The organism is Nocardia speluncae NBRC 108251 (assembly GCF_001613245.1).
GTDB lineage: Bacteria > Actinomycetota > Actinomycetes > Mycobacteriales > Mycobacteriaceae > Nocardia > Nocardia speluncae.
Window position 1 is genome coordinate 1 of record NZ_BDBZ01000018.1, and the last position, 57,671, is coordinate 57,671.

The 57,671-nt window shown below is 66.8% G+C and carries 55 protein-coding genes and 2 pseudogenes (1 of these 57 running past the window's edge); 28 read left to right on the forward strand and 29 right to left on the reverse strand.

Features of this window, described 5'->3' with window-relative positions; all coding sequences use genetic code 11:
- Positions 1-196 precede the first annotated feature (196 nt).
- Both NS6_RS17420 and NS6_RS17425 read right to left on the reverse strand, forming a co-directional pair.
- Positions 197-1,717, reverse strand: a complete 1,521-nt coding sequence (locus NS6_RS17420) for an MFS transporter (protein ID WP_068043129.1) — start codon at positions 1,715-1,717, stop codon at positions 197-199.
- Between the two features lie 30 nt (positions 1,718-1,747).
- Positions 1,748-3,172, reverse strand: a complete 1,425-nt coding sequence (locus NS6_RS17425) for an MFS transporter (RefSeq protein ID WP_068043135.1) — start codon at positions 3,170-3,172, stop codon at positions 1,748-1,750.
- 175 nt (positions 3,173-3,347) lie between these two features.
- On the opposite strand from NS6_RS17425, the gene NS6_RS17430 reads away from it, so the two are divergent.
- The 3 genes and pseudogenes from NS6_RS17430 (at position 3,348) to NS6_RS17440 (ending at position 7,306) form a co-directional block, all read left to right on the forward strand.
- Positions 3,348-3,950, forward strand: a complete 603-nt coding sequence (locus NS6_RS17430; RefSeq protein ID WP_068043137.1) for a TetR/AcrR family transcriptional regulator — start codon at positions 3,348-3,350, stop codon at positions 3,948-3,950.
- Positions 3,951-4,385: 435 nt separating this feature from the next.
- Positions 4,386-4,820: pseudogene (gene rnhA / locus NS6_RS35905) on the forward strand (ribonuclease HI); the annotation flags it as partial.
- A 410-nt stretch (positions 4,821-5,230) separates the two neighbouring features.
- Positions 5,231-7,306, forward strand: a pseudogene (locus NS6_RS17440) (thioredoxin domain-containing protein).
- 190 nt (positions 7,307-7,496) lie between these two features.
- Here the strand turns inward: NS6_RS17440 and NS6_RS17445 are convergent.
- Together NS6_RS17445 and trhA are read right to left on the reverse strand one after the other, a co-directional pair.
- Complete coding sequence (locus tag NS6_RS17445; RefSeq protein ID WP_084471148.1) at positions 7,497-9,023, reverse strand: adenylate/guanylate cyclase domain-containing protein; 1,527 nt, start codon at positions 9,021-9,023, stop codon at positions 7,497-7,499.
- Between the two features lie 130 nt (positions 9,024-9,153).
- Positions 9,154-9,801 (reverse strand): PAQR family membrane homeostasis protein TrhA, encoded by a 648-nt coding sequence (gene trhA, locus NS6_RS17450; RefSeq protein ID WP_371859347.1) that lies wholly within the window; start codon positions 9,799-9,801, stop codon positions 9,154-9,156.
- 301 nt (positions 9,802-10,102) lie between these two features.
- Here trhA and NS6_RS17455 point away from each other — a divergent pair, with 301 nt between their 5' ends.
- Positions 10,103-10,882 carry an isoprenyl transferase gene (locus NS6_RS17455; protein WP_068043139.1) on the forward strand — a complete coding sequence of 260 codons (780 nt, stop codon included), beginning with the start codon at positions 10,103-10,105 and terminating at the stop codon, positions 10,880-10,882.
- A gap of 165 nt (positions 10,883-11,047) precedes the next feature.
- Here the strand turns inward: NS6_RS17455 and coaA are convergent, their stop codons facing one another.
- Complete coding sequence (coaA, locus tag NS6_RS17460; RefSeq protein WP_068043141.1) at positions 11,048-11,980, reverse strand: type I pantothenate kinase; 933 nt, start codon at positions 11,978-11,980, stop codon at positions 11,048-11,050.
- A gap of 265 nt (positions 11,981-12,245) precedes the next feature.
- Between coaA and NS6_RS17465 the strand changes: the two genes are divergently transcribed.
- From NS6_RS17465 to NS6_RS17475, 3 genes are all read left to right on the forward strand, one after another.
- On the forward strand, positions 12,246-13,436 hold the full coding sequence (locus tag NS6_RS17465) for a DUF885 domain-containing protein (protein WP_068043387.1): 1,191 nt from the start codon (positions 12,246-12,248) through the stop codon (positions 13,434-13,436).
- A gap of 45 nt (positions 13,437-13,481) precedes the next feature.
- Positions 13,482-14,777 carry a serine hydroxymethyltransferase gene (gene glyA / locus NS6_RS17470; RefSeq protein WP_068043143.1) on the forward strand — a complete coding sequence of 432 codons (1,296 nt, stop codon included), beginning with the start codon at positions 13,482-13,484 and terminating at the stop codon, positions 14,775-14,777.
- 82 nt (positions 14,778-14,859) lie between these two features.
- Positions 14,860-15,273 carry a limonene-1,2-epoxide hydrolase family protein gene (locus tag NS6_RS17475; RefSeq protein ID WP_068043145.1) on the forward strand — a complete coding sequence of 138 codons (414 nt, stop codon included), beginning with the start codon at positions 14,860-14,862 and terminating at the stop codon, positions 15,271-15,273.
- A 189-nt stretch (positions 15,274-15,462) separates the two neighbouring features.
- On the opposite strand, the gene phoH2 is transcribed toward NS6_RS17475, so the two are convergent.
- Complete coding sequence (phoH2, locus tag NS6_RS17480) at positions 15,463-16,812, reverse strand: RNA 5'-3' helicase PhoH2 (RefSeq protein ID WP_068043147.1); 1,350 nt, start codon at positions 16,810-16,812, stop codon at positions 15,463-15,465.
- 570 nt (positions 16,813-17,382) lie between these two features.
- A complete protein-coding gene (locus tag NS6_RS17485; protein ID WP_068043150.1) occupies positions 17,383-17,766 on the reverse strand; it encodes a DUF488 domain-containing protein in 384 nt (127 codons plus the stop codon).
- Between the two features lie 105 nt (positions 17,767-17,871).
- Here NS6_RS17485 and NS6_RS17490 point away from each other — a divergent pair, with 105 nt between their 5' ends.
- Positions 17,872-18,144 carry a hypothetical protein gene (locus NS6_RS17490; protein ID WP_068043152.1) on the forward strand — a complete coding sequence of 91 codons (273 nt, stop codon included), beginning with the start codon at positions 17,872-17,874 and terminating at the stop codon, positions 18,142-18,144.
- Between the two features lie 8 nt (positions 18,145-18,152).
- On the opposite strand, the gene NS6_RS36240 is transcribed toward NS6_RS17490, so the two are convergent.
- From NS6_RS36240 to adh, 3 genes are all read right to left on the reverse strand, one after another.
- Positions 18,153-18,284, reverse strand: coding sequence for a hypothetical protein (locus NS6_RS36240; RefSeq protein WP_281211421.1), 132 nt, complete (start codon positions 18,282-18,284; stop codon positions 18,153-18,155).
- Between the two features lie 67 nt (positions 18,285-18,351).
- A complete protein-coding gene (locus tag NS6_RS17495; protein WP_068043154.1) occupies positions 18,352-18,753 on the reverse strand; it encodes a DUF779 domain-containing protein in 402 nt (133 codons plus the stop codon).
- A complete protein-coding gene (gene adh, locus NS6_RS17500; protein WP_068043156.1) occupies positions 18,753-20,270 on the reverse strand; it encodes an aldehyde dehydrogenase in 1,518 nt (505 codons plus the stop codon). Before adh ends, NS6_RS17495 begins: the two co-directional genes overlap by 1 nt.
- Before the next feature lie 503 nt (positions 20,271-20,773).
- On the opposite strand from adh, the gene NS6_RS35210 reads away from it, so the two are divergent.
- The 14 genes from NS6_RS35210 (at position 20,774) to NS6_RS17565 (ending at position 32,387) form a co-directional block, all read left to right on the forward strand.
- Entirely contained in the window at positions 20,774-21,046 is a 273-nt protein-coding gene (locus NS6_RS35210; RefSeq protein ID WP_168443449.1) for a hypothetical protein, read from the forward strand.
- A complete protein-coding gene (locus NS6_RS34015; protein ID WP_168443448.1) occupies positions 21,043-21,672 on the forward strand; it encodes a DUF3558 domain-containing protein in 630 nt (209 codons plus the stop codon). Before NS6_RS35210 ends, NS6_RS34015 begins: the two co-directional genes overlap by 4 nt.
- A gap of 3 nt (positions 21,673-21,675) precedes the next feature.
- Positions 21,676-23,040, forward strand: a complete 1,365-nt coding sequence (locus NS6_RS17515) for a RodZ family helix-turn-helix domain-containing protein (protein ID WP_068043161.1) — start codon at positions 21,676-21,678, stop codon at positions 23,038-23,040.
- Entirely contained in the window at positions 23,037-23,744 is a 708-nt protein-coding gene (locus NS6_RS17520; RefSeq protein WP_068043162.1) for an ESX secretion-associated protein EspG, read from the forward strand. The genes NS6_RS17515 and NS6_RS17520 overlap by 4 nt, the downstream gene beginning before the upstream one ends.
- 381 nt (positions 23,745-24,125) lie before the next feature.
- The gene (locus NS6_RS17525; protein WP_157112809.1) at positions 24,126-25,034 is read left to right on the forward strand and encodes a helix-turn-helix domain-containing protein; all 909 of its coding nucleotides are present in this window, start codon (positions 24,126-24,128) and stop codon (positions 25,032-25,034) included.
- 22 nt (positions 25,035-25,056) lie between these two features.
- On the forward strand, positions 25,057-25,218 hold the full coding sequence (locus NS6_RS34020) for a DUF397 domain-containing protein (RefSeq protein WP_307647844.1): 162 nt from the start codon (positions 25,057-25,059) through the stop codon (positions 25,216-25,218).
- Between the two features lie 65 nt (positions 25,219-25,283).
- Complete coding sequence (locus tag NS6_RS17530) at positions 25,284-25,613, forward strand: ArsR/SmtB family transcription factor (RefSeq protein ID WP_068043166.1); 330 nt, start codon at positions 25,284-25,286, stop codon at positions 25,611-25,613.
- Positions 25,610-26,320 (forward strand): cation efflux transmembrane domain-containing protein, encoded by a 711-nt coding sequence (locus NS6_RS17535; RefSeq protein WP_371859348.1) that lies wholly within the window; start codon positions 25,610-25,612, stop codon positions 26,318-26,320. Before NS6_RS17530 ends, NS6_RS17535 begins: the two co-directional genes overlap by 4 nt.
- Positions 26,320-26,670: a DUF3703 domain-containing protein gene (locus NS6_RS17540; RefSeq protein ID WP_068043169.1), complete on the forward strand. Its 351-nt coding sequence runs from the start codon at positions 26,320-26,322 to the stop codon at positions 26,668-26,670. The genes NS6_RS17535 and NS6_RS17540 overlap by 1 nt, the downstream gene beginning before the upstream one ends.
- A 13-nt stretch (positions 26,671-26,683) precedes the next feature.
- Positions 26,684-27,427, forward strand: a complete 744-nt coding sequence (locus NS6_RS17545) for a hypothetical protein (protein ID WP_068043170.1) — start codon at positions 26,684-26,686, stop codon at positions 27,425-27,427.
- Between the two features lie 253 nt (positions 27,428-27,680).
- Positions 27,681-28,622: a hypothetical protein gene (locus NS6_RS17550; protein ID WP_157112810.1), complete on the forward strand. Its 942-nt coding sequence runs from the start codon at positions 27,681-27,683 to the stop codon at positions 28,620-28,622.
- A 60-nt stretch (positions 28,623-28,682) separates the two neighbouring features.
- Complete coding sequence (locus tag NS6_RS17555; RefSeq protein ID WP_068043174.1) at positions 28,683-29,612, forward strand: hypothetical protein; 930 nt, start codon at positions 28,683-28,685, stop codon at positions 29,610-29,612.
- A 211-nt stretch (positions 29,613-29,823) separates the two neighbouring features.
- Positions 29,824-30,714, forward strand: coding sequence for a hypothetical protein (locus NS6_RS17560; RefSeq protein WP_068043179.1), 891 nt, complete (start codon positions 29,824-29,826; stop codon positions 30,712-30,714).
- 272 nt (positions 30,715-30,986) lie between these two features.
- Positions 30,987-32,387, forward strand: coding sequence for a class II fumarate hydratase (locus NS6_RS17565; RefSeq protein ID WP_068043181.1), 1,401 nt, complete (start codon positions 30,987-30,989; stop codon positions 32,385-32,387).
- 129 nt (positions 32,388-32,516) lie between these two features.
- Here the strand turns inward: NS6_RS17565 and NS6_RS17570 are convergent, their stop codons facing one another.
- The 3 genes from NS6_RS17570 to glpX form a co-directional block, all read right to left on the reverse strand.
- A complete protein-coding gene (locus NS6_RS17570) occupies positions 32,517-33,374 on the reverse strand; it encodes an acyl-ACP desaturase (protein ID WP_068043183.1) in 858 nt (285 codons plus the stop codon).
- Positions 33,375-33,597: 223 nt separating this feature from the next.
- On the reverse strand, positions 33,598-34,194 hold the full coding sequence (locus NS6_RS17575; protein ID WP_068043390.1) for an LGFP repeat-containing protein: 597 nt from the start codon (positions 34,192-34,194) through the stop codon (positions 33,598-33,600).
- A gap of 229 nt (positions 34,195-34,423) precedes the next feature.
- Positions 34,424-35,467, reverse strand: coding sequence for a class II fructose-bisphosphatase (glpX, locus tag NS6_RS17580; RefSeq protein WP_068043185.1), 1,044 nt, complete (start codon positions 35,465-35,467; stop codon positions 34,424-34,426).
- Positions 35,468-35,599: 132 nt separating this feature from the next.
- On the opposite strand from glpX, the gene NS6_RS17585 reads away from it, so the two are divergent.
- Positions 35,600-36,169, forward strand: a complete 570-nt coding sequence (locus NS6_RS17585) for a DUF4245 domain-containing protein (protein ID WP_068043187.1) — start codon at positions 35,600-35,602, stop codon at positions 36,167-36,169.
- Positions 36,170-36,174: 5 nt separating this feature from the next.
- Here the strand turns inward: NS6_RS17585 and NS6_RS17590 are convergent, their stop codons facing one another.
- The 3 genes from NS6_RS17590 to NS6_RS17600 are packed head-to-tail and all read right to left on the reverse strand — an operon-like array spanning position 36,175 to position 38,533.
- A complete protein-coding gene (locus NS6_RS17590; protein WP_210746993.1) occupies positions 36,175-36,414 on the reverse strand; it encodes an exodeoxyribonuclease VII small subunit in 240 nt (79 codons plus the stop codon).
- Complete coding sequence (xseA, locus tag NS6_RS17595; protein ID WP_068043392.1) at positions 36,411-37,766, reverse strand: exodeoxyribonuclease VII large subunit; 1,356 nt, start codon at positions 37,764-37,766, stop codon at positions 36,411-36,413. Before xseA ends, NS6_RS17590 begins: the two co-directional genes overlap by 4 nt.
- A 14-nt stretch (positions 37,767-37,780) precedes the next feature.
- Positions 37,781-38,533, reverse strand: a complete 753-nt coding sequence (locus NS6_RS17600; RefSeq protein WP_068043191.1) for a lipid droplet-associated protein — start codon at positions 38,531-38,533, stop codon at positions 37,781-37,783.
- 248 nt (positions 38,534-38,781) lie between these two features.
- Here NS6_RS17600 and NS6_RS17605 point away from each other — a divergent pair, with 248 nt between their 5' ends.
- Positions 38,782-39,789: a 4-hydroxy-3-methylbut-2-enyl diphosphate reductase gene (locus NS6_RS17605; RefSeq protein ID WP_068043193.1), complete on the forward strand. Its 1,008-nt coding sequence runs from the start codon at positions 38,782-38,784 to the stop codon at positions 39,787-39,789.
- Between the two features lie 228 nt (positions 39,790-40,017).
- Here the strand turns inward: NS6_RS17605 and NS6_RS17610 are convergent, their stop codons facing one another.
- Positions 40,018-41,022 carry a DUF6542 domain-containing protein gene (locus NS6_RS17610; RefSeq protein ID WP_210746929.1) on the reverse strand — a complete coding sequence of 335 codons (1,005 nt, stop codon included), beginning with the start codon at positions 41,020-41,022 and terminating at the stop codon, positions 40,018-40,020.
- Between the two features lie 167 nt (positions 41,023-41,189).
- Positions 41,190-41,315, reverse strand: coding sequence for a hypothetical protein (locus NS6_RS36245; RefSeq protein ID WP_281211422.1), 126 nt, complete (start codon positions 41,313-41,315; stop codon positions 41,190-41,192).
- On the opposite strand from NS6_RS36245, the gene NS6_RS17615 reads away from it, so the two are divergent.
- Positions 41,314-42,510, forward strand: coding sequence for an exonuclease SbcCD subunit D (locus NS6_RS17615; protein WP_068043195.1), 1,197 nt, complete (start codon positions 41,314-41,316; stop codon positions 42,508-42,510). The two genes, NS6_RS36245 and NS6_RS17615, sit on opposite strands and share 2 nt — an antisense overlap.
- Complete coding sequence (locus tag NS6_RS17620) at positions 42,507-46,037, forward strand: AAA family ATPase (RefSeq protein WP_068043196.1); 3,531 nt, start codon at positions 42,507-42,509, stop codon at positions 46,035-46,037. Before NS6_RS17615 ends, NS6_RS17620 begins: the two co-directional genes overlap by 4 nt.
- Before the next feature lie 87 nt (positions 46,038-46,124).
- Here NS6_RS17620 and NS6_RS17625 read toward each other — a convergent pair whose 3' ends face one another.
- From NS6_RS17625 to NS6_RS17640, 4 genes are all read right to left on the reverse strand, one after another.
- A complete protein-coding gene (locus tag NS6_RS17625) occupies positions 46,125-46,658 on the reverse strand; it encodes a methylated-DNA--[protein]-cysteine S-methyltransferase (protein ID WP_068043198.1) in 534 nt (177 codons plus the stop codon).
- A complete protein-coding gene (locus NS6_RS17630; protein ID WP_068043200.1) occupies positions 46,658-48,274 on the reverse strand; it encodes an Ada metal-binding domain-containing protein in 1,617 nt (538 codons plus the stop codon). The genes NS6_RS17625 and NS6_RS17630 overlap by 1 nt, the downstream gene beginning before the upstream one ends.
- Positions 48,275-48,347: 73 nt before the next feature.
- Entirely contained in the window at positions 48,348-48,608 is a 261-nt protein-coding gene (locus NS6_RS17635) for a YbdD/YjiX family protein (RefSeq protein WP_068043202.1), read from the reverse strand.
- Positions 48,605-50,866, reverse strand: a complete 2,262-nt coding sequence (locus NS6_RS17640) for a carbon starvation CstA family protein (protein WP_068043204.1) — start codon at positions 50,864-50,866, stop codon at positions 48,605-48,607. Before NS6_RS17640 ends, NS6_RS17635 begins: the two co-directional genes overlap by 4 nt.
- 190 nt (positions 50,867-51,056) lie before the next feature.
- Here NS6_RS17640 and NS6_RS17645 point away from each other — a divergent pair, with 190 nt between their 5' ends.
- Positions 51,057-51,578 (forward strand): pyridoxamine 5'-phosphate oxidase family protein, encoded by a 522-nt coding sequence (locus tag NS6_RS17645; protein ID WP_068043205.1) that lies wholly within the window; start codon positions 51,057-51,059, stop codon positions 51,576-51,578.
- Here NS6_RS17645 and NS6_RS17650 read toward each other — a convergent pair.
- From NS6_RS17650 to NS6_RS34815, 6 genes are all read right to left on the reverse strand, one after another.
- Positions 51,542-52,819, reverse strand: a complete 1,278-nt coding sequence (locus NS6_RS17650; RefSeq protein ID WP_068043207.1) for a hypothetical protein — start codon at positions 52,817-52,819, stop codon at positions 51,542-51,544. The two genes, NS6_RS17645 and NS6_RS17650, sit on opposite strands and share 37 nt — an antisense overlap.
- A gap of 123 nt (positions 52,820-52,942) precedes the next feature.
- A complete protein-coding gene (locus NS6_RS17655; RefSeq protein ID WP_245669400.1) occupies positions 52,943-53,452 on the reverse strand; it encodes a hypothetical protein in 510 nt (169 codons plus the stop codon).
- Positions 53,449-54,537, reverse strand: coding sequence for a DNA polymerase III subunit beta family protein (locus NS6_RS17660; RefSeq protein WP_068043210.1), 1,089 nt, complete (start codon positions 54,535-54,537; stop codon positions 53,449-53,451). Before NS6_RS17660 ends, NS6_RS17655 begins: the two co-directional genes overlap by 4 nt.
- Positions 54,538-54,723: 186 nt before the next feature.
- Complete coding sequence (locus NS6_RS17665) at positions 54,724-55,152, reverse strand: VOC family protein (RefSeq protein ID WP_068043211.1); 429 nt, start codon at positions 55,150-55,152, stop codon at positions 54,724-54,726.
- Between the two features lie 4 nt (positions 55,153-55,156).
- Positions 55,157-55,999, reverse strand: a complete 843-nt coding sequence (locus tag NS6_RS17670; protein ID WP_068043213.1) for a helix-turn-helix domain-containing protein — start codon at positions 55,997-55,999, stop codon at positions 55,157-55,159.
- 5 nt (positions 56,000-56,004) lie between these two features.
- Positions 56,005-56,202, reverse strand: coding sequence for a hypothetical protein (locus tag NS6_RS34815; protein WP_157112811.1), 198 nt, complete (start codon positions 56,200-56,202; stop codon positions 56,005-56,007).
- Here NS6_RS34815 and ychF point away from each other — a divergent pair.
- Positions 56,192-57,271, forward strand: a complete 1,080-nt coding sequence (gene ychF, locus NS6_RS17675) for a redox-regulated ATPase YchF (RefSeq protein WP_068043215.1) — start codon at positions 56,192-56,194, stop codon at positions 57,269-57,271. The genes NS6_RS34815 and ychF overlap by 11 nt on opposite strands.
- Positions 57,272-57,415: 144 nt before the next feature.
- Here ychF and NS6_RS17680 read toward each other — a convergent pair whose 3' ends face one another.
- Positions 57,416-57,671 carry the 3' portion of a hypothetical protein gene (locus NS6_RS17680; RefSeq protein WP_157112812.1) on the reverse strand. 38 nt of this gene lie beyond the right edge of the window, so 256 of the gene's 294 nt are visible here — the last part of the coding sequence; its start codon lies off the right edge, out of view; it ends in the stop codon at positions 57,416-57,418.

Consider the following 57,671-nt stretch of genomic DNA (forward strand, 5'->3'; position numbering starts at 1 on the left):
CTTCCAGGGACCTATCGCTTTTAAGGTAACAAGTTGTGTTTGCGCTGGTAGACGTCAAATAATGGTGTCTGAACAGGTGCTCCGGTGGTGATCTGACCCGCTGAACCCAACCAAACCGTCGCAGAGTGGTGAATCTCCCCGGGGTTGGTGCTCAGGGTGTGCATCGAACCCGGGGAGATTTCTGTGAGCTCGACCATCATTTCCTCCGTGTTCTTCCGGTTACGTGGCCGACTGCTGTCCCGGCGGCCACTACGACGACACCGGCGAGGAGCGCTGTGGACATGCCTGCCTGGAAGCTGTCGAAGACACCGGTCATCAGGCCCGAGGGCGCTTCCGGTGCCGATCCCAACCTGACTCCGGCAGTGACCGATTCGCCCACTGCTCGGGCCTGTTCCGGCGGCAGCTGCGACGCGGCCGCGCCGACGCGATCGCGGTAGATGCTGCTGAAAATGCTTCCCATCAGTGCGATTCCGAGGACGGCGCCGAGTTCCCGGGTGACGTCGTTGAGTGCGGACGCGACGCCGTGTTTCTCCTCGGGCAGCGCGGCCATGATCGCTTCGGTGGCCGGGGTCGCGGCGAAGGCTATACCGGCACCCAGTAGGAACACTCCGGCCGCGATCGGCCAATAGCCGGAGTCGGCGTCCAGCGTCGTCATGACCAGCAGGCCGGCGCCTATCATTGCCATGCCGCTGACGACGACCGACTGGTACCCGAGCTTGGTGTGCAGCTTCGGTACCACCGGTGAGAACACCACGGCCGCTATCGCGAGCGGCATCATCGCCAGGGCTGCGAGGAAGGGCGAGTAGCCCTTGATCACCTGCAGATACTGCAGACCCACGAAGAAGAGTCCGAACATCGCCAGCGATTCGGAAGTGATTATCACGGCGCCCGACGCCAGTCGGCCATGCCGGAAAAGGCGAGGATCCAGAAGTGGGCGTGGGTGACGCAACTCCCATCCGACGAACACCGCTGCGGTGACAGCGGCAAGCCCGAACGCAGCGATGATTCCGGCTGACCCCCAGCCTCGTTCCGGTCCCTCGATCATCCCGAACACCAGCGACGCTACAGACAGCATCGAGAGCAGGCCACCGCCGACGTCCACGCGTTCGCGTCCATCACCGCCCTCGCCAGGCACGATCACCGTTGCGATCAAGGTGAACCCGGTCAGGACGACGTTGAACACGAAAATAGAGCGCCAGGAGAATATTTCGAGCAGTGCCCCGGCCGTGAGCAATCCGACCAGAGCGCCGCCGACGGTGACACCGGACCAGATCCCTACAGCGCGACCGCGTTCCCCGGCCGGGAAGACCCGGGTGATGATCGAGAGGGTCATCGGCATCACCGCGGCCGCGCCGACGCCCGCGACCGCGCGCATCGCAATGATCATGCCGATATCATCGACCGCCACTACCACCGCCGAGCTGATCGCGAACAAGAGTAGACCTGCGATCAGTATCGCCTTGCGGCCGAGGCGGTCGCCGAGCGCACCCGCCACGAGAAGCAGGCCGGCAAACGTAATGCCGTAGGCATTGACGATCCAGAGCAGCTGCCCTTCCGCGGCGCCCAGGTCGGCGGCGATATCAGGGACAGCGACCATGACAGAGGCCATCATGCCGACGACCGCGACCAGTGCTAGACACAGGACGGCCAGAATCAGATTGCGGCGCAACGGAGTCGGTACCGCCGGAGCCTTGTCGGTTGAATGTGTGCCCGCCATCGTGCAATTCCTTTCGGAGACGGAATGTCGTCAGTGGGCGCTCACGCGCATGCCGACGGGCGGCTTCCCGGTGGGGACCAACCCGAAGGCGGCGACCGCGAATACGAGTGCAGTGACCGCGGCGAAAGTGAAGGCCCGTGTGAATCCAGTGGTGTCGGTACCTCCGCTGTGGAGGCTGACGGCGGCGATGGTGGAGACCGCCGCCACTCCTAGGGCCGAGCCGACCTCGTGGAAGGTGTTCACCAGCCCGGAGGTAACTCCGGCTCGGGCGTGGTCGACGTTGGCCAGCGCGGTGGTGGTGGCGGTGACGATGGCCGCCCCCTGGCCGGCGGCGGCGATGGTCAGCCCGATGATCAGCGCAGTCGTGTTGTGCCACAGCGCGGGTGCGGCGGCGCCGGCCGCAGCGACCAGTAAACCTGCGACGCCGACAGGTCGATATCCGAAGCGGCCGATGAACTGCCCGGCGCTGTGGGCCCCCGCTATGGTGCCGAGCGCGACGGGGACGAACAGCAGCCCGGTGATCAGCGCAGAATTCCCTTGCACCTGCTGCAAATAGAACGATCCCAGGAAGAATCCAGTGATCAGCAGCCCGGTCGCGACCAGCATCAGTAGTGCCCCTGCGGCAACGGGGCGATGCAGTAGTAGCCGCGGATCCAGCAGCGGCGCAGAGATTCTGCGTTCGTAGGTAACGAAGGCCGCATACAGCACCGCGGCCGCCGCCAGTGGGATAAGTGTCCAGGGATCCGCCCATCCGTTGTCACCAGCGCCGATCAGCCCGTAGATCGCCGCACCGGTAGCCGCTGTTGCGACGATCGCCCCGAGTACGTCGATCCGGCTCTTCCGTCGCGCAACCGCGCGCGGCACCAGCCTCGGAATCAGGACCAGTAGCACTAGCCCTACCGGCACGTTGACGAAGAAGATCCACGGCCAGCCCGGTCCGGCCGTCAGCAACCCGCCGACGAGCACGCCCGCTGCAGCGCCGGTGCCGCCGAGCGCACCCCACACTCCGAGCGCCCTGTTGCGTTCAGCCCCGCGGAAACTCGTCGTCACGATCGACATCGCGGCCGGCGACAGCAGCGCCGCCCCGATCCCCTGGCCGACCCGGCCCGACAGCAGCATAGGCGCGTTGATTGCCACGCCCGCCAGCAGCGACGACGCAGTGAAGACCGCCAGCCCGGTCATCGCCATCCGGCGGGCACCGAGCAGATCTGCCGCCCGGCCGCCGAAGATCATCAAACCGCCGAACAACAGCGTGTATGCGGTGACCACCCAGGTCGTCGCGGCCCGGCTCAGCTCGAGGTCCTTCCCGATGTCGGGCAGCGCCACCGTCACCACGGTGATGTCGAGGATCAGCATGAACTGTGCGGCAGCAAGTACTGCCAGTGCCTGCCATCTGCGCGGATCCGGATTGTGTGCGTCGTCGTGGTCGTGTCGAGTGGGCGTCTGTGTGTACACGACAATCTCCTAAGTCGAATGCATATGTTCGAGTTATGGACAACATAACTCAAACACGCATGTATGAGAAGGCTGGGTATGTACGTCTCGATCAGCGCGACCGACCGACAAACCGGTCCGCGTACGGGCATATAGTTATGAACAACTCGTACGCGGCTGTTCGGAAAGAGGTGGAATGGTGACAACTCCGGCAGGGACCGAGCCGCCCGGTCAGGCGAAACGGGCGGATGCCCGGCGCAACATCACCGCGATCCTCGACGCCGCGCAGCAGTGCTTGGTCGCCGATCCGGAGGCGAATATTTCCGAGATCGCGAAGGCCGCCGGGGTCGGTCGGGTCACGCTGTACGGGCATTTCGCCTCCCGCGCCGAGCTGATCAACGCGGTCTTCGCCCGCGCAGTGGCCGACAGCGAGCGCGTTCTCGACGATCTCGATCTCGACGGCGATCCCCACGCCGCGCTCGGCCGCCTGGTCGCGGCGTCGTGGCGGATCATCGACGAATTCCGTGCACTACTGCGGGCCGCGCACAATTACATTCCCGCAGAACGCATCCGCGTCGCACACGACCGTCCGATGCGCCGTGTGCAGCGGCTGCTCGAACGCGGCCGCGTCGCTGGTGTCTTCCGCGACGACTTACCCATCTCCTGGATGGTCGCGGTCTATCACAGCGTGATACACAGCGCCGCCACTGAGATCGCCGCCGGCCGCCTCTCCGACAACGGCGCGGCGGATCTCATTACCGCCACTCTGCTGGGAGCCTACGCGCCACCATCGTCGTAACGCATGTTGTACGGACGGCAACATTATTGGGTCGGGGAAGACTGGAATATCCCTGGTCCGGGTGCTACGGCGGGCGATGGCCGGGGTGTTCCAATGGTGTCAGTGATCAGATGGTGCTCGGAACCGGGCGTGGGAGTTGCTGCCACACTCCTGCCTGCGACCATTCGCTCAACCGGCGCCGGCAATTCGCGCCCGAGACGCCGAACAATCCGGTCGGTAGCTGGTTTCAGCCGATACCTGTGCAAACCACGTACAGGATGCCTTCCAGCGCGGATCGGCGATCGGAGCGATGGCGGCCCACGCTGCAGCGCAGCGCAAACTATCTCCAGAACTCATTCTGAACTGATCTCTGATCCTGGTCATGGGGCACAGGACCGCGCGCCGATGCGAAAGATGCTCTTTCCGAGCAACTTCGGGTGAATCGACGCTAGCCTGATGGGCGTGGAGGTCGAGATCTATACCGATGGCGCGTGTAGTCCGAATCCGGGGCCTGGCGGGTGGGGTGCCGTGCTTCGGTTCGGTCGGCATGAAAGGGAGATCTTCGGTGGGGATCCCGGTCCCACGACCAACAACCGGATGGAATTGACAGCACCGATCGAAGCGCTGGAGCGGCTCACGAGGGCCTCGGAGGTTCGGGTCTATACCGACAGCACCTATGTGCGCGACGGCATCACCGCGTGGGTACCGAAGTGGCAGGCCAACGGTTGGGTGACCACGAAGAAGGAGCCGGTCAAGAATGCCGACCTGTGGAAACGGCTAGTGGATGCGTGTGCGCCGCATGAGGTCGAATGGGAATGGGTGAAAGGCCATGCTGGGCACCCCGAGAACGAACGGGCGGACCGACTGGCCGTTCGCGGCGCATGCGAGGCCGGTGGGGTCGAGGAGCAGCCCGGAAAGGCTGTCCGTCGTGATCACGCTGTCTCCAAACCCACCAAGGTGCCCGGTGAGCCTTGCCGAGCTACCACCAAGGCGGGTGTTCCCTGTCCCACGGACGCGGGACTGTCCGGGCTCTGCCATATTCACGATCCCGCTCTGCAGTGCGGAGCAATGACCACGAAAGGCAGGCCCTGCGGTATCGCGACTGGCGGCGGACGGTGCAAAACGCATCAGGGGGCGAAGCGTATGCCCGAGTCCGAGGCGCAATCGGAACTCGGCTTGCTGGATTTCAAGGGCGATTCGACCGGTGGAACGAGACACCCTCCGATGTAGACGGTGGCACCGATCCGCACTGTCCGTCAGGCTGGGCGATTCAGTTGGCTGGGTGTGGCAGGCTGGTACGTATGAACCGATTAGGTGGTGCCACGTCGCCCTACCTGCGCCAGCACGCGGGCAATCCCGTGCACTGGCAGGAGTGGGGAGAGGAGGCGATGGCAGAAGCAACCAGGCGGGACGTGCCCATTCTTCTTTCAGTGGGGTACGCATCCTGCCATTGGTAGCTTCGGCCACACAATCACTGGTGCCATGTGATGGCGCACGAATCGTTCGAGGACGAGGGAACAGCGGCGCAGATGAACGACGAATTCGTCTGTATCAAGGTCGACCGGGAGGAACGCCCCGATATCGACGCCGTGTACATGAACGCCACCGTCGCCATGACCGGTCAGGGTGGATGGCCCATGACGTGTTTCCTGACTCCTGCGGGTGAACCGTTCTATTGCGGGACGTACTACCCGAAGGTGCCGCGCGGCGGGATGCCGTCGTTCACGCAGTTGCTCACCGCGATCACCGATACGTGGCGGAACCGGCGCGCCGATGTCGATACCGCGGCCGACCAGGTTGCCGGGGCGCTGCGTGCGCAGGCGAGCGGGCTGCCCGAGAGCGAGCTCCGGATAACCCCGCAACTGCTGGACCATGCCGTATCCGCGGCGGTCCGCGATTTCGACGAGGTCCACGGCGGTTTCGGGGGTGCTCCGAAATTTCCGCCGGCCGCGCTGCTCGAGGGGTTGCTGCGCAGTTGGGAGCGCACCGGCGACCCCGCGGTGCGCGCGGTGGTGGACCGTACCGCCGAGGCGATGGCCCGCGGCGGTATCTACGACCAGTTGCGTGGCGGGTTCGCCCGTTATTCGGTGGACGCCGCATGGGTGGTTCCGCATTTCGAGAAAATGCTCTACGACAACGCGCAACTGTTGCGGTTCTACGCGCACCTGGCCCGCCGCACCCCGGACGATCCGCTGCCGCGGCGGATTACCGAGGAACTGGTCGGGTTCCTGTTCGGCGATCTGGCGACCGCGAACGGTTTCGCTTCGGCGCTGGACGCCGATACGCAGGTGGAACCGGGTGCACCCGGAATGGAGGGCGCCACCTATGTGTGGAATCCCGCCGAACTGGTCGGCGAACTCGGCCCGATCGACGGGGCTTGGGTGGGTGAGATCTTCGGGGTCACCACGGCCGGCAACTTCGAACAGGGCAGCTCAGTGCTCACTCGTCTCCGGGATCCGGAGGACACCGAACGATTCGAACGTTTGCGCACGGCTTTGGGCGCCGCCCGGGACCGCCGCCCGCAACCCGAGCGGGACGACAAGATGGTCACCGCGTGGAACTGTATGGCGATCACCGCGCTGTGCGAGGCGGCCCGCGCACTGGACCGGCGCGACTGGTTCGACGCAGCCGACGAGCTGTCCCGGGTGATCCTCGACGTCCATGTGGTCGGCGACCGGGTGCTGCGCGCCTCGCTGGGTGGGGTCGCCGGGACCGCGGCCGGCGTTCTCGAGGACTACGCCTGGCTGGCGACCGCGCTGCTGGCGCTGCACCAATACTCCGGGTCCGCCGGGTGGCTGCCCGATGTCCACCGGATCCTGGATTCGGCGATCACCCATTTTGCCGACCCGGACGAACCCGGTAGCTGGTTCGATACCGCCGACGACGCGGAAACGCTGATCGCGCGCCCCCGGGACCCCATCGACGGCGCCACCCCGGCGGGCGCGTCCGTACTTGCGGAGGCGCTGCTGACGGCTTCCGCCGTGGTCGAACCCGAGCGTGCCGGCCGCTATCGTGAACTGGCCGATCAGACGCTGGCCCGGGGAGCCGCTGTCCTCGCCAGGGCGCCCCGTTCGGCCGGGCAGTGGCTGACGGTCGCCGAGGCCGCGCTACAGGGGCCCTTGCAGATCGCGATATCCACGACCGGATATGAGCCGGTAGGGGACGTGGAATTGCTGGAGGTCGTGCGCACCCACGCGCCCGGTGGCGCCATCATCGTCCGGGCGAGTGCGGACACCGTCCCGTTGCTCGCCGACCGCCCTCCGATCGAAGGCGCCGCCGCGGCCTATGTGTGCCGCGGGAACGTCTGCGATCTCCCGGTGACGACACCACAGGATCTGCGTTCCGCGCTGACCAGAGATACGCCGGCGCCGATGTAACTGCCGACCCGGAAAATCCGTACCGAAGCCCCGCGGAGCCGGAGGGCCTGAGAGGCGGGCACCCGATCGACTACGAGGCCGGTGAATCCGGCGATCGCCCTGCGGCGAAATACTCCGCCGCAGGGCGGAACTGCTCCGGGTCGGCCCTGTCGTGCCGGTGAGGTGGACCCGGGCTGCGGGTGCCGGGTGCTCACGGCGTCGGCCCCGGTTCCCGGTCGGTCCACGACGATGTGGGTTCGGTGATCCCGCGGAGTGCTACAGCACCGTGTTTCACCCAGTTCTCCTGCTCGTCCGCCGTGGCCGCGTCGACGACGCTCTGTGACACGAGGATGCGCCGCGGCACTTCCTTGGCGCGGGTGGTGAGCCGGGCGGCGGCGTTCACCGCATCGCCGATGACGGTATATTCGCGGCGGGTGTCGGTGCCGAGGTCGCCGGCGAACACCCGGCCGCGGGCGACCCCGATACCGATATCCAGCTCCCCGGCCGTCGCGACCTCGTCCCGGATCCGGCGGGCCGCGCGTAACGCGGGGGTCGCGTTGTCCGCCAGGGCAATCGGTGCGCCGAAAATGCACAGCGCCGCATCGCCTTCGAACTTGTTGACGAGGCCGTCGTTGTCCTCGGTGGCGGAGACCACGGTCGCCAGCAGCCGATTGAGTTTCGCGACGAACTCCTGCGGCGGCAGTCCGGTGGAAATCGCCACCGACCCGGTGACATCCACGAACAGTGCCGTCACCTCCCGCACATCGCCGGTCAGGTCGACCCCGCCCGCCAGTGCGCGTTCGGCGACCTCTTCGCCGACATGCCGGTCGAACACATTGCGCAGCCGCAGCCGCTCCCGCAGATTCGCCGACATCTCGTTGACCGAATGTTCCAGCCGCCCGATCTCGCTGGCGCTGCCCACCGGCACCCGCACGTCCAGGTCCCCCTGGGTGATGCGGTCCACCGCGATCCGCAGGGCGCGCAGCGGGGTGGCCACGGCGCGGGCCAGCGCCCAGGTGGCACCCACCCCGACCGCCAGGCTGATCGCCGCGAGATAGATACCGGTGCGGATCCGGTGTTCCTGGGTGGAGGCCGGATCCGCCAGCACCACGATCAACGCGCTCAGCGGCATCGCGCCGGATACCGCCCAGGCCAGCGCGACCCGGACGAACACCGAGGAACTCCAGTGCATGGTCGCGCCGAGGACACCGGCCACGATGGGCACCACGGGCCGGATCACCCGGTCGACGACGAGGTAGGTCAGGCCGGCCGATTCGAGCCCGCCGATGGTGAACATGGCGAGCAGGACGACGAAATCGTTCTCCGTGGTGAGCCGGGCCAGCAGCGCTGCTGAGATCACCACCCCCGGCGTCCACATCGCGATCGCCCGCAGCGCTACCGCGATCGGCAGGTGGAGCAGGCGCCGCGCCTCGTTCGGGGTCGGTTTGCGGGACTGGTCGAGCCAGCCGAAATAGGATGTCCGGTCGCGGATGGCCAAACCGATCCCCGCCAGAATCGCCAGGGCGGGGTAGACGGTGACGGCGGCCAGTGCGCCCAATCGGCCGGTGTCCACGCGGCTGGGGAATCCGATGAGCCAGAGTTCGGTGACGATCACGGCCAGACCGGCGAAATGTGCGGCGATAACCATCAGCGACAGGCCCGATCGGGCACGGACGCTCCACATCATCAGCCGGGAGATCGCGCCGGGCCGGCGCCGCACTGCACTGCCGTCGCTCATCGGCGGGCTAACCGCGGCGGTCGCGGTCGCCGGAGCGGCCGGTATCGAAGGACACGAGTCAGCAGCCTAATCGACACCGCCGGGCATATTCCCGCTATCGGCCTGTGATCCCGGCCGGGGCCGCGGCCGGTCAATCCAGCAGTATCAGCCATATCGCCACGTAGTGGCACAGCGCGGCGAACACGGTGGCAGCGTGGAAGAACTCGTGGTGGCCGAAGGTGGTGGGCCACGGGTTCGGCCATTTGGTCGCGTAGAGCACCGCGCCGATGCTGTAGGCCAGTCCGCCGGCCACGAGCAGCAGCACCGCCGCCGGTCCCACCGAACGGTAGAGTTCCCCGCCCACCGGCACGACCGCCCAGCCGAGCAGCAGGTACAGCGGTACTCCCACCCAGCGCGGGGCATGCGGCCACAGCACCTTGAGCGCGACCCCGGCCAGCGCTCCCGTCCACACCACCGCGAGTAGTACCCGTCCGGTCGAGGTAGGTAGGCCGAGCAGCGCGAACGGGGTGTAGGTGCCGGCGATGAACAGAAAGATCATCGAATGGTCGGCGCGTTTCATCCGTACTCTGGCCCGCACCGTGGTCCAGGTGATCCGGTGATATGTAGCGCTGATGCCGAACAGTGCGCAGATGGTGAGCCCGTAGACGGCGGTCGCGACGACGGCGGTGGCCGAAACCGTGCTGGCGGCGGCTACCAGCGCGATCGCCGCGACGGCCGCGATCGCGGTGGCCCAGGTGTGGATCCAGCCGCGCATGCGGGGTTTGACCAGCGCGACCAGGGATTCGGCGGGGTTGGGGACCGGATCGTCGTCGTCGGTGCCGGATCTCGGGTCTGCCGGGTCGAACACGGAACCTCCTGGATCGGCGGGACGTCGCGGCCTCGGTTCGGGCGGTCGCATGCGGCCCTGATAGCTCGTTCTCGAACCATTGGGAGCTATTGACTCGCCAGTAACCTACGGCGACGTAGGTTGCCTGGGTTGCCACTGTACCGGGTTCGTCGCGAACGCGGGCCGCTGTGGCCCACCCCACGTTCGCCGGCGAATGCGGATGAAACGCATTAGAGGCGTACTGTAGGTCGTCGTGGAATTTCCGAGTCGGCTGCGGGGCTTTCCCTATCGCATCTACGAGGCCCGTCTGGCCAAGAAACTTGCGGATAAACAACATCCGCGCCACGTCGCCGTGATGTGTGACGGCAACCGCCGCTGGGCCCGCGAGAACGGGTTCACCGATATAACCCACGGCCACCGGGTCGGGGCCCTCAAGGTTGCCGAACTGGTCAGCTGGTGTGAAGCCGAGGGCATCGAGCTGGTCACCGTCTACTTGCTCTCCACCGAGAACTTGCGCCGCGGTCAGGAAGAACTGGAAACCCTGTTCGAGGTCATCACCGACGTGGTGGAAGAACTGGCCGCCCCCGAGCAGAACTGGCGGGTGCGGATCGTCGGCTCCCTCGACGGCCTACCCGACCTGGTGGCCAAACGGATGCGCACCGCCACCGAACGCACCCGCGAACGCACCGGCACCCACGTCAACGTCGCCATCGGCTACGGCGGGCGCCAGGAGATCGCCGACGCGGTACGCCAGCTGGTCCGCCAGGAGATCGCCGCCGGCGAGACCGGTGAAGACCTGGTCCAGTCGATCACGGTCAACGCCATCGGCCAGCACCTCTACACCTCCGGCCAACCCGACCCGGACCTGGTGATCCGCACCTCCGGCGAACAACGCCTCTCCGGCTTCCTGCTCTGGCAGAGCGCCTACTCCGAAATCTGGTTCACCGAGGTTTACTGGCCCGAATTCCGCCGCGTGGATTTCCTGCGCGCCATCCGTGATTTCGCCGCCCGGCACCGTCGCTTCGGTGTTTGATGGCGGCGCCTGCGGCGCCGCGAAACCTTTCAGGGCCTCGCTGAACTCGGCACCGTCGTCGGTTCCGTTCGGGATGGTTTCGGGCGGGGTCTTCGGCGGCTGATGAACTCTGCGCAAAGGGCGTATTCGGTGTGTGTGATGCTCGGGTTGCCGCGGCGGCGCGCTTCACAACTTCCGGAGGCGGAGGCGGTTGATGCTGTGGTCGGAATCCTTGCGCAGGACCAGGGTTGCGCGGGGTCGAGTCGGGAGAATGTTGTCCACCAGGTTCGGGCGGTTGGTGGAATTCCAGATGTCCTTGGCGGCTGCGGTCGCCTCGGAATCCGTGAATTTCGCGTAGTGATGGAAATGGGCCTTCGGGTCGGCGAACCCGGTGGCGCGCAGGCTCAGGAACCGGCGGACATACCAGTTCTCGATATCCTCGTTCCGGGCGTCCACGTAGATCGAGAAATCGAACAGGTCCGAAACCATCAGGCGCGGACCGGTTTGCAGGACGTTCAACCCCTCCACGATCAGGATGTCGGGTTGGCGGACGCAATGGAATTCGCCGGGAACGATATCGTAGGAAATATGTGAATACACCGGCGCACATACCTCTTCGGCGCCCGATTTCACCTCGGTGACGAAACGCAGCAGTTTGCGCCGGTCATAGCTTTCCGGGAAACCTTTGCGGTGCATGATGCCGCGGCGGGTGAGCTCGGCTGTGGGATAGAGGAATCCGTCGGTGGTGACCAGGTCGACCCGCGGATGATGCTCCCAGCGGGCCAGCAGTGCCTGCAGAACACGAGCGGTGGTGGATTTACCGACGGCGACGCTACCGGCGACCCCGATCACGAAGGGCACCTGTTTATCGGGATGCGCTTCGCCGAGGAAGGTGGCGGTGGCGGCGAAAAGCCGTTGCTTCGCGGCGACCTGCAGGTGGATGAGTCGCGCGAGCGGCAGATAGACCTCCGCGACCTCTTCCAGGTCGATTTGCTCGCCCAGGCCCCGCAGCCCGATCAATTCTTCTTCCGTGAGCACCAGTGGAGTCGACTTGCGCAGTTCGCGCCACTGCTTCCGGTCGAATTCCACATACGGACTGGGCTCGCTCGCCTTGGCCATCTACTCAGCGCTCCACTCTGCCGGACACTCGTTTTCGCGGTGCCGTACCTGTGAGATGCCGTGCTTTCGGTGACCTCTGGTGTGGTCGGTCCGGCGCTCTGGCTGTGCCCTCATGGCTGAATTCTGCCCCTCGGGCACGAGCGGACCGACGAGGGGGTCCATTACGAGCCGGTATAACGACAGTGCACGGGGAGCATTCGAACAGGTGGCGCGGTATGCGCCGGCCGGGCCGCGCGAGACTGCATTCGCGGCTATCGTCGGATGGATGCAAGCCCATCCTGTGGTAACGGAATACCTGCGGCTCGGATTGGCATTCGACCGGCTCGAAGAGGGATTCGTCGACGCCTATACCGGCGAGGCGCAGTTGCGGCGCGATATCGAGAACGGGCCCCGGCCCGAGCCCCGTGAGCTGGCCCGAACCGCCACGCGGCTGCGCGCCGAACTACCGGCCGCCGGGCTGGGGCCGCAGCGCACCGCGTTCCTCGACGCACACCTGCGGGCGCTGGAGTGCTCCGCGCGCAAGTTCGCGGGCGACGAGATCGGCTTCGTGGACGAGGTCGGCAGATACTTCGACGTGGATATCGCCCCCGGCGACCCGGCCGAATACCGGGAGGCGCACCAGAAGATGGACGAGGTGCTGGGTGGTGCGGGGCCGCTCGCCGAGCGGATGGCCGCCCACCGCAAGGCCGACGAAATCCCACCGGGCCGGCTCGAAGACTGCGTCCACGCGTTCTCCGGGGCGTTACGCGAGCTCGTCCGTGCGCGGTACCCGCTACCCGACCACGAACACGTCACCTACGAGGTGGTGGGGGACAAGCCGTGGTCCGGGTTCAACTATTACCTGGGTAACTACAGTTCGAAGGTCGCGATCAACTCCGATCTGCGCCAGCACATGGCGGTACTGCCCAAGCTCATCGCGCACGAGGCGTACCCGGGTCATCACACGGAGCACTGCCGCAAGGAGGCCGGGCTGGTGGCCGCCGGGCACGGCGAGCAGACCGTCTTCCTGGTGAACACACCACAGTGCCTGATGGCCGAAGGTCTCGCCGATCTCGCGCTGCACTCGATCATCGGCCCCGGCTGGGGGAAATGGGCGCAGGAGATCTACGCGGACCTGGGCCTGCGGTTCGACGGTGAACGCGCCGAACGGTTGTCCGAGGCTTCGGCGCAGTTGCTCGGTGTCCGCCAGGACGCGGCGCTCATGCTGCACGACCAGGGCAAGGATGCCGACGAGGTCGCCGGCTTCCTGGAGCGCTGGTCGCTGACCACCCCCGACCGCGCCCGCCAATCGCTGCGCTTCCTGTCCTCCCCGCTGTGGCGGGCCTACATCAGCACGTATGTGGAGGGCTACAAACTGCTCGGCGGCTGGCTGGACCGCGCCGCAGATGCGGACGACCGCGCCGACAGGTTCCGCCGCCTACTGGACGAACCCCTCATCCCGTCCGCATTGCGGTAGGGAGGCGACATCGGCGGCCCGGGGGCGGGAACATACACTGGGCGCGTGACGCAGACGACCGCCTCTGTCAATACCCAGTCTCTCGGTGAGCTCGATCCGGAGCTCGCCGCCGCGATGGCGGGTGAGCTCGCGCGTGAACGCGACACCCTGGAGATGATCGCGTCGGAGAATTTCGTGCCGCGCGCGGTGCTGCAGGCGCAGGGCAGTGTGCTCACCAACAAGTACGCCGAGGGTTACCCCGGCCGCCGCTACTACGGTGGCTGCGAGCATGTCGATGTGGTGGAGAATCTGGCCCGCGAGCGCGCGAAGGCGCTGTTCGGTGCGGATTTCGCGAATGTGCAGCCGCATTCGGGGGCGCAGGCCAATGCCGCGGTGCTGATGTCGCTGATGGACCCGGGTGACCGGCTGCTCGGCCTGGACCTGGCGCACGGCGGCCATCTCACGCACGGTATGCGGCTGAACTTCTCCGGCAAGTTGTACGAAGTCCACTCCTATGGTGTGTCCAAAGAGGACCACCGCGTGGATATGGAAAACGTTCGGGCAATCGCCCGGGAGTCGCGGCCGAAGGTGATCGTGGCCGGCTGGTCGGCGTATCCGCGGCATCAGGATTTCGCGGCGTTCCGGGAGATCGCCGATGAGGTCGGCGCCTACCTGTGGGTGGATATGGCGCATTTCGCGGGGCTGGTCGCGGCCGGGCTGCATCCGTCGCCGGTGCCGTACGCCGATGTCGTTTCCTCCACCGTGCACAAGACGCTCGGCGGCCCGCGGTCCGGTCTGATCCTGGCCAAGCAGGATTACGCCAAGAAGCTGAACAGTTCGGTGTTCCCGGGCCAGCAGGGCGGCCCGCTCATGCATGTCATCGCGGCCAAGGCCGTGGCTTTCAAGATCGCGGGCACCGCGGAGTTCGCCGAACGCCAGCAGCGCACGATCTCGGGCGCCAAGATCCTCGCCGAACGCCTCACCGCCGCCGATGTCGCGAACAACGGGGTCAGCGTGCTCACCGGCGGTACGGATGTGCATCTGGTCCTGGTGGATCTGCGCAACTCCGATATCGACGGCCAGCAGGGTGAGGATCTGCTGCACGAGGTCGGTATCACGGTGAACCGGAACGCGGTCCCGTTCGACCCGCGCCCCCCGATGGTGACCTCCGGCCTGCGTATCGGCACGGCTGCCCTGGCCACTCGCGGTTTCGGTGATACCGAGTTCGCCGAGGTCGCCGATATCATCGGCACCGCCCTCGCCGGTGGCGCCGATCTGGATGCGCTGCGCGCCCGGGTGTCGAAACTGGCCCAGGACCTGCCGCTGTACCAGGGCCTGGAGGACTGGAACCTCCTGGGCTGATATCACCCGCGGTAGCTCGGCCGGGCCGGTATTCCGGCGCCGAGCACCGGCGGGTGGCGTGGCCCTGCTCTAGGCTCGTGAAATGGAAACCGAGTTGAACCAGGACGCGGTCACCACCGTCCGCGAATTCTTCACCGCGATGGAAGTCGGCGCGATCGGCGAAGCGCTGGAACTGGTGCATCCCGATATCGTCTGGAAGAACACCTCGCTACCGGATGTGCGGGGCGTGAAGCGGGTCGGCAAACTGTTGCGCGGGCTGGACCGGGAGCAGTTGGGGTTCTCCGCGCGGATGCACCATATCGCTGCGGACGGCGCCGTCGTACTCACCGATCGCACCGATATCCTGCGGTTCGGCCCCGTCGGTATCGAGTTCTGGGTGATGGGCACCTTCGAACTGGTGGACGGCCGGATCATCCTCTGGCACGACCACTTCAGCTGGGAGAACTTCCTACGCGGTACCGCGGTGGGACTGGTCAAGGCGGCGCTCGGCCGCTGAGCGCCACCATGGCCGGTCGTCATGGCTTCGCAACGGGAACAGCTATCGGCAGTCCCGTCGACAACGGCCGTTCGAGGGCGCCGTGGCGGCCCTCGAACGGCCTCGCCGGTTGGTTCGGCGGACGGCCGGCGCCGTACTTCGCGGACCTGTGCCGGTCCCGGAGTACGGCGCCGCCCGGCTATGCCTGTATCAGGCGCTCGGCGCGTACTCCTCCAGCATCTCGGTGACCAGGGCGGCGATGGGCGACCGCTCGCTGCGGGTCAGGGTGATATGCGCGAACAAGGGGTGGCCCTTGAGTTTTTCGATCACCGCAGCGACCCCGTCGTGCCGGCCCACTCGCAGGTTGTCGCGTTGCGCCACATCGTGGGTGAGTACCACCCGGGAACCGCTGCCCAACCGGCTCAGAACAGTGAGCAGCACATTACGTTCCAGCGATTGGGCTTCGTCCACGATCACGAACGAATCGTGCAGTGACCTGCCCCGAATATGGGTCAGTGGAAGGACTTCGAGCATCCCGCGGCTGAGGACCTCCTCCATCACCTCGCGGCTGGCCAGCCCGTCGAGCGTATCGAAAACGGCCTGCGCCCACGGGCCCATTTTCTCGTTCTCGCTACCGGGGAGATAGCCGAGTTCCTGTCCGCCTACCGCGTACAACGGCCGGAACACCACGACTTTGCGCTGAGCGCGCCGCTCCAGCACCGCTTCCAGGCCCGCCGTGAGTGCCAGCGCCGATTTACCGGTGCCGGCCCGGCCACCCAGCGAGACGATCCCGACGCTTTCGTCCAGCAGCAGATCCAGCGCGACCCGCTGTTCCGCGGAGCGTCCGTGCAGCCCGAATGCCTCCCGTTCCCGCACCAGCTGTACGCGTTTGTCCGCGGTGACCCGGCCGAGTGCGCTGGAATTGTTGCCCAGCAGCCGGATCCCGGTGTGGCAGGGCAGTTCGCGCGCCTCGTCGAGATCGACGACCGATTCGCTGTAGAGCTGGTCGACGATTTCGGACGCGGTGTCGATTTCGGCCATGCCGGACCAGCCGGAGGTCACCACGTCCTGGGCGTGATATCCCTCCGCGCGTAGACCTACCGCGCTGGCCTTCACCCGCATCGGGATGTCCTTGGACACCAGCACCACCTGGCGGCCGTCCGCGGCGAGGTTCAACGCGCAGGCCAGGATGCGGGAATCATTGCTCTCGGTGCGGAAACCGACCGGTAGCACCGTGGGATCGGTGTGGTTCAGTTCCACCTGCAATGTGCCGCCTTCGGTGCCGATCGGCAACGGCTCGTCCAACCGGTCGTGAGCCACCCGCAGATCGTCGAGCATGCGCAGGGCTTCACGGGCGAACCAGCCGAGTTCGTGGTGGTGCCGTTTACCTTCGAGTTCACTGATCACGACCAGCGGTAACACCACCTGATGTTCACCGAACCGGGTCACTGCCCAGGGGTCGGACAGCAGTACGGAGGTGTCGATGACGAAGGTCTTCAAACCTTTCTCAATGAAGCGAGAATTCGCCGAGGGGGCGGATACGGAGCGATTATCAGTCACGGTAGGCTCCTAGGGTCTGCGCGGCACCCACACAGACAGTCTCGCTGGGCCGGTCGGTCCGGATGGCTGCTGACGGGGTGCGTCAGCGGCCACGAGGGCCGGGTGCCGGCCCCCTCGTACTGAGTTTCTCAGTCACGGTCAGGACCTCCCGAGCGAGCCACATCGCGTGACCCGCCACTCCGAAGCTACCCCGTACCTACCCCTGCGCGCTCTAAGAAATGCGGGAGGGTTTGATGAATTCGGTGTGAACGCGGTCCGGAATCGGACTATTCGGGCAGGTCAGGCAGGTTATTCGCGAGTTCGTTCGGGTTCTCGTCGCCACCATGAGTCCGATATCCGGGTTCGCTCCGCGTTCGCCTCGGGCGACACTCGTGTGTGCTCGGCATCATCGAAGCCATGGGGCCGCCTCGGCATCCGCCGAGTCGCGCCGGCACGGAGACGCTGTCCGACCCGGACGGGGAAGCCGCGTACCGCGAGTGTCCGGCGCCCGCAACGGATCCGGGGCGTGACGGCGCGGCACCGCGATATTACGGCGCGTATGGTGCCCGATCCGTCCGCACCGCGGCCCGGCTATTCTCCCAGGGCCCGCATCAGTACGGGAATATGGCTCTTACCTGGGTCTTTGACCGCGGTGATGAGCGTGACCGGGGGATTGGTCCGCGCCAGGCCGCGCAACCGGACGAGAACCTCCCGGGCTGCCCGCCCCGCAAGCTCTTCGCGATACCGGTCCGCGAAATCGTCGCGGCGGCTCGCCGGGTCTTCGTGGAACCAGCGCCGCAGCTCGGTCGAGGGGGTGACGTCCTTGGCCCATTCGTCGATCCGGGCCGCGGATTTGGTCACTCCGCGCGGCCACAGCCGGTCGACCAGCACCCGGTAACCGTCATCCGGTTCCGGTGCCTCGTAGGCCCGTTTGACCTGGAAGCCGCTGGGGACGGGATAGATCTCGTCGGTCATCACACCATCGCATCATGGGCGCGGGCGGGTTCGGTAGCGCCACGCGGGACGAAGCTCCCGGCCGGAAACGCGGCCGGAGGCCACGGGCGGGATTAGAGTCGGCTTATGGGCGCGAACGAGGAGTTGGAAGGCCTGTCGTCGAAGGAACTGCACGATCGGGCGGTCAAGCTCGCGGTGCGGCACGGCGATATCCGTTTCCTCTGGCAGCTGCTCACCCGCATACCCGCCGCGGAGGCCACGGCGGGGCGGGCCGGGGAGAGCGAGGCGGATATCAAATGGGTGGTCCCGATGCTCGACGATTACGTCCATGCCGGTGACGGCGATCTCGCCGAGGCGCTGCGCGGGTTCTACCTGGAGTACCTGCGCGAGCATTCCTGACCGCGGAATCAGTCGCCGGGTCTGCCCTCGTAGGCGTCCCGCCCCGCGCGTACCTCGATGTTCTTCGTCGAGTACATCGCCTTCAGTACTCGCTCGCCCGCGGCCGGGTTGTTTTCCGCCGAGCAGCTGACGGACCGCATCGTCGTCGGTGGGCGCCCCCAGGACCCGTCCGGGCCCGTGCTGTCACCGGCCCGGACGAGGCCCGGGTCAATCGGGGGTCTCTGCTCCCGTCCTCGGCGGCGGCGCGGATTCCAGTCGCAGGAATTCCTCGTCGGTGAGCAGGCGGGAACGGATCAGGAATCGCACGCCCTCCGGCGCCTCGAGCGAGAACCCGCTACCTCGGCCGGGCACCACGTCCACTGTCAGATGAGTGTGTTTCCAGTACTCGTACTGGTCGGCGCTCATCCAGAACGGCGTATCCACGTCGATTTCCCCGAGCAGCACATCCTGCCCGCCGACCCGGAACTCGCCCCGCGGATAACACATGGGCGCGCTGCCGTCGCAGCAGCCGCCGGACTGGTGGAACATCACCGGGCCGTGCCGCTCGATCAACTCGTGCAGCAGGCGTGCCGCGGCCGCGGTGAGTTCCACCCGGTTCGGCTCCGGCATCAGAAGAATCCGAGCTTCTGGGCCGAGTAGCTCACCAGCAGGTTCTTGGTCTGCTGGTAGTGGTCCAGCATCCGGGCATGGTTTTCCCGGCCGATCCCGGACTTCTTGTAGCCGCCGAACGCCGCGTGCGCCGGATAGGCGTGGTAGCAGTTCGTCCACACCCGGCCCGCCTTGATACCGCGGCCGAGACGGTAGGCGGTGTTGGCGTCTCGGGTCCATACCCCGGCACCCAGCCCGTACAGGGTGTCGTTGGCCAGTTTCAGGGCCTCCTCGGTGGAATCGAAGGTGGCGACCGAGACGACCGGGCCGAAGATCTCCTCCTGGAAGATCCGCATATCGTTGCTGCCCTTGAAAATCGTCGGCTCCACGTAGAAACCGTTCGGGTAGCCGTCGACCGTGCGCGCGTTACCGCCGGTCAAGATCTCGGCGCCTTCCTGCCGGCCGATATCGATATAGGACATGATCTTCTCGAACTGATCGTTACTCGCCTGCGCGCCGATCATGGTGGCATCGTCCAGAGGGGTGCCGCTGACGATCGCCTTCGTCCGTTCCACACACCGGGCCATGAATTCGTCGTAGATCGACGAATGGATGAGCGCGCGGGACGGACAGGTGCAGACCTCGCCCTGATTCAGCGCAAACATCACGAAACCCTCGACCGCCTTGTCCAGGAAATCGTCATCTGCTGCCATCACATCGGGCAGGAAGATATTCGGGCTCTTACCGCCGAGCTCCAGCGTCACCGGGATGATGTTCTCGCTGGCGTACTGCATGATCAACCGCCCGGTGGTGGTCTCCCCGGTGAACGCCACCTTCGCCACCCGCGGGCTCGACGCCAGCGGTTTACCGGTCTCCACCCCGAACCCGTTCACCACATTCAGCACACCGGGCGGCAACAGATCGGCGATCAATTCGACCACCTTCAGGATCGACGCCGGCGTCTGCTCCGCCGGTTTCAGTACCACCGCATTACCCGCCGCCAGCGCAGGCGCCAGCTTCCAGGTGGCCATCAGAATCGGGAAATTCCACGGAATGATCTGCCCGACAACCCCGAGCGGCTCATGGAAGTGATACGCCACGGTATCGGCATCGATCTCACTGATCCCGCCCTCCTGGGCCCGGATCGCGCCGGCGAAATAGCGGAAATGATCGACCGCCAGCGGCAGATCGGCCGCCTTGGTCTCGCGGACCGGTTTCCCGTTCTCCCAGGTCTCCGCGACGGCCAGGGCCTCGAGATTGTCCTCGATCCGGTCGGCGATCTTGTTGAGGATATTCGCCCGTTCGGTCGCGGAGGTCGCGCCCCAGCCGTCGGTGGCGGCATGCGCGGCATCCAGCGCCAATTCGACATCGGGGGCGGTGGAACGTGCTACCTCACAAAAGGTTTCGCCGTCGACCGGAGACGGATTGTCGAAATACCTCCCTTCGACAGGCGCGGTCCATTCACCACCGATGAAATTGTCGTATCGATTCGCATAGCTGACGATGCTGCCGTCGGCACCGGGCTTGGCGTAGGTCATGACGAGCTCCTCGTTCGACTCGGACGCAGTGATACGCGCCGGGTTGATGTGGTGATGTACCTCACTATGCCGCTCTTGGGGGCGGGGTGCACGGGGTTCCTACGGAATGGGCGGTCGGCGGGTCGGGGCCGTGAGCCGTCCCAGTTGGGATGGCCGGAATCCGGGTCTCCCGGGGAGTCGGACGCTGCTGGGCCGGGCGCCCCTCGGCTGTGCTGGCAGACATCCGTGGTTACCCGGCTGTGAGGTTCGGACCCGACTTATCCAGTGCTCTCGGAAGGGCTTGAAGCACCCAGGTATAGCCGACTTGCCGGGCTAGAGCGGGTCCAGCGGGCAGACGAGGGAACCGCGGTGAGTCGGAGTGCGTCCAGTAGGGTGAGTGAAGTTTTACGAAGGGTGGGTCGAGCGCTATGGATGTGGGGCAGGGGACCGCGACCGCGTTGTATCAACAGGCGGTGTCGGGGACCTTCCGAATGGAGCGGGGGGCCGCAGAGCGATGTGCGGCCGTGTACACGCGCTTGGTCGACACTTGTCTGGAGCAGCAGCTCTTGGATGCCAAGCGGTTGCACCAAGTATCTGGCTTCGGCGGATTCGTCTCGGCGCAGGAACTTCAAGCAGGGTTCGCGGCGAAAGGTGCGTCTGTGACCGATGCGCTTCTGGGCATAAAGGAAGCCGCGTTGCGAATGGCCGCAGCCTACCTCCAGGCCGGCGGTGCGTTCGAGGAAGCAGATGCGCTGAATGGTCGCGCACTGAACGTTGCAGGAGAGGCTGTGCAATGAGTTCTCGAAAATTCTTGGCTGTCGTTGCCGCGACGGGAGCTCTCGCGGCCCTTCCGGCTTGTTCCAGCCTCGAAGACCCAAGTCAGACGGATTCGGCCAGGTCTGCATCAACTGTGGTTTCGCAAACCAGCTCGGCGCGGCCGACATTGACAGAGTCGCGATTGCAGCCGCCGCCGCTACAGAACGAGTACACGACGCAGGATCGACCAGAAGTGGTGTTCGACCCCTGCACATGGATCAGTGATGACGCTGTCAGTAACGCAGGGTTCGATCCGACCTCCCGCCGCCGAGGTGACGACATCGTGGCGGAGTACACGTTTCTGACATGTGACTTCGATGGTGAACTTCGCGATCTCTCGATCAATTCCGGCAATGTGACCTGGGAAGAAGATCAGCAGAAGAACGGCGCACACAGTGAGCCATTGACGGTCAACGGCCGGGAAGCACTACTGGTGCAAGATCCACAGCTCAAGAGTGTTTGCAGTATTCATGTGCGGACCAGGGTCGGCATTGTCATGTTCAGTTCATCGCGAACCGATGACGGGGTAATGGCGGGAGTGCAAGGCTGCGAAGGCGTTCTGGAGATCGCGACGGCTCTGGAGCCGGAAATAGGGGCGGAGAACTGATCGATGAGCGATGAGGACTATCCCGGCGGGATCGGGGCGACCGGGCCGGGACTGAGTATCGACCCCGGATCTGTGGAGGATCGGCTCGCGAGCCAGACAAGTCTTTCCGGTGCGCAACATTTCGGTTCGCAGCTGTCCCATGATGGGCAGGACCCGGCCTATATCACTCAGATGGAGCTTTTCGAGGGACTCTCGCACGAAGAGATCTATGCGAAGGTCAGCGAGATGACGCCCGGCGTCATGCATACAGTCGCCGATGCCTATAAATCCGTGGCGAATTCTCTGGGCGGTGCGCTGTTCGGCTCCTTGCTGTCTATTCAGCGTGAGCTCTCGGACGGTATGGCAGGCGAATTCGCGGATGCGGCGAACCAAGCCTCGCGGAGGTTCTTCGACCAGGCAACCGATGTGCAGGAGGTCATCAACGCCGTCGGTATGCGGATCCATGCGGCCGCGTACGGCGCGGAGGTGGTGAAGAAGTCCGTACCGCCACCGCCTACCCAGGGGACGGTCCCCGGCGGTACTGCCGTGACCACGTCCGTGAACAACCCTTTCCAGGTTGCGGAGACCGTGGTCGGTGCGGCCGATCCGGCGGCCCAAGCCGCGTTCGACGCCTACAAGGAAGACCAGCGGCTGGCCGCCGTCGAAGTGATGAATACGGCTTACAAGCCCACGTATCAGCCCGCGGGCGAGGGTGTGCCGACATTTGTCCCGGTTCAGATGCCGGGCGATCAGCCCGGTCCGGCAGGACCGAACGGGACGACCTCCAACGGACCCGGCGGCACCACCTCCGGGCCCGGTACGCAGGCGCCCGACGGTGAGAATCCGGGCCAGGACGAACCCGGTGAGCAGCCGCAGGAAACCCCCGGTTCGACGGAGGAACCCCAGGCGACCACGGCGAGCGGCACCGAGAATCCCACCACGCAACAGCCGGGTACCACCGCGGGCAGCCCGGCCGGTGATCCACCGCGGACCACGTCCTCGGCCACCACACCCGGTTCGCCCGGCGTGCCCTCCGGAACTCCCGGTTCGCCCGGGATGCCCGGCGGTGCGCCGCCGCAGAACCAGGCGCCGGGCAAAACCGTTCCAGGAGCTCCCGGCGGCGCACCGAACGTCCCGGCCGGCGGGCCTGCGGCAGCGGCAGCCGCCGCGGGGAGCAGCCGGGGCATGTCGGGTATGCCCGGGATGATGGGTGGTGGTGGTGCAGGTGCCAAGCGGGGTGAGGACGACGAGGAGCACAAGGTGCCCGATTACCTGATCCATGATCGCGAGGAAGAGTTGTTCGGTGCCCGGCCCCGACTGTTGGACGGTGTGCTGGGCGGCGATGCCCCTGCCGCGCAGCCGTCCGACGATCGTGGAGACCGTCGGTGAAATGGGAGTTCACGCCGGACGAGTTCATGCACGTCTGGAAGGAGACGGGTAAGGACCGCTATCCGTATCCGCTGGAGGTGCGTTCGTCGGTGCGGTGGGAGGACGAATTCCAGCGGTTGGCGGCGCGGATCGAAACCGAATACCCGCGTGGCGCCGACCCCGATCTCACCGCCGCGTTGCGGGTGGCAGCGGATCCCGAAGCCACGCTCACCCTTTCGGGTAGCCGTCGCCGCCGGATTCGCGCCTACGGTGCCTTCGCGGGCACCGCCGGTGTCACGATGGTGCAGTTTCCGGGCACCGAAACCGATTTCGACGGCAAGTTCGTGATACAGATCGGGACGACGGCGATCGTCCCGCGAATTTTTTTGCAGATCCTCGGCGAACTGCCCAAGGGCACCCGGCCGCCGCTGGTGGAGAGTATCGATCGGCTGCGCGACACCTACGAGATCTGGAACGGCGGCAAACCGCAGCCCGCGGACCATATGCGCCGGATGCTGAAAGCGCCCCGCGCGGGCTCGGGCTTTTTGCAGGCGTGCCACCGGCTGCGTGATCCGCAGCCACCGGAACCGCGCTATCTCAGCTGGTTCGATATCGCCGACGACGGCCGGTACGTCTATCGGCACCGCTACCAGGACTTCCATATCGACCCGATTTCGCACGACGAAATGAAACGTGCACTCACTCGAATGATCGCCCCGTTCTGATCCGCGCCCGTCCCCGCTGTTCCCACGGCAGCGGGGACGGGACGCGCTTCTGCTCGGCCCTCTCGGTGGCGCAGAAGTGCAATCGCCCACCATCTTTCACTCCTCGGGTTAGTCTTGGCCTACGCCCGGCGCAGGATCCGGCGGGGGCACATGGACAGTGCCGGACCTTCCCACAACTTTTCGGTGTTGCAGTGGGGACATTTCGTGAAGGTGAGTCACGGAACGTCCCGCGCGGGGCGTATCTCCAGTAGATAGGACAGGCGCGCCGTTGCGCTGCCTCAGCACTGGGGGAATGTCGTGGTAGAGCGGAATTTCCACCACGGCGCCTTCCATATCGAGACAATCCAGTTAGCGAGGGTAACTATCGTGGGTAGTGGGTCCATGCTTCCCCGCCGCGCCTTGGGGCGTCAGCTGCGCAAGATGCGCCTGCGTCAGGGGATCACACAGTCCGGTGCCGCGCGGGTCGCGGAGATATCACCGCAGTCCTACGGACGGCTGGAGGACGGTCGCACGACCAAGGTGACGGATCTGGCGATGAACGCGCTGTGCAACGCATTTTCCAGCACGGATGAGGAGCGGTTGATCGTTCTTGACCTTGCGCAGGCCGTCAGGAAGCCGGCTGGGTTCGAGGGCGGTTGGTGGCTATCGCACAGGGCTACGATTACAAAGAACTTCAGCGACTTCGTTACGCTGGAAGAATCTGCGACACATATTTTTTCGTGGGAGACGTGCATAGTTCCCGGCTTGTTGCAGACCAGGGAGTATCGCCGGGCATTACTGTGGGCGGAGTTCCCCGAGATGCCCTCGCATCAAGTGGAATCGATTCTGGATGCCGTTGTTCGACGGCAAGAGTTGTTGAACAAGGCGGATTTTCACTTCGAGGGCTTAATCGCCGAGTCTGTACTAACCACCGTGATAGGCGGCCCAGCCGTCCTCGCGGGCCAGCTTTCGCACTTGCTGGCGGTCTCTCGTCGGTCGAGCGTGACCATGCGTGTTGTCGGCCGGAGCGCCAACGATCAGGTCGGCATGGTCACCGGACCGTTCGTACTGTTCGATCTGCCTCCAATGCCCACATCACGGCTACGCCAAGCGCCGGTAGTGTACATGGAAGGCCACTTCGGCAGGATCTACCTCGACGACGTATCGGAGGTCGCCGAGTACGCGCGCGTAAGGGAAAGGCTCCGGCGGACTGCGTATTCGGAGAAGGATTCTGGTGAGCTGGTTCTGGCAGCATTGAAGGAGTGGGACAATGAAGAACCTATCAACTGTCCAGTGGATAAAAAGCAGTAGAAGTCAAGGCGACGGCAACTGTGTGGAGGTCGCGTTCTTGGCTGATTCGATGATCTGGGTGCGCGATTCCAAGAACCCGACCGGCCCGGCCCTGATCTTCGGTACTGAGGAATGGGACGGCTTCCTTGCCGGACTGACGGGCGCTGGGTTCGGCGCAGCACCTGATCCAAGCCCTCCGATGTGATCAATAGTCAAGTCAATCTGTGTACAGGGTTTTCTGTATACAGATACTGGTGTACTGTCCGGGGTGTGGAGACCGCAGTACACACCGATGCCCTGTCGCGGTTCGGGCACGCCCTGTCCGACCCGACCCGCACGCGAATCCTGTTGAGCCTTCGGCAGGCTCCCGGCTACCCGTCGGAGCTGGCCGAGCAGATCGGGGTGACCCGCCAGATTCTGTCCAACCACCTCGCGTGCCTGCGTGGGTGCGGGCTGGTCGTCGCGGTGCCCGAGGGCCGGCGGGCCCGCTACGAGCTCGCCGATCCTCGGATTGCTGCGGCGCTGCAGGACCTGCTCGGGTTGGTGCTGGCGGTTGATCCGGCATGCTGTCCGGAAGCCGAGGCCGAAGGCTGCTGCTGATGGGCTCGCTCGGGATGCCCGCCCCGCCGTCTGCGGTGGATCCCGGCCCGGATCCGGGCCGGAAGGTGGTGTTGGCGCGGCGGATCCGCTGGTTCGTCGCAGCGACCATCACCTACAACGTCATCGAGGCGATCATCGCGCTGACCGAGGGCACCCGCGTCTCGTCGACGGCGTTGATCGGGTTCGGCCTGGATTCGGTGATCGAGGTGTCCTCCGCGGCCGCGGTCGCGTGGCAGTTCGCCGGCCGCGACCCCGCGAAGCGGGAGAAGGTCGCGCTGCGGATCATCGCATTCTCCTTCTTCGCCCTCGCCGCCTACGTCGCCGTCGACTCCCTCCGCGCGTTGTTCGGGCTCGGCGAAGCCCAGCACTCGCCGATCGGGATCGGCTTGGCCGCCACGAGCCTGGCGGTCATGCCGGTGCTGTCCTGGGCACAACGCCGGGCCGGCCGTGAACTCGGGTCGGCCTCCGCGGTGGCCGATTCGAAACAGACCCTGCTGTGCACCTACCTTTCGGCGGTACTGCTGGTGGGGCTGCTGCTCAACAGTCTGTTCGGGTGGTCGTGGGCCGACCCGATCGCCGCCTTGGTCATCGCCGCGATCGCAGTGAAAGAGGGCCGCAACGCCTGGAAGGGCGAGACCTGCTGCCCCACCCCGACCACCGGTTCCTCCTGCAACTGTTGCGATCATCGCGCTGGAAAGGATCACTGATGTCCCGACTTCCCGAACCCGCCCGCATCCGCTACCGCCAGGAGATGACAGCGGCGCGAGCAGCTGTCACAGATGCGGCGCGGTGGGCGCACCTGGAGCGCGCGCACATCCTGTCGCAACCGGATCCGTGGCTGCACACCGGCAACCACCTCGCCATGTTCGGTCTCGCGGTGCGGCAACGTGATCGGCGCGAAGCGTTCGGCCAGGTCGTGCGGATCATCGCCGCCGCGCCGGCCTCCCTGGCCGGCCGCTACCCCGAGGGCAACACCGGTCGCGCCCGGGTCGGACTGCGGCAGCCGATGCCGACACCACCGGACCTGGCCGCCCTACTGAACCCGACCGCCGCCTGAGCCGAGGAGCGAAATGAACATGCGACGACGCACTGTCGTGCGCGCAACCGGTATCGCAGGAATCGCCGCCGCCGCCGCATACACGGTCAGCGATGTGCTGCTGCTCGGCCGCCGCACGGACCCCGAGCAACACCCCGCGCTGCGCGGGCTCGAACAGGTCGACAAACCCCTGATGCCGCTGCTGTCGATGGTGCCTGCCTCCACAAGACAGCTCGCCACAGGTGCTCTGCTCGGGGTTTACGCCACACCGTTCTACCTCGCCGCCGCCTGGCACATTCACCACGGCCTGGCCCCGGCCGGCCCCCGCCGCGCGTTGCCGCCCGCACTACTGCTGGCCGCCGGACTGGCCTTGACCTCATTCGCCCACGGCTCGTTCTTCCCTATCGGACGGGCCTACCAAGACCTCGAAGTTCTCGACGGCGATCCCGTGGTCCGGCAACGACTACTCGCCACGGCCAAGGTATTCGAGCAGGCCACCGTCAGCGCCTACATCCCACTCGGCGCGACGACCGCGGCGGCGTCCGTACTCATCCTCGACACCATCCGCCGCGGTGAGACCGCCTACCCCCGCTGGTCGGCACCGGTGATCGCACCGCTGATCCCGATTACCGCAGCCACTGCCCTCACCGCAACCAGGATCCTGCCCGGCAGAGCCCGCTACGCCCTGCACGGCGCGGGCGTGAACCTCGGCACCCTGGTCAGCCTCACGGCCAGCACCCTCCTTCTCTGGCGCAACCGGAAAGCTGGAACCGCCTGATCGGGCGGTGATGCGCCGAACGCTTTGGCCGCTCCTTGGACCCATTGGAAAACGGACGTAAGGCAATGACAGCCGCATCCACCTTCGACCGTGATGAACGACGGTGTGAAAATGGGCTGGAAGGCGTAGCGAACAGCGCAAAGCAATCGGTACGGCGGTACCAGTGCCCGGTGTGGATACTGCCGCGGGATTCGTCATCGGTGCCGGCGTAGCCGTTGGTGGGCGTACTTGACCTCCAAGGGGATCCAAAAATATGGTAATAAAGGACGGCGTTTTTCCGGAAATCGACTGGATCGAGGGTTGGCCGAAGGATCGATCGAAGTCTGCGGTGATCGTGCCGGTTGCTTTTACGATCATCTTTTCGGCGCTTGCCGTAACGCCGATCCTGGGTGCGCCGTGGAGTGCCGGGCCGGTGGTGTTCCTCGGGGCAAGCGGTGGGGTCCTGGCCTTCCTCGGGCTGGCGTATTTCTTCGGTTCTCTGTTGCTCGAATATTTTCCGCGCCGGAATGCGGGCATCACGCCGTTTGACGACGATACATACGGTCGGGGTATCCGGTTGGATGTCGACCGCCGTGAGCTGACGCGACTCCTGCCGACTCTGGCTGGAATGTCGGTGTACGGGTTCTGTGGATGGTTGGATTGGCGGGCGGGTGGAGATGCTCTCCTGCCGATGTCCAAATCTAATACCGGTGGCGCCGCGGCGGCCCTGATTTTTTCCGTTGTCCTAGGTGCTTCGGTGCTGTTCTTCGGCGCGCTCAGTAGGTGGTCGATTCAAGTCGGCATCCATCCTTTGGGGATTGTTCGACGTCTTTCTCTGCCGTTCGGGAAGACGAAGAACGAGTTCGTCTCCTGGGAGGATGTGGTCAGAATTGATTCAGGTGTGTTCTCGTCGGGAAAAGCGAAGAATCTGCCGATGTTGAAATTTCACCTTTCGGATTCGTCGACACCTCCGAAACATCGAATGTTCGATCAGCCGGGGATATTCGGCATTCCATTGCATATTTATAAATGCGATCCGAACTCGTTGTTTTCCATAGTCGTGTTCTTGCATGAACATACGGAGAGTAGGGGGGTGTTGACTGTTGCGGAAATTCCGCGATGGTTTCTTCGAGTCGAGCGGTCGGGTAAAGGGATGGATCGTTCCTCGGGGGCAGTTGAACAAGGGATATTTTCATTACGAAGGACTGACTGCTGAATCTGTGCTGTTGTTTGTTATCGGTGGGGCTACTGCCTACGGAACCTCCAAAGGGATTCAATGGATATGGTAGCGAAGGATGTAGATGACAATCGATTCCCCTACGTGGAATGGCGCGAGCACTGGCCGGTAGACCGCTCTGTCAGCGCTGCTGTAATCCCGCTGATCTTCGCACTGTTGTTTCTTGCGCTGGCGGCGCTTCTCTTCGGCATGGTCCCACTCGATGCCGGGTGGATTCCGGTTGCCGGTGCGGCCGGCGGAGGGCTCCTGATGCTCGGCGCGGTGGCCGCGTTCGTAGGCAAGTTGTCATGGCTGGTCCGGCGGCGCGATTCGGGCGTCAGGCACCATGTCGATACCGCACGCGGGCCCGGGATCCGGCTGGTCATCGGGCATTCCGATCAGATCGTCGGCTTGTGTGCCCTGGCGGGATGTGCGCTGTACGGACTGTGTGCGTGGCTGGATTGGAAAACCGGCGGTAGCTATTTGTTGCCCTTGTCCAAGTCGGATCAGGCCGGTGCCACCTGGATCCTGGTGCTCGCGTCGACGGCCGCAGTCATCGGTGTATTGCTGGCCATCGCATTCAGATGGATGATTACGGTGGAAATATATCCAGCCGGAGTGGCCAGAAAAACCGCGCTACCATTCGGGCGGAGCCGTGAGGAATTTATTCGATGGGACGACATATGCGTACTCAGGGCGGCATCGTTCGATACGTACAACTCGTCTCCGCCGATGATTGAGATCGAGTATTCGGATTCCGTTGTGCAGTCGCGGAACAAGCTTTTCGACAGGCCGGGTGTGCTGGGGCTGCCGATTCACCTGGTCCGATGCGATCTCAATTCACTGTTATCGATCATGGAGTATCTGAGAGACCATGGCCGGGCACGTTCACTTTTGGCTCATCCCGACGCTCCGCAGTGGTTTCTTCGAGTAGAGCGGAGTGGCCGGAAGGATCACCGGAGTCGAGGAAGAGAAGGTGGTGTGGGATGAGTGTGATGTCGAGTAGTTCAGCGGGCAATGTCAGCGCGAGAGCGCGGCGGTAGGCGGCGGAGTTCAGCACGAACGCGCGACGCCGAGCAGAGCAGAGCAGAGCAGCGTAGGTACCGCTGCCCAGACCTGCCCACTCTCTGTGGTTGTGTGAGTCGTGCCGGAAACCACTGTCGCTCAGTAGTTGTCGGTGGCGTTGGCTACGGTGCGTGCTATGCCTTCGACCCCGCACGAAGTGGTGATCGATATGTTCACGGAGCGGCCGCAACTGGTCGCTTCGCTGTTGTCCGCGCTCGGTTACGAGCTACCCGACTACGAGACGGTGGAACCCCGCTCCGAACGGGCGGCTGTCGTGGCACCCACCGAGTATTACGCCGATGCGGTATTGGCGTTCCGCCGTGGCGGCGACACGGTCTTGGCGGTTGTGGTCGAAATCCAGCTACGTCCGGACCCGGATAAACCATGGGCGTGGCCGGTGTACACCACCTCGCTGCGGGCGCGGATGAAATGCCCGGTCCTGCTTCTGGTCGTCTGCCCGGACCGGCGGACCGCGAAGTGGGCCGCCAAACCACTCGAAATCGGGTTCGGTAATCCACCCACCACTGTGACACCCCTGGTCCTGGACCCGTCGACGGTGCCGGTGGTCACCGACCCGCAGGTGGCAACGGAACTGCCGGAGCTGGCCGTATTGTCTGCCGTCGCTCACCCGCACCACCCCGATCACGCCCGGATCTGGATGGCCCTGGCCGCGAGTTTTCGAACTCTGGGGGCGGACCCGTCCCTGCGATACCATGACTTCATCCTGACGATGCTGCCGCGCGCTGTTCGTCCTGCTTGGGAGGCTTTTATGTCCACCGGTCTGCGTGATTACAACTTCACCAGCGACTTCGCCCGCAAGTACATCGCCGAAGGGGAGGCGAAGGGTGAAGCAAAAGGCGAAGCGAAGGGGGAGGCGAATTCGATCCTGACTGTGCTCGATGCCCGTGGGATAGATGTGTCCGACCAGGTCCGAGATGCCATAACCTCCTGCGAGGACCTCGACCAGCTGCAGAAGTGGCTGCGGAGGGCTCTCGAAGTTGTCGAGGCGGAGGAATTGCTCGCCTGAAAGGCCCTCCAGGTGACCCGAACCGCACGTGGGTGGGGGCTGGGTCGGCAGCCGCACTGTCAGGTATCCCCGTATCCACGGCGCCGAGACAACTCCAGTAGTGGCAATCGGATCGCACAATGCGGCGTGATTCGCCAGTGGCTGTGTGTGCCGGGGTCCTGCGCAGTCATTACCCAGCAGTTGTGGTCCGCCGGTTCGCTGTACCGGCGCCGGTGGCCCAAACCTCACGCGTGGCGCACCCACTTCGGTCGGTGCGCGCATAGGGTCGGGATATGAGTGAGCAGACGCAGTATCGGATCGAGCGCGACACCATGGGCGAGGTCCGGGTTCCGGTGGATGCGCTGTGGCGGGCGCAGACGCAGCGGGCGGTGGAGAATTTCCCGATCAGCGGGCGTGGGCTGGAGCGGGCGCAGATCCGGGCGCTCGGCCTGCTGAAGGGGGCCTGCGCTGTCGTCAATCGGGATCTCGGTTTGCTCGACGCGGAGAAGGCCGAGGCTGTGATCGCGGCGGCCGCGGAGATCGCCGAAGGGCGGCACGACGACCAGTTCCCGATCGATGTGTTCCAGACCGGGTCGGGCACGAGTTCGAATATGAACGCCAACGAGGTGATCGCTTCGATCGCGGCGAACAACGGGGCCACGGTGCATCCGAACGATCATGTGAACATGTCGCAGTCGTCGAACGACACCTTCCCGACCGCCACCCATCTGGCGGCCGTCGAGGCCGTGATAAAGGATCTGCTGCCGGCGCTGGAGCATCTGCGGCTCGCGCTACTGGACAAATCCACAGAGTGGCGCACAGTGGTGAAATCGGGGCGTACGCATCTGATGGACGCTGTGCCGGTGACGCTGGGCCAAGAGTTCGGGGGCTACACCCGGCAGGTCGCGGCAGGGATGGAACGCCTGCTGGCGACGCTGCCGCGGCTGGGGGAGCTGCCGATCGGCGGGACGGCCGTCGGCACCGGTTTGAATGCGCCCGCCGGTTTCGGTGCGAGGGTGGTGGCGGAGCTGGTGCGCACCACCGGAATCGACGCGTTGAGTGAAGCCGAGGATCATTTCGAGGCACAGGCCGCCCGGGACGGCCTGGTGGAGGTTTCCGGGGCCCTGCGCACCGTCGCAGTGAGCCTGACGAAGATCGCCAACGATATTCGCTGGATGGGATCCGGGCCGCTGACAGGGCTGGGGGAACTCCAGTTGCCGGACTTGCAGCCGGGTAGTTCCATCATGCCCGGCAAGGTCAACCCTGTTCTGCCCGAGGCGGTTACGCAGGTGGCGGCTCAGGTTGTCGGTAACGATGCCGCGGTTGCGTTCGCCGGGGCGGGCGGGCATTTCGAACTGAATGTCTACATTCCGGTGATGGCGCGCAATGTGCTCGAATCGATTCGCCTGCTGGCAGCGGTATCCCAATTGTTCGCCGACCGGTGTATCCACGGTCTCACCGCGAATGCCGACCGGCTGCGCACGCTGGCCGAATCCTCGCCTTCGATTGTGACACCGTTGAATTCGGCGATCGGGTACGAGGAAGCCGCGGCGGTGGCCAAACAGGCACTGCGGGAGGAGAAAACGATCCGGCAGACGGTGGTCGACCGGGGGCTGGTCGGCGAAAAACTCAGCGAGGAAGAACTGGATCGGCGCCTGGATGTGCTGTCCATGACCAATATCGACAAGGACTGAAACCGGCCGCTTGCGGAAGCCGATGCGAAGTCGCGGGCGGCAGCTGGGAATCGCCGCCCGGCCTTCGACGGTCGGTCCGGCGGGTGTGCCGGGTGCCGGGCCGGTGGCCCGGCCGGCCCCCGGTAGCGGTCAGGAGCGGAAGCGGTCGAGTTCGGCTCGTGCCGCCTCGCCGGCTTCACCGAGATCGGTGCGGCCGAAGACATTCCAGCGTTGCAGTAGCGGGGCGAACACGAGCTCGTCCTGTTTCGCCGGATCGTAGATCCCGGCCTCGGCCAGCACCTCGTCGCTGCTGCGGCCGTCGGGCAGGGTGACCGAAGGCACCCGGAACGCGGCGATCTGGTCGGCGATGGCGCGCGCGGCCTGGTCCGGTGCTTGGTCGAAGCCTGCGGCCAGCAGATCGGCGAAGACCTCCGCTTGGGTTTCGTCGTCCTGCGCGATCCGCTCGCTGATGGCGGTGACCAGTGCGTTCTCGCCGAGCGCCGCGGTGTTGCGGTGCCGGATCGCGGAGGCCTTCTCCTCGAACGCGCAGGCGGCCAGCACATCGAGCAGGTGCATGGGCTCACGGCGGAAACCGGTGGTCATATGCCCCATGCGCAGCCGCTCCAGTTCCACCGGATCGCAGGCGCGGGTGGTCATCAGATAGTTGCGGATCAGGACGGAATGCCGGGCCTCCTCGGCGGTCCAGCGTCCCACCCAGCGCCACCAGGCGCCGGTTCGCAGATATTTGCCGACCTCCCGGTGATAGGCGGGCAGATTATCGGCGATGAGCACACTCACGGTGAGCGCCGTGCGTGCCGTATCGCTCAGTCCGGACTGGGCGGGGTCCCAGTTCTCGCCACCGAGGAAGGCGAAGTTGCGTCCGTCGTCCCACGGCACGTAGTCGTGCGGCTGCCATTCATCGGCGGTTTCCGTATGGCGCCGTATGGTCAGTTCCACGTCGACCGCGAGGGATTCCAGCAGGTCGCGGTCGGTCAACAGATTCTGCACGCACACACGGTAGCCGGTCGGATGGGAGATCGGGTGAGCACCGGGTCGGGTCGGGAACTATCGGTCACGGGTTCAGTTCCGGTGGTGATCGTGCACGGTATCCGAAGCGGTCGAAAAGTGACCGCGAATTCTGAACGGAGAGTGCCGCCGCAACGGTTTTCGGGCGAGTTACGGCGGACAGCAGAAGGGGCGCCCGCCGTGGCGAGCGCCCCTGTTCCGGAAATCAATTCATGGTGACCGTGGTGGTGCGGTCGGAGGAATTCCAGGTGATGGTGCCGCCCTCGAACTCGCTCATCTTGCCCTCCGGGGTGTCCTGCTCGTCCGAGGTCGGGAACCCGAGTTCGCCGTCGGCGCCGCCGTCGGCTTCCCACGCCTCCTGGATATCGCCCCACACGACGTGGGCCCCGGTGTCCTGACTGAAGAAAATGGTGCCGCCGACGAAGTTCTGGTAGCGGCCACCGTCACCGGCGACCTGCTCCTCTCCTTCGGGCATACCGAGTGTGCCGGCCGGTCCGCCCGCCTCGTTGTACTTTTGATAGATGCTGCCGGACACCGTGACCTCGGTGCCGTCTGGTGTCTGCACCGTGGTTTCACCGGCATCGGCGTTGGGATCGGAGTCCGGGGCGGGCGATTCCTCCGCGCCCGGCGATCCGGTCGGGGTGTTCTCCGCACCGGTGTCGTCGCCGGGCATCACCTGTGAGGTGAGTGAACCGACAGTGTCCGAGACCGAGGTGTCGTCGTCGCCGCAGCCCGCAACCAGCAGGCCCGCGGCCGCGAGCGCAATGGTGAATCCTGCTGAACGTCGAGCGAAGTGGTGCATGTCCATCCTCTCGCGACAGGCAGGAGTGATCTGCGGCCGCAGCCGCGTGGCTCATCACTCCGGCTCATTGAGGCGGCAATGCTACGGCTACCCAGCGCGAGATCCGTAGCGCCACCACCTTCGGTGGTCACGGGGATCGTACCCGGAATCGGCAGGCGCAGGATCGTATGCCCGATATTTGCTGTGAGGTGGGTGTGCCGCCACGCGAATCACGGGCCGGCACCCGCCGTCACGGCAGGGGCGGATTGGCGTGCTCGTCGCCGTGGAAATCGACAGAGGAGTACTCGCGGAGCTTGGTGAGCCGGTGGTAGGCGTCGACCATTCGGACGGTGCCCGATTTCGACCGCATGACGATCGACTGGGTGGAAGCGCCACCACCGTAGTAGCGGACACCGCGCAGCAGATCGCCGTCGGTGACGCCGGTGGCGCAGAAGAAGACGTTGTCGCCGGACACCAGATCCTCGGTGACCAGGACACGATCCAGATCGTGGCCGGCATCGATCGCCTTCTGGCGTTCGTCGTCGTCCTTGGGGGCGAGTTTGCCCTGCAGCGTGCCGCCCATACAGCGCATCGCGGCGGCGGCGATGATGCCTTCCGGAGTGCCGCCGATCCCGACGAGGATATCGGTGCCGGAATCGGGGCGGGCGGCGGCGATCGCGCCCGCGACATCGCCGTCGGAAATCAACCGGATCCGGGCGCCGGCTTCGCGGACCTCATGGATCAGGTCGGCGTGCCGGGGCCGGTCCAGGATGCAGACGGTGATATCGGACACCGACGCGCTCTTGGCCTTGGCGACCTTGCGGATGTTCTCCGCCATCGGCGCCGAGATATCGATCACATCGGCCGCATCGGGCCCCACGGCGATCTTGTGCATATAGAACACGGCCGAGGGATCGAACATGGCGCCGCGTTCGGCGACCGCGAGTACCGAGATGGCGCCCGGCGAACCCTTCGACATCAGGGTGGTGCCGTCGATCGGGTCGACCGCGAAATCCACTTCGGGGCCGGTGCCGTCGCCGACGTTCTCCCCGTTGTAGAGCATGGGCGCCTCGTCCTTCTCGCCCTCGCCGATCACCACGACCCCGCTCATCGACACCGAGCTGACCAGCTGTCGCATCGCATCCACGGCCGCCCCGTCGCCGCCCTCTTTGTCGCCGCGGCCCACCCAGCGGCCCGCCGCCATCGCACCGGCCTCGGTAACACGGACGAGTTCGAGCGCGAGGTTGCGGTCGGGCGCCTCGCGGCGGCTCGAAGGGGTCGCGGATGCCGTCATAACGGGTGCCTCCTTGGCGTCGGAACTTCGGGGCAATTGTCGCATTGACCGGTTCCGCCGAATTGATCAGCTGCTACGGCAGTACCGGGGGCGGGGCGGGGTGGTGCCTCTACCACGGTGGATACTGGGAGCGTGCCGAACAAGAAGCCACGCATCATGAACGACTACCGGGATCTCGTCTGGTCGCTGATCCCGTTGGTACTGATCGCCGTGGTGTTCGCCGGGCTCACCAGCCAATGCAGTTTCGCGGCGAACGGTCCCACCCAGGGAACGATCCCCAGTTTCGACGCCGACGCGGCCCTGCGCTCGGACGCACAGAACCTCCGGTTCCCGGTGCGGGAGCCGGCGCTACCGGCGAACTGGAAACCGAACTCCGGGAGCCGCGACACCATCACCGCCGCCGGGGGCGGCACGGTGAGCACGATCGGCTACATCACCGGTGCCGGCACCTACATGGAACTGAACCAGAGCGATGCCACAGAAGAGGTGCTGGTAGATCATGTGGTGGGCACCCGATACGCCACCGGCACCCAGGAAACGGGCAGCCAGAAATGGGTGGTGTACGACGAACCGGGCGCCGAACCCGCATGGGTCGCCGATTTCGGGGACAGCCGGGCACTGATCCGGGGCGCGGGAGATACCGCGGCCTTCGAAACGCTGGCCGCGGCGGTGACGGCCGCGCAGCCGCTGCCGACCCGGTAAACCGCCTATTCCCGATCGGAGTCGGCGAGCGCCTTCTCGACCCGCTGCCGTGCCCCTGCCAGATGTTGCTCACAACGGTTGGCCAGGGCCTCGCCGCGCTCCCACAGGGCCAGGGCCTCGTCGAGGTCCATACCGCCCTGCTCCAGCATCTTCACCACGTTGACCAGTTCGTCACGGGCGCGTTCGTAGCCGAAACCGGCGATCTCGGCCAGCTCGTCGGTGGCGCTGGTATCGGGCACGGTCAGGTCCTCTCGGTGTGGTGCGGTTCGGCAGTATCGGTCGCCTGCGGTTCGGCGGCCCGCCGGGTCGGTGAGCGGCCCTCGCCGAGCGGGATCGTGCCCAGGCCCGCCGCGGAGATCGCGCCGTCACCGACCCGGATCCGTAGCTGACTACCCGCGGGCGCGTCCTCGATACTGCGCACCACATGGCGTTCCGGACCGGCCACTCGCTGCACGACAGCGTAGCCGCGGGCCAAGGTCGCGGCCGGCCCCACGGCGGTCAGCTGCCGCCGTAGATGGCCGGCGGTGGTGGATTCGGTGCGGAGCAGATCCGTGACGGTGCGGCGGGTGGCGGCGCGCAGGCGTTCGACCTCGTCGTGGCGGTGGCCGAGTTCGCGCAGCGGGTCGGCCAGGACCGGCCGCGAACGCAGTTGCGCCAGCGCGGCGGCTTCCCGCTGGACCCAGCCGCGCAGAGCGGCGGCGGAGCGGGAACGCAGCTCCCGGACCAGCGCGGTTTCGGCGGCGGCGTCGGGGACGACGCGTTTGGCGGCGTCGGTCGGGGTGGCGGCGCGCAGATCGGCGACCAGATCCGACAGCGGGGAATCAGGTTCGTGACCGATCGCGCTGACAACCGGCGTGGTCGCGGCGACGATCGCGCGGCACAGCGTCTCGTCGGAGAACGGCAGCAGATCCTCGACACTGCCGCCGCCGCGCGCCAGCACGATCACCTCGACGGCGGGATCGCGGTCGAGCTCGGCGAGCGCGTCCAGAATCTGCGATACCGCGGACGGACCCTGTACGGCGGTATTGCGCACCTCGAACCGCACCGCGGGCCAACGGCCCCGGGCCACGGTCAGCACATCGTGTTCGGCCGCACTACCGCGGCCGGTGATCACACCGATCGTCGCGGGCAGGAACGGGAGAGGTCGTTTGATGCGCTCGTCGAACAACCCCTCCGCGGCCAGCAGCGCCTTGAGCCGTTCGATCCGGGCCAGCAGTTCACCGACGCCCACCGGGCGGATCTCGGTGACCCGCAGCGAAAGGGTGCCGCGACCGGCGAAGAACGAGAGCTTGCCGTACACCACCACCCGGCTGCCCTCCTGCAGCGGCACGGGAGCGTCGCGCAGCAGCGCCGGATCGCAGGTGACCGACAGCGACATATCCGCGGCCGGGTCGCGCAGGACGAGAAACGCGATGCGGGTACCGGGCCGCGAACTGATCTGGGTCAGCTGTCCCTCGACCCAGATGCTGCCGAGCCGGTCGATCCACTGGGCGACCTTCATCGACACCGAACGCACCGGCCACGGCTGTTCGGCGGAATTGGCGGGGGCGGGCGGCTGCCCGGACCGGCCGGATCCGGCCCGGCCGGCCGCGGACACCGAATCGGCTCCCGTCACTGGGCTCGCACGGTGGCGATCCGGTTGGTCAGCATGGTGACGAATGCGGCGCGGTCCCGGGTGCGCTGCTCGTAGTCCAGCAGCGCGACCAGATCGGCGACGGTGAGGGTACGCAGGCGGCCGCGTAGCTGGGCGAGGGTCATATTCGGGTAGTCGTAGCGGGCGCCGACCTCGGGAAGTCCGGGCTCGTCGGCGTCCGCCGGCTCCGAGGCGTTCTTCGCGTCGGTCTCGCCTGCCCCCGGCTTCGCCACACTCGGGGCCTCCGGGGCAGGCGCGGCCTCTGGCTCCGGGGCAACGGTGCCGGTTTCCGGCGTGACCCGCTTCTCCCGCCCTTCGGTCTCGAAGCTGGTGGTGCCGGGCACCGCATTCCCGTTCTGCATCGCGCGCAGACCGGCCAGAGTTTCCTGCAGCGCCAATTCCACCTCGACCGGATCGGAGTCGAACCGGTCGAACCCGCTGTCACGCGCCGGTGCGGCCCCACCGGGCCTGCGTACCGGCAGCTCGTCGTCCTCGTCGAACGTGGCCCATTCCGGCTGCTCCTCCGGACGGTTGACGATCCGGTCGAACACCGAATCACCTTTGATCGCGAGACTGGTGACGAACTGCTGGGCGTGCATGCCCGCTTGTAGCAGCTGGCTCACCGCGGTGATGGGGAACTTGACCGCCGCGGAAGGCAGCCGTCGTGTCTCCTCCAGGACATAGACGGCGGCTCCGGCGGCGACACGGGCCAGGAACGGTGGTCGAAACATGGTACTAGCCTGCCCGATATCGCACGGTCCGCAAAAGAGGGTGAGCCCACTCGGCCCGGCGCGGGGCGGCGCCGGTGCCGGCCTGTTCTGTCCGCGGCCCGCCCGGACATCGCGCCGACTGCCGTCGCTTGCCTTCCGTTGCAGGTCAGCGCAGTGCGGCAATCGCCCGACGGCCTGTCGGCACCGGAGTGGGCGTGCCGCGGCGCACGGCCGCAGCAGGGGCCCGGGTACGCACGTATCCTGTCGGCATGTCCTCGGCTATACCGTTGAATGTCGGAATCACTCGCTCGGCGGGCGTCGCCACCGTCACCGCTGAGGGGAAACGAGTGCTGCTCGCCGAACCACGCGGCTACTGCGCGGGCGTGGATCGCGCGGTGGAAACCGTGGAGAAGTCGCTGGAGAAACACGGCGCGCCCATCTACGTCCGCAAGGAGATCGTGCACAACCGCCACGTGGTGGAAACCCTGCGCGAACGGGGCGTGATCTTCGTCGACACCACCGACGAGGTGCCCGAGGGCGAGCTCGTGGTGTTCTCCGCCCACGGCGTCTCCCCGGCCGTCCACGCCACCGCCGCCGAACGCAACCTGCGCACCATCGACGCGACCTGCCCCCTGGTGACCAAGGTCCATCAGGAAGCCAAACGATTCGCCCGCGACGACTACGACATCCTGCTGATCGGTCACGAAGGCCATGAGGAAGTAGAAGGCACCGCCGGCGAGGCACCCGACCACGTACAGCTGGTCGACGGCCCGGACGCGGTCGCCGGGGTGAGTGTGCGCGACGAGTCCAAGGTGATCTGGTTGTCGCAGACCACGCTCAGCGTGGACGAAACCATGGAGACCGTCTCCCGGCTGCGCGAGAAGTTCCCGGCCCTGCAGGATCCGCCCAGCGACGATATCTGCTATGCCACGCAGAACCGGCAGGTCGCAGTGAAGGCGATGGCACCGGAATGCGATCTGGTGATCGTCGTCGGATCCCGGAACTCGTCGAACTCGGTGCGCTTGGTAGAGGTGGCGCTCGGCGCCGGCGCGAAGGCGTCACATCTGGTGGACTACGCACGCGAGGTCGATCCGGCCTGGCTGGACGGCGTGCAGACGGTGGGGATCACGTCCGGAGCTTCCGTCCCGGAGATCCTCGTGCGCGGGGTACTGGACATGCTGGCCGAGCACGGTTTCGGTGAGGTGCAGCCGGTGACCACCGCCAACGAGACCCTCGTCTTCTCTTTGCCGCGAGAATTGCGCGCCGCCCGGCGCTGACCCGGACCGGGGCGTGCCGCCCTGCCCGCAGTATGCACACGTGTCACATCCCACCGAGTGATCCAGCCCTCGGGTATCAACGGGTGCGGCGTGTTCGTGGGCCGACGGGGCGATGCCCCGGTGCCGGCTGTCACCGGGGCGCTGAGTATGTGTTCAGCAGGGGTTATCGAACGGCGACAGGGAATCGAACCGAAATAGGATCGGACCCGCGCTGCTGTCCCGGCCTGTTCACATCCGTTCCGGGCGCCGGCGTTCCGGGATGGGCTCCCGATCGCGGAACCGGGTGACCTGCGGCTGGCGCGGTGGTTCACCGCCTCCGCGCCGGGGGCGCGCTCGGGCCGGTTCTTCCGGCATCGGGGCGCCGGTCCGTGGCGGCCGGGGCTGATGCACCTCCCGGCCCCGTGGCTGGGCCTCGCGGGAGCGCGGCGTGGCCGCTCGCGCCGGTTGTTCGGCCGCCGGCCGGCCCCGGCCACCACGGCGTGGGGGTTCGGGGGCGGATTCGCGGGTGTAATCCGGCTCGGGGTTCTCCGGACGCTTGGGCCGGGATTTGGCTTTGGTGTTCGCGCTTGCCTTCGAACGTGCGGCCAGCGTTTCGGCGCGCGTCGGTTTAGCTCCGCGTGCCGCTTTTCCCTCGCCTCCCACCGAGCGTTTGGACTGTCCACGCCCGGGGCGTTTCGCGGTATCACGGCGCGGCCGGTCTTCCGCCCGGCTCCGCGGCTCCGCGCGGCTCGTGCGCCGTTCGCGCCGGCCCCAGCTGGTGCCGCGCCGTGCCTCAACCGTTTCCCGGGCCGTTTTCTCCGACCGGTACTGCGCGATCCGGATCGCGGCCACCAGCAGCACCAGCACAGTGGCCAGCATCATCGGCGGGAAACGGTGAACAAGCGGTATGGCCAGATTCAGCAGGATGTCCTTGAGGGAGGAGGTGCTGCTTCCGGTGAGCTGGCGGTAGGCGATCGGGACCGCGATGAACAGTAACAGCGGCGGTAACACCATCGTGGTGAACAGGCTGCGGAACCGTACGGCCGCCACGGCCGCCAGACAGCCGATGATGTAGAAGGTGCTGAAGGTGCCGGTGAGGTCCGTGACATCGCCGAGGGCGTCGATGAGGAAGCCCACGAATATGAACGCCGCCGCGATGAGTACCGCGGCATATGCCGGTACGCCCCGCACCGTCGGCAGTAACGAACGTTGCGGCGCGGGCACCCGGGAATTCACTCGTTGGGAAGCAGCCACGTAATGAACACTATCGCCCGGAAGGGTCGGCCGCGTTACGGCACGGCGGGTCCGGCGCCACGATTGTGCGGAAACCGTGCTCGGCGGGCGTATTCATGACTGTCCAGTCCCGTAGGTGGCGCCCGCCATGATGGCTCATTCGAGACAAGGGCGGGACTGAGTCACCGTCACCGGCGCGCGATATCGCCGGATCGGCGGGCGGAGAACGACGTCGGCGTGTTGCCGGTGTGGCGGCGCCGGGAATCGGATTCGCATTGAAAGGTGTCGGTGGGTTGCCCTAAGTTCGCGGTCATGCGAATCCTGCATACGTCGGACTGGCATATCGGGCGCACCTTCCACGGCGTGGACCTGCTGGCCGACCAGGAACGGGTCCTGGAGGCGATCGCCGGACTCGTCGCCGCGGAGGGGGCGGACACCGTTGTGCTGCCCGGCGACGTCTACGACCGGTCGATCCCCAGCGCCGACGCCATCGCTGTGTGCAACAGGGGTTTCGAGGCGATTCGTGCTGCCGGGGCACGGATCGTGGCCACATCGGGTAACCACGATTCCCCCACCAGGCTCGGGGCCGGGGCCAGCTTCGCGGCCGCCGGTGGGTTGTATCTACGCACCACCGTGGCCGATTCGCACCGGCCGATCCTGCTGTCCGACGCGCACGGTGAGGTCGCGTTCTACGGGATCCCCTACCTGGAGCCGGAGATATGCCGGGCCGAACTCGGGGTTCCGCAGGCCCGCTCCCATACCGAGGTCCTGGCGGCGGTGCTGGCCCGCATCCGCGCCGATATCGCGGAGCGTCCGGGAACTCGGGCGGTACTACTGGCGCACGCCTTCGTGGTCGGCGGGACGGCCGGTGGTTCGGAACGTTCCATCTCGGTGGGCGGAGTGGAGACGGTGCCGCTGTCGCTGTTCACCGAACTCGCGGCCGACTATGTGGCCCTGGGACACCTGCATTCCCCGCAGACACTGGCCGAATCGGTGCGCTACTCCGGATCGCCGCTGCCGTATTCGTTCGGCGAGAGCACACACCGGAAGAAGGTATGGCTGGTCGATCTCGACGCCGCGGGTCCGGCCCGGGTGCGAGAACACGAACTGCCGCAGGTGCGCGGTCTGAGCAAACTCACCGGAACCCTGGCGGATCTGCTCGGCGATTCCGAGTGGGAACCGGCCGAACAGCACTACGTCTCGGTGATCCTCACCGATTACGCCCGGCCGGTGGACGCCATGCGGAAACTGCGGGAACGGTTTCCGCATGCGGTGCATGTGGAATGGGAACGCCCACGGGCGGGCACAGCCCTGAAATACCGGGAGCGGGTGCGCGGCCGCGACGATACGGATATCGCCCGCACCTTTCTCGGCGATGTCCGCGGCGAACCCCGCGAAACGGAGATGCAGTGGCTGGCCCGAGCGATGGCCGCTGCGGTGCGTGAGCCCGAGTCCGGCGGCGACGCGACCGCGGAACCGGCGGACGCCGGAACGGAACTCACGGCATGAGACTGCATCGGCTGGAGATGACGGCGTTCGGCCCGTTCGCCGAAACCACGGTGATCGACTTCGACGAACTCGGCGCGGACGGGCTGTTCCTGCTCCACGGCCGCACCGGTGCGGGAAAGACCACAATCCTCGACGCCATCGCCTACGCGCTCTACGGCCGGGTCCCGGGCGCTCGCGGGGACAAACGCCTGCATTCCGATCACGCGCCCGCACAAACCCGGCCGGAGGTGAATCTCGAGGCGACCCTGGGTGGCCGCCGGGTCCGGATAATCCGCAGCCCGGAATTCGAACGGCCCAAACTACGCGGCAGCGGAACCCGGGTGGAGAACGCCAAGGCCACACTCGCCTGGCTGGACGGACGCGGCACGAATCTGGCGCGGATCAACGAGATCGGCGACGAGATCATCCGCCTGCTCGGAATGAGCGCCGACCAGTTCTTCCAGGTCGTCCTGCTACCGCAGGGAGATTTCGCTCGCTTCCTGCGCGCCGAGAACGAGGATCGGGAACGACTGCTGGAAAAGTTGTTCGACACCGGCCGTTTCGGCAAGGCCGAACAGTGGCTCGCCGCGCAACGCAAGAATTCCGGTGAACAGATCGGGGCGCAGCAGCGCAATGTCGAGGACCTGATCACCCGGGTCGCGGTGACCGCCGGTATCGACCGCACCGAACGAATCGACATTCTCGATGCTGTCGAATGGTCACAGGATCTGCTGACCACCGCCCGCGGCGATCTGGAAATGGCGCAACGCGAATTGGCGCTGCGCCGGGAGGAATCGGCGGACGCCGACGAACAGGCCGAAAGCGAACGGCGGGCGGCCGAGCGCCGTCACCGTCTCACTGTCGCCCGCCGGCAGCTCGACGACTACGCGGCCGGAGGCCGGCAGCGCGAAGCCGACCGGGCCGAACTGGAACGTGCCCGGCGCGCCGAACCGGTGGCCGCTGCACTGGCAGAGGCCGAGGCGGCCGTGGAATCCGCGCGGGGTCGTGACACGGAAGCCGACGATGCGGCGCGGCGGTTGGCCCGACTGGCCGATGAACCCGACAGCTCGGATGTTCCGGGAATTCGCCTGGTGCTACCGGCCGAAGCCGAAGCCGACGAGGCGACCGGGCCCGGCGTGGCAGGTGATTTCAGTGGGCGCACCGCAACCAGCGTTCGTACGCGGCCCGCGTCGGACAGTCCGGACGAGGATCTCACGCTGGATACCGCGATCCGCGGCTGGAGCGCGCTCCTGGGCAAACTCGAGGAAATTCGGTCCGACGCGGCGGACGCCGAGAATACGCGGGCCGAACTCGGCGAACTCCACGGAACCGATGCGCGGCTGCGCGAACGGGCGGCCGAACTGTCCGCTCGCCGTGCGCAGCTACCGGAGATCCTCGCAGCTGCCCAGGCACGGGCGCGGGAGGCCGACGATGCAAAGGCGGCGCTGCCCGGACTGCGGTCCGAACACGAGCGGTTGCAGCAAGCGGCCGCTGCCGCGGTCGAACTGGCCGGTGCGCGAACCGGGCTCGATCGGGCGCGCGTCGATTCGGACGCGGCGCGGGCGGGCCATCTGGAAGCCCGCGAGCGGGTGCTGGACCTGCGTGCGCAGCGTCTGGCCGGGATGGCGGCGGAACTGGCCGGGCACCTCGTCGACGGGCAGGCGTGCGCCGTCTGCGGGTCTGCCGACCATCCGCAGCCTGCGCGGACCGCAACCACCGCGGTCTCCGAAGCGGACGAAGCGGCGGCCGTCGCGGCCGAACACGCCGCTCACCTCACCTTGGAACGCGCCCAGAGCGCGATGGCCGCGGTGGAACGCGAGATCGAAGCCCTCGCCGCACGCGGCGGCGATACCGACCGGGCGGAACTGGCCGCCGCACTGGACCGGGCCACCGACCGTCGCGGTGATGCGGAAGAACTGGCCGCCACGACCGGCGAATGCGCCGCCGAGATCACGCGTCTGCGCGCGGACGAGAACCGGCTGCACGATTCCCTCCGCGAGACCGAGACACAAGCGGGTGCGGTGGCTGCGCAGATCCGGGCGGGACAGCACCGGCTCACCGAGATCGAGCACAAACTGCGCACCGCGGCCGGCCGGGACCGAACGATCGGGCGCCGCCGGGAACGCCTGCACGCGCTGATCGCCGCCGCCGGGGACCGGCGCGAAACCCTGGCGGCCGCGCGGGCCGCCTGGGAAAGGGTGGCAGGGTGCGTAGCGCGCCTCGAAAAGCTTGCGGCAGCAGCAGGATTCGACTCGGGTAAGACTGCGATCGAGAACGTGGTTCGGCCCGCGATATCCACGGATGATCGTGCGGCACGGACGCGCGCCGTCGACGGCGCGGTATCGGCCCGCGCATCGGGCGAAGCCGGAGCTGCGGCGGCCGCCGACGCGCCGGGCGGGCCTGGTTCGGCCGGACCGGGCGAGTCATCAGCGGTCAGGTCGGGTGCGGGTGCCGACTACGGTCCGACTGCTGCCGGCGCCCCCGCAGCATCGGTCGGCGAAAGGGCGGCCGCTGGCGTGGGGGTGGCGGGTGTTCCGGAGGTGGCGGGTGGCGTGGGGGCGACCGGTGGCGTGGGGGTGGCGGGTGTTCCGGAGGTGGCGGGTGTCGCAGGGGCGACCGGCGCCCCGGGGACGGACAGGGAGTCGGGAACGGCCCCTGCTCGCGCGGCATTACTGGCCGCGCTGCGCTGGTACGCGTCCCTGATCGCCGCCGCGACCCGAACCCGGGAACGGCAGGAAACCCTCCGTGCGGCCCTTTCCGCCGCCGAAGAGTTGCGGGCGGCCGCGCAGGCCGTGGTCGATGAACCGGAGATCCAGGCGGCGGCGGCCATCGAGCCCCGTGATCAGGCCGGACTCGCGGAGGCCGTCCACAAGGCCCGGCAGGCGCTGGACGAGGCGGTGGCCGTACACGGGGCCGCCGTGCAGCGGGTGACACGGCTGGAAACGCTGTGCGGACAGTTGTGGGCAGCCGTGGACCTGATCACCCCGGCCCAGCGGGCGCACCAGGAGTTGGTGGAGCTGGCCGAGGTGGTCGCCGGCCGCGGCGAGAACAACCGGCGGATGTCGCTACGGTCCTATGTGCTCGCGGCCCGGTTGGAAGAGGTCGCGGTGGCAGGGTCGGTGCGGTTGCGCCGGATGTCGGGCGGGCGTTATGAATTCGTGCACACCGACCGTGCCGGTACGCACGGCCGGCGGGGCGGCCTGGGGCTCGATATCCACGACGACTACACCGGTGCCGTCCGCCCCGCCCGCACACTCTCCGGCGGCGAGACATTCATGGCTTCGCTGTCGCTGGCATTGGGCCTGGCCGATACCGTCGCCGCCGAGGCGGGCGGGATCATTCTGGACACCCTGTTCATCGATGAAGGCTTCGGCAGCCTGGACGCCGATACGCTGGACGCGGTGATGGGCGTGCTCGACGAGTTACGTGACGGCGGCCGCGTGGTGGGCCTGGTGAGCCACGTCGACGAGATGCGCCAGCGCATCCCCAGCCGCCTCCACGTAATCCGCGGCGCCCAAGGCTCCCGAGTGCAGGCCACCGTCGTCTGATCGGCGACGGATCCAGAACCGGACTGTGCTCACACATCGGTGAACTGCCGTCGGCCGCCCGTGCCGCGGTCGAGCTGTTTCGTGCCGTCAGCCGACAGACTCGTGGTCGAGCAGCCAGCGCTTGGCGGGCAGCCCCCATCGGAAACCGCCCAGGGTTCCGTCCGTGCGCAGCACTCGATGGCAGGGAACGAAAAGCGCCGCGGCATTGCGGGCGCAGGCCCCGGCGGCGGCGCGGGTGGCGGCCGGACGGCCCGCGCGGGCAGCGAAAGCCGTGTAGGAGATCGGGTTTCCGGCGGGAACCGTGCGCAGCACATCCCAGGCGTGCGCGAGGAATTCCCCCGACTGCTGCCGTACCGGGACGGTATCGATCGCGGTGAGATCGCCCTGGTGATAAGCGGTGACGGCCGCTGTTACCGAGCCGAGTTCGGTGCGGGCGCGCAGGTCGTCCGGGCGCAGGGTGGGGTGGACGAGAACGCGCAAGTCCTCCGGTGCTGCGGTCCAGCCGGCCGCCAGTACCGCGCCGTCTGTGGCGACGACGGTGGTGAACGGGCCGAGTGGGGTGTCGACTGTCGCGAAATCGGCTGTGCCGGTATGAGTGGGGGACACGGTGGGGGCGGACATCACGAGGTACTCACTTTCGCTTCGGAATCGGCGGTTTTCGCGGAGGCGGCGCGGGCACGCAGCTCGGAGCGCCACAGTTGCATGGACAAGTAGGAGCGCCAGGGCGACCAGCGCGTGGAGTCGGATAGATCGATCCCGTGCCGGGCGGCGCCGCGGCGGACCACGAGATCAGTGGTGAGCAGGATGTCGGGATCGGCGAGCAACCGCATGGTCACGTAGTCGGCGGTCCACGGGCCGATGCCCGGGAGTGCCAGCAGATCGCGGCGCAGGTCGGCGGCCGTCCGGCCCTGGTGTAATACCAGTTCGCCGCTCGCCAGTGCGGCCGCGGCGGCGGTGATGGACCGGATGCGCTGGGCGGGGCCGGCCAGCACCTCTGCGCCGTTCTCGGCGATCGCGGCGGCGGTGGGGAAAAGTCGCGGGATCGGCCCGTCGGTGGGTTCGCCGAGTGCGGCGACCAGGCGGGCGGTATGGGTGTTCGCGGCCGCCACGGAGATCTGCTGCCCGATCATGGTGCGCAACAACAATTCCGAGGGGTCCGCGCATCCGGGTACTCGGATGCCCGAGGTGAAGGTCGCGCCTGCGCCGGGCAGCTGCCCAGCGTGCAGGAGTGCTTCGTCGATGGCGACCGGATCGGCGTCCAGATCCAGCAGATGCCGGATCCGCGCCACCGTGGGCGCGAGATCGCGCATATCGCGCAATGCCAGTTCCGCGCGGACATGGCCCGGCAGCACACTGAGCCGTATCCCCGCGTAACCGTGCGGGGTGCGGAGATTGCGCAGGTAGGTGCCTTCGCCGGCCGGCCCGGTCTGCCACAGTTCGAGGCCGGGAGTCGTATGGGCCGACAGGAACCATTCGAGCCAGTCGCGGTCCAGTGGTTCGCGGTAGGGCAGGCGCAAGGTGAGTGTGCCGCAGGTGGTGGGGGCTCCCGGCTCGTTCGCCCACTGCCCGTCTGCGCGACTCTGCCACTCCGACCCGGAGCGACCTCGCCTCGCCGATTCGGCGCGACCCTGCCGCGGCGAATCCGTGCGACTGCGCCGCTGGGCCTCCGCGCGCATCGTGCTGGGGCTCACCGCGAACACCTCGCGCACGGTGTCGTTGAACTGGCGGATACTCGCGAAACCCGCGGCGAAGGCGATATCGGATATCGGCATCTCCGTGGTCTGGATGAGCAGCCGCGCCGTATGCGCCCGGTGGGCCCTGGCCAGCGCGAGCGGGCCGGCGCCGAGTTCACTGGTGAGCACCCGGGTGAGCTGGCGCTGTGAATAGCCCAGCGTCGCGGCCAGCGCCGAGACCCCGCCGCGTTCCACCACTCCGTCGCCGATGAGTCGCATGGCCCGGGCCGCGAGATCTGCCCGGGTGTTCCACAGCGGTGAACCCGGCGCGGCGTCGGGCAGGCAGCGCCGGCATGCTCGGTAACCGGCCTGCTGCGCGGCGGCCGCCGTCGGCAGGAAGGTCACGTTCGCGGGTTTGGGGGTGATCGCCGGGCAGGACGGGCGGCAGTAGATTCCGGTGGTGCGGACGGCGGTGTAGAACTGCCCGTCGAACCGGGAGTCGCGCGCGGTGACGGCGCGGTAGCAGCGCTCGAAATCCAGGACGGTGATGCTCACCCGATTCACGATGTCAGGCCGGGCGGGCCGTGGCTAGCGGAAAACGGACATCGCGGCGGGTGTGTCGCGGAGGTGCCGGCGGTCAGCAGCAGCGGGCGCCCGGATTTCGTTCCGCGTCGTCGTACCGTTCACGCCAGTACGCGCGTTCGTCGGCGATCGGCTTGCCCGGGTGGACCCGGCGCCTGTGGGCGACGTATCGCTGGTAGTCCTGTCCGCCGACGACGGAGTCCATGTACCAGCCGACCGTCCGCACCGCCCGGACCACCGCGGCGGCTCCCGCACGCCACGGTGTGCGGCGTGGCGGGGTGTCCGGGCGGTTGTCCGGGGCGGCGCGGCGGATCAACTGCGTACCCCCGTGTGGGCCGCGCCCGGCACCGCGACCTCACCTTCGGCGATCAGCTCGTCCCACTCCTTCTGCACTTTCTTCTCCGCGGCGGTCGGGAGGAAACCGCTGGGCGCGAAGATCTTCGACGGCTCCTCCGGAGATTCCGTGGTGGACGTACCACCGGACTTCCAGGCCCGGTAGCAGACCCACGCGCCGGCGAGCACCACGATCAGCACCAGCACCGCGAAGATGATCGACAGCGCGCCCTGGATGAACGTATTGCGGATCACCGCGTCCACATCGCCGGGGGTTTTGGCGGTCAGGCAGAGTTCGCCGGCGTCGCGGGCGGCGCGGCAGATGCTGTTCTGCTTCCAGTAACCCACCTTCGGGTCGGCGGAGAAGATCTTCTGCCAGGAGGCGGTCATGGTGACGATCAGATCCCAGGCCAGCGCGATGCCGGGGATCCAGGCCCACTTCGTCAGGCCCTTCTTCACCAGGATCGTCAGCACCACCACCAGCGCGATCGCCGCCAGTAGCTGGTTGGCGATACCGAACAGCGGGAACAGGGCGTTGATACCGCCCAGCGGGTCGGTGACACCCATGAGCAGAATCGAGCCCCAGGCGGCCACCACGATCGCCGAGCACAGCCAGGCGCCGACCCGCCAGGACGGGTCGGAGAACTTGCGGGCCGGGCCGCGCAGATTACCGAGCGAATCCGAGAGCATGAACCGTGCCACGCGGGTGCCCGCGTCGATCGTGGTCAGGATGAACAGGGCCTCGAACATGATCGCGAAGTGGTACCAGAAGGATTTCATCCCGGCGCCGCCGAGGAATCCCGCGAACACTTCCGAGATGCCGATCGCGAGGGTCGGCGCGCCGCCGGTGCGGGAGATCACCGATTCCTCGCCGACATCCACGGCGGCCTGGTCGAGTGCCGCACCGCTGGTCGGCGGCCCCGACAGGCCCAGACTGTTCGTGTAGGCGGCGGCGCTTTCCGCAGTACCGCCGGTCGCGCCGGTCGGGGCGTTCATCGCGAAATACAGATGCTGGTCGATGATCGAGGCCGTGATGAGGGCCATCACCGCCACGAACGACTCCATCAGCATGCCGCCGTAGCCGATCATCTTCGCGTGCGATTCCTTCTCCAGCAGTTTCGGCGTCGTCCCCGACGACACCAGTGCGTGGAATCCGGACAATGCACCACAGGCGATGGTGATGAACAGGAACGGGAACAGGCTGCCCGCGAACGCCGGGCCGGTGCCCGAGGTGGCGAATTCCGAGATCGCGGGTGCTTTCAGCACGGGCATGGTGATCAGGATGCCGACGGCCAGCAGCCCGATGGTGCCGATCTTCATGAAGGTCGACAGATAGTCGCGCGGGGCCAGCAGCAGCCACACCGGCAGCACCGAGGCAACGAAACCGTAGGCGATCAGCATCCAGGAGATGGTGACCGGTGAGAAGGTGAACCAGCCCGCCCAGGTCTCGTTCTCGTTGACCCAGCCGCCCGCGACGATCGCGAGGATCAGCAGCACGAAACCGATCGCCGAGATCTCACCGACCGCCCCCGGCCGCAGATAGCGCAGATAGATACCCATGAACAGGGCGATGGGGATGGTCATCGCAATGGAGAAGACACCCCACGGGCTTTCCGCGAGCGCATTCACTACCACCAGTGCGAGCACCGCCAGCAGAATCATCATGATCACCAGCACGCCGATGATCGCCGCCACACCACCGATCGCGCCGAGTTCGTCGCGCGCCATCTGGCCGAGACTGCGCCCGCGCCGCTTCATCGACACCCACAGCACCAGGTAGTCCTGGACGGCGCCGGCGAATACGACACCGACGATGATCCAGATCGTTCCCGGCAGATACCCCATCTGCGCCGCCAGCACCGGCCCGACCAGCGGACCCGCCCCCGCGATGGCCGCGAAATGGTGTCCGAAAAGCACCCGCCGGTCCATCGGCATGAAATCTTTGCCGTTGTCCAGGATCTCGGCGGGCGTCGCGATATCGTCGCGGGGTTTGACCACCTTGTATTCGATCAGCCGGGCGTAGAACCGGTAGGCGATGATGTACGTACAGACCGCGGCGATCACGATCCACACGGCATTGACCGACTCACCGCGCGTGATCGCGAGGATCGTCCAGGCCGCCGCACCGAGCACCCCGATGGCCGCGAAGATCGCCTTCTTCGCGGGGGTGATCGGGGAACGGTCGACCACACCGACCGGTGGCCGATCAGGGTCGGTCTTCAGGTATTCGATTGTCCCCATCGGGCAACTCCTGTACAGCGAGCGGACATGGCTGTCACATGAAGTTAACCGATGGGTACCGGGCGGTCGGACGATTGCGCCGAACGGTCGCTGTGGCGCGCCGAGCGGACGACGCCCGGTTCCCGCGCCGATACCGAAGAGAGCAATTTCGGTCAACCGTGACGGGCCCGGGCGCGTTTACGGTGGGGCAATGCGCGAAACCCCGGAAGAACTGGCCGACCTGCAGACCCTGCTCGACTCGTCCCTCGCAGGCTCCACCACCCACCTGCGTTCGATCATCGCCGCCGACCGCACCTTGACCGCGGAACAGCTCACCACGGTCCTCACCGGCATGCGCACGCTGGCGCTGTCCACCGTGACCGCCAAAGGCGAACCACGGATCAGCGGCGTCGACGGGCACTTTCTGCACGGCCGCTGGTACTTCGGCACTGCCCGTAACGCCGCCAAGGCCCGCCATCTCACTGCGCGTCCGGGTGCCAGCGTCGCGCATATGGACGGTGAGGAGCTGGGCGTGTTCACGCACGGCGCCGCGGAGGTCCTGAACCCGGCGCGCGGCGAGCCGGATGCCGAGTGGCCCGAACTGCTCGCCTACCTCAAGGACCAGTACGGCGACGACGGCTTCGACTGGGACAACGACGTCGTCTTCTTCCGGTTGCGCCCGCACTGGATGACCGTTTACGCCCCCGACTTCGCGAAGCTCGTCGCGAGCTGACCGCGGCGGCGCACTGTCCTGCGGGCCTGCCCGGCATCGGATCCCGATGAGTTCCGGGCGAGTGTGCGGATCACCGGCAACCACAGCAATGCGATGAGCGCGAGTGCGAGCGCGTGCCAGGGTAAACGCCACCACCGGGCGGTCACCGGCGCAAAAGCGGGCTCGACGGCAGCGGCAGGCGCGGCGAAGGACCACGCCAGGAAGGCGTCGCCGATCGGCAGGATGCCGAAGGCGTAGCGTTTGGACCCGCCGAAAGTGATCGGTACACCGAGCCCTTCGCCGAGACCGGTGAGCTGCCCGGACAACGAACGGTCGCCGTGCACGCGGGCAGCGCCCAGAGCGACCACCGTGGCCGAGGCACTGACTCCCAGAACCAGTGGCCCGGAGTCCACGTCGCCCGCACCGTCGTGCCCGTGCGGATATTCCCGCACCCCGGGCAGGCCCAGCGGGGTGTCGACGAAGGTGCGGCGGAATACGTCGTACTGCTCGTCGGCCCAGGTGCTGTCGATTTCCGGGAGGAATCGCTGGATCAGCGCTTGGGATGAGCCGCGCGCGCCCTCGGTTGCGGGGGCTGCCAGGTGCGGAAGCAATCCGGTCGCCGGGTCCGTTCGGCCGCGGGCCGCTACCAGCCATTCGGATATCACCGATTCGAAACGAGGCTCGACCACCCGGTCGTGCAATCGCAGCGCCGCGACGGCAACCACGCTGTCGACCGGCCATGCCTGCCCCGGATATGCCTGGAGAAACGGCCCGTCCGCCCCGAAAGCTGCCGCGAGCGTCGCGCAATCGGCGGTGAACCGCGCTGTCTCCGGTGCGCCGGGGCCGGCGAGTTCGATCACCGCCCCGCGTAACCGGTTGGACCAGCCGGTATAGAAGACTCCGTGTGCCGGGAGCAGGCCGGCATCGAAACCTGCTCGCCCCGCGGATGTTTCGAGCCGGCTCAGCACCCAGCGTGCCTCTCGCAAGGCTTCGTCCCGGTACGACGGATCGCCGCGCCCGATATCGGTCCACGCCAGCCCGTACAGGGCATGCGAGAAGAAATATCCCTCGGGAAACATGCCCTGCATCTCCTGCCCGAGCCCGGATTCCAGCTCGGACCGGAGAAAATGCAGTTGGGCCACGATATCCGTGCGCGGCTGATCATCCCGGTACAGCCGTACCTGCGGGACGAGGATCAGGAGCGTGAGCACGGCCGCGACGCCGGCATACAGCACCCGCACGACGGTGCGGTAAGAACTCATTCACCGACCCTAGACAGCCGCTGCCGACCGTGTAGCCTCCCGGACCGGGCCGCCGTGGCCCGGGGAAATCGCTGCGGTGCCGGTGCGGAGGGTGTGGACAGAGGTATGCCAGTGCAGATCCGTTCAGGACTGCGGCCCCGGAGCGCTCGGGCGGCGGGCAGTGGATCGTTGCGTGATCGCCGCCGCGACTTCGTCCAGCGCCGTGCGGATCATCGCTCCGTAGGCGTCGTCCGGTAGGACATGCAGATGTGCCCGGGCAGCGATGATCTGTTCGGTGGCCGCCTCCCACGACCCCAGGCGCCGGTAATCGTCGGCCAGATTGAGGTGCAGTGAGGGGTAGAAGCCTGCCACCTGAAGGCTCGAGTGGTGCTGCTGCACACGATCGTCGCTGAGGGTGTCGGCGGCATCGAACGCCCGGATATTCCAGGCCAGGGCCTGAGCGGGATCGTCGTACAGGTCGGCCAGATAGTGGGCGAGGGCGCAGCGGTGCAGGCGGTCGCCGGCGGTGCCGATCTCGGACCAGATTTCGAGTAGACGGGTGCGGGCGGATTCGATATCACCGGCGCGGCCGAGTGCGACGGCCTCGGTGATCGCGTTCATGGTGGTGTCGGGGGACAGCTGGTCGGTAGTCAATTCCGGGATCCGTTCTCTGCGTCGACAACTGTGGGGTCGGCCGGCATGGCCAGGGTGGTGAGATCGCCGTTGTCCGCGGAGCGGACGACCATCGGGTCCCGCGGGCCGCCGATATCGAGCCGCACATCGGGGCCGATGGCTGTCGCGACGGCCGGGTGCAGGATGGTGAAACCGAAGACGAGGTCGCCGGGTGGCCCGGTGACCTGCGCGGACAGTTCGGTTACGGATTCCGCGGCTGGATCCGAAACCGCCAGCGAGCCGGGCGAAACCGTGATCCGGAGATAGCGCGCCCGCTGCCGTTCCAGCGCGATCGTCAACTCGTGTTTCGACACCACCACATGGGTCTGTGCCGCAGGCAGCGAGGCCAGCAGAGCGCGGTGATCGGGGAAGGGTTCGGGCAGCGTGCGGCAAGTGCGGACGCCTCCATCGGCCGAACGGAACCGGACGCTGTGCTCGCCGGCCTCGAGATCCACCAGGTGGGCCCGGCGGATCTCCTGCAACACCGTGCTCAGATCGCCACCGTCCACCGTCGCCGCCCAGTCGGCCGAGCCGGCCTGCTCGGGGACGACCGTGCGGGTGGACAACCGGTACCGATCGGTCGCGGTGAGCGTCAGGGATTCGGCCGTCGTCTCGAACCGGACGCCGGTCAGTACGGGCAGGTCGGGGTCGGTGCCGGTGGCGGCGAGGATCTGCTCGACGGCCGCCGCCAGTACCGGCCCGCGCACTGTCGCCACCGGCCATCCGGACGACTCCCCGAGGGCGGCCTTGACGACCTCGGCGGTTCGCCGCGCCTGCTGCGTGCGTTCGACCAGCCGCGCCATATGTTCGTCGATCAGCCGGACCGCGTCGTATGCGTCGGCGGCGAGCACCCGGCCGATACCGTCCAACGGCATATCGATATCCCGCAACCGGCGGATGGTCACCGCCCGAGCCACCTGCTCGGGCGCGTAGTAGCGGTAGCCGGTGCTCTCGTCGACCCCGGCCGGCGCGAGCAGGCCGGAGTCGTCGTAGAACCGCAGCGCGCTGGCGGTGATACCGCAGGAGCGGGCGAACGCACCGATGGTGATCAGGTCGGATTCGGGCACCCGCCCATCATCGGGCTTCGAGCAGGTTGAAGGTCAAGACGGGAGTGTGCCGATCACCCCAGTGCATCCAGCTGCTGCATCAGTGACAGATCGGCGCCGTGCGGCCAGTATTCGGCGAGCCGGCCGTCCGCGACGCGGAACAGGTCCATACCGGGGTAGCGCACCCGGGTGCCGGTCGCGGCCCTGTCACTGGCCCCGGTAGGTGCCGAAGCTCCAGTAGTTGCCTTCCGGGTCGGCAACGGTGAACCCCCGCGACCCGTAATCCTCGTCCTTCATTCCCCTGATCGTCTCCGCGCCCGCGGCGGTGGCGCGTTCGTAGAGGCCGTCCGGGTCGCTGCACACGACGTACACGGACTCGGTTCCCGGCGTGCGCCGCTCCGGCAGGCCGCCGTCTTTGCCCGCAGTACCGAACATGATTCCGCCGCCCGCGGGCCAGCGCAGTTCGGCGTGTTCGATAACCGACGGGTCGTCGTCGCGGGCATACATCGCGGTCAGTTCGAAGCCGAAGGCCCGGACCAGGAAGTCCGCGGTGCCGCGGGCGTCCCGGAATACCAGGCACGGCCAGACGGTCGGCGCAGGTGTGGTTGTCGTAGTGGTTTGCTCCGGTGCTGTCATGGTTTCAGCCTGGCTCGCCGGCGAGCCCCGGGTCTTGGACGGATGGAATCTCCTCGGCCAGCCATTGCGTCGGGCTGCAACCGGCGAGCCGCGCGAACTCCCGGTTGAGATGCGGTTGGTCGTAGTACCCGCAGGCGGCGGCCACCTGCGCGATCGAAACGAACGACGGGGTGTTGAGCAGCATCTGCTTGGCCCGCTCGAACCGAGCGATCCGCCCCGCCACCTTCGGGCTCAACCCGAACTCGCTGCTGAACCGTTTGGTGAGGTACTGCCGGCTCCACCCGATACGTTCGGCGAGCCGCTCGACGCCCACCGTCCCGTGCGACCGCGCCACCGCCCGCCACGCCCAGGACAGCTCCGGGCCGACGGCCCGTTCCGGCATCAGCAGCCGGGTGAGCACCCGGTCGCAGGCCGCGAACCGCTGTGGCCAGCCGGAATGCTCCTGGAGTTCCTCCCATAGTTGCCGCCCGGGTGCACCGATCAGATCGCCGAATTCGATCGAGGTACTCCACAGTTCCGCAGCGGGCAGCCCGAACAGCACCCGGCAACCCATCGGGGTGAGCTTCACGGCGACACCCTCTTGGGTGCCGTCGTGCGCGATCATCGCCGGGGTGTCCTGGAGGCCGCCGAGCACGCAGCGGTAGTTGTCCGGGGATTGGCAGCCGTCGCTCTGGCTGATCACGTCGATGACCGGTCCGATGGCCACGATGAACGTCATATGCCGGGACGGCAGCCCGCGATGCAGGCCCGCTTCGAACCCGGTCATCCGATAGCCGATATATCCGTCGATGAAGGCGGCCAGCGCTGGGGCCGGGTGGGCCGTCACCACCTGAGAGGTCGGCTCCATGAGTGTCACGCTACGCCGCTGCCGAGCGCATCGCCGCCCATGCCGTCCAGCACGAACGTGCCGCCGGATCGCTCGGCCGCACCGAACAGCCGGGTGAGCGCCTGACGTCCGCCGCCTTCGCCGCCCCGTCTGCGGGCGAGTTCCCCGGCCGACCGCCGGCCCGGCCGTTGTCCCGCGTAGACTCCAGTCCTCGTGAGTCTCACCCTCGGAATCGTCGGCCTGCCCAACGTCGGAAAATCGACGCTGTTCAACGCGCTGACCCGCAACGACGTGCTCGCCGCGAACTACCCCTTCGCGACCATCGAGCCCAACGTCGGCGTGGTTCCGCTGCCCGACCCCCGCCTGGACGAACTCGCGAAGATCTTCGGCTCGGCCCGCATCCTTCCCGCCACGGTGTCCTTCGTCGATATCGCCGGCATCGTGAAGGGCGCCTCCGAAGGCGCCGGCCTCGGCAACAAGTTCCTCGCCAACATCCGCGAAGCCGACGCCATCTGCCAGGTGGTCCGCGTTTTCGCCGACGACGATGTGGTCCACGTGGACGGCGAGGTGAACCCGGCCTCCGATATCGAGGTCATCGAGACCGAGCTGATCCTCGCCGACCTGCAGACCCTCGAGAAGGCGGTCGTCCGTCTCGAGAAGGAAGCCAAGGTCAAGAAGGACCGCAAACCGTACGCGGACGCCGCGAAGCAGGCGCAGGAAATCCTCAACGGTGGGCGGACTCTGTTCCACGCCGCGAAAGAGATCGACGGTGAACTCCTGAAGGAACTGTCGCTGCTCACCACCAAGCCGTTCCTGTACGTGTTCAACGCCGACGAGTCGGTGCTCAGCGACGAAGCCAAGGTCGCGGAGCTGAAAGCCTCTGTGGCGCCGGCTGATTCGGTGTTCCTGGACGCCAAGGTCGAATCCGAACTCCTCGAACTCGACGACGAGTCCGCTGCCGAACTCCTGGAATCCATCGGCCAGACCGAACCGGGCCTGCACGCCCTGGCGCGGGCCGGTTTCCACACCCTCGGTTTGCAGACCTACCTCACCGCCGGCCCGAAAGAAGCCCGCGCGTGGACCATCCACCAGGGCGATACCGCCCCGAAGGCGGCCGGTGTGATCCACACCGACTTCGAGCGCGGTTTCATCAAAGCCGAAGTGGTTGGGTTCGACGATCTGGTCGAGGCCGGGTCGATGGCGGCGGCCAAGGCGGCGGGCAAGGTCCGTATGGAAGGCAAGGACTACGTTATGGCCGACGGCGACGTAGTCGAATTCCGCTTCAACGTCTGATCCTGGCTGGGGAAATCAGGGACTCCCGGGCGTCCAGGCGGTTGCCTACGCGAAGACCGAGATCGAGCCTGTGTAGCCAAGGAATCCCACGGCTGCCTCCGCTCGAACCCGAGGAATCTGCTCGGTGTGGTTCTGAGTTGAAGGTCAGTTCAGCACGGTCCGGGTCAGCAGCTCGTGTACCAGGGCAAGGTCATCCAGTTCGGTGTCTCTGCCCTCGGGAACCTGCTGGATCAGCTTCAACGTCCTCGGTCGGCGGCTCTCGAAGCAAAAGTCGACGTGCTGGGCGACGTCCTTCTTTAGCTGGTCCGCGGCCCCGGCCAGCTGCGAGCGTGCTGTTGGACCACACTCGCGATCGAGAGTGAGTCGGACGATATCGAGGAGGTCGGTCGCTTCCTTGTCT

Coding starts and splice junctions, on each gene's coding strand:
- coaA (WP_068043141.1), bottom strand. CDS start 11,980: ATGGCCAAGGCGAGCGAGCCCAGTCCGTATGTGGAATTCGACCGGAAG.
- NS6_RS17485 (WP_068043150.1), bottom strand. CDS start 17,766: ATGACCGACGAGATCTATCCCGTCCCCAGCGGCTTCCAGGTCAAACGG.
- NS6_RS17605 (WP_068043193.1), top strand. CDS start 38,782: ATGTCCTCGGCTATACCGTTGAATGTCGGAATCACTCGCTCGGCGGGC.
- NS6_RS36245 (WP_281211422.1), bottom strand. CDS start 41,315: ATGACCGCGAACTTAGGGCAACCCACCGACACCTTTCAATGCGAATCC.
- NS6_RS17560 (WP_068043179.1), top strand. CDS start 29,824: ATGCCTTCGACCCCGCACGAAGTGGTGATCGATATGTTCACGGAGCGG.
- NS6_RS17565 (WP_068043181.1), top strand. CDS start 30,987: ATGAGTGAGCAGACGCAGTATCGGATCGAGCGCGACACCATGGGCGAG.
- NS6_RS17490 (WP_068043152.1), top strand. CDS start 17,872: ATGGGCGCGAACGAGGAGTTGGAAGGCCTGTCGTCGAAGGAACTGCAC.
- NS6_RS17540 (WP_068043169.1), top strand. CDS start 26,320: ATGTCCCGACTTCCCGAACCCGCCCGCATCCGCTACCGCCAGGAGATG.
- NS6_RS17620 (WP_068043196.1), top strand. CDS start 42,507: ATGAGACTGCATCGGCTGGAGATGACGGCGTTCGGCCCGTTCGCCGAA.
- NS6_RS17495 (WP_068043154.1), bottom strand. CDS start 18,753: ATGCCGGAGCCGAACCGGGTGGAACTCACCGCGGCCGCGGCACGCCTG.
- NS6_RS17575 (WP_068043390.1), bottom strand. CDS start 34,194: ATGCACCACTTCGCTCGACGTTCAGCAGGATTCACCATTGCGCTCGCG.
- NS6_RS17420 (WP_068043129.1), bottom strand. CDS start 1,717: ATGGCGGGCACACATTCAACCGACAAGGCTCCGGCGGTACCGACTCCG.
- NS6_RS17600 (WP_068043191.1), bottom strand. CDS start 38,533: ATGTTTCGACCACCGTTCCTGGCCCGTGTCGCCGCCGGAGCCGCCGTC.
- NS6_RS17625 (WP_068043198.1), bottom strand. CDS start 46,658: ATGTCCGCCCCCACCGTGTCCCCCACTCATACCGGCACAGCCGATTTC.
- NS6_RS17640 (WP_068043204.1), bottom strand. CDS start 50,866: ATGGGGACAATCGAATACCTGAAGACCGACCCTGATCGGCCACCGGTC.
- NS6_RS17645 (WP_068043205.1), top strand. CDS start 51,057: ATGCGCGAAACCCCGGAAGAACTGGCCGACCTGCAGACCCTGCTCGAC.
- NS6_RS17525 (WP_157112809.1), top strand. CDS start 24,126: ATGCTTCCCCGCCGCGCCTTGGGGCGTCAGCTGCGCAAGATGCGCCTG.
- NS6_RS17430 (WP_068043137.1), top strand. CDS start 3,348: ATGGTGACAACTCCGGCAGGGACCGAGCCGCCCGGTCAGGCGAAACGG.
- NS6_RS17550 (WP_157112810.1), top strand. CDS start 27,681: ATGGTAATAAAGGACGGCGTTTTTCCGGAAATCGACTGGATCGAGGGT.
- NS6_RS17545 (WP_068043170.1), top strand. CDS start 26,684: ATGAACATGCGACGACGCACTGTCGTGCGCGCAACCGGTATCGCAGGA.
- NS6_RS17665 (WP_068043211.1), bottom strand. CDS start 55,152: ATGACAGCACCGGAGCAAACCACTACGACAACCACACCTGCGCCGACC.
- NS6_RS36240 (WP_281211421.1), bottom strand. CDS start 18,284: ATGCGGTCCGTCAGCTGCTCGGCGGAAAACAACCCGGCCGCGGGCGAG.
- NS6_RS17515 (WP_068043161.1), top strand. CDS start 21,676: ATGAGCGATGAGGACTATCCCGGCGGGATCGGGGCGACCGGGCCGGGA.
- NS6_RS17650 (WP_068043207.1), bottom strand. CDS start 52,819: ATGAGTTCTTACCGCACCGTCGTGCGGGTGCTGTATGCCGGCGTCGCG.
- NS6_RS17555 (WP_068043174.1), top strand. CDS start 28,683: ATGGATATGGTAGCGAAGGATGTAGATGACAATCGATTCCCCTACGTG.
- glpX (WP_068043185.1), bottom strand. CDS start 35,467: ATGACGGCATCCGCGACCCCTTCGAGCCGCCGCGAGGCGCCCGACCGC.
- NS6_RS17475 (WP_068043145.1), top strand. CDS start 14,860: ATGGAAACCGAGTTGAACCAGGACGCGGTCACCACCGTCCGCGAATTC.
- NS6_RS17670 (WP_068043213.1), bottom strand. CDS start 55,999: ATGGAGCCGACCTCTCAGGTGGTGACGGCCCACCCGGCCCCAGCGCTG.
- adh (WP_068043156.1), bottom strand. CDS start 20,270: ATGACCTACGCCAAGCCCGGTGCCGACGGCAGCATCGTCAGCTATGCG.
- NS6_RS17615 (WP_068043195.1), top strand. CDS start 41,314: ATGCGAATCCTGCATACGTCGGACTGGCATATCGGGCGCACCTTCCAC.
- NS6_RS34015 (WP_168443448.1), top strand. CDS start 21,043: ATGAGTTCTCGAAAATTCTTGGCTGTCGTTGCCGCGACGGGAGCTCTC.
- NS6_RS17465 (WP_068043387.1), top strand. CDS start 12,246: ATGCAAGCCCATCCTGTGGTAACGGAATACCTGCGGCTCGGATTGGCA.
- NS6_RS17445 (WP_084471148.1), bottom strand. CDS start 9,023: ATGAGCGACGGCAGTGCAGTGCGGCGCCGGCCCGGCGCGATCTCCCGG.